54 protein-coding genes and 1 other annotated feature (2 of these 55 cut by a window edge) are annotated in these 57,671 nt (G+C 29.5%); of the genes, 48 read left to right on the plus strand and 6 right to left on the minus strand.

Annotated features, from left to right (window positions below; translation table 11 throughout):
* Positions 1-211 carry the 5' end (the start) of a DUF421 domain-containing protein gene (locus tag LQE93_RS06005; protein ID WP_186839158.1) on the minus strand. The gene continues 629 nt to the left of window position 1, outside the view, so 211 of the gene's 840 nt are visible here — the first part of the coding sequence; it begins with the start codon at positions 209-211; its stop codon lies off the left edge, out of view.
* Positions 212-384: 173 nt separating this feature from the next.
* Between LQE93_RS06005 and LQE93_RS06010 the strand changes: the two genes are divergently transcribed.
* From LQE93_RS06010 to LQE93_RS06025, 4 genes are all read left to right on the plus strand, one after another.
* Positions 385-2,043 carry a nucleoside kinase gene (locus LQE93_RS06010; RefSeq protein WP_231072617.1) on the plus strand — a complete coding sequence of 553 codons (1,659 nt, stop codon included), beginning with the start codon at positions 385-387 and terminating at the stop codon, positions 2,041-2,043.
* 124 nt (positions 2,044-2,167) lie between these two features.
* Positions 2,168-2,848 carry an L-serine ammonia-lyase, iron-sulfur-dependent subunit beta gene (sdaAB, locus tag LQE93_RS06015; RefSeq protein WP_231072619.1) on the plus strand — a complete coding sequence of 227 codons (681 nt, stop codon included), beginning with the start codon at positions 2,168-2,170 and terminating at the stop codon, positions 2,846-2,848.
* Positions 2,849-2,853: 5 nt separating this feature from the next.
* Positions 2,854-3,732 carry an L-serine ammonia-lyase, iron-sulfur-dependent, subunit alpha gene (gene sdaAA / locus LQE93_RS06020; protein ID WP_055264552.1) on the plus strand — a complete coding sequence of 293 codons (879 nt, stop codon included), beginning with the start codon at positions 2,854-2,856 and terminating at the stop codon, positions 3,730-3,732.
* Positions 3,733-3,969: 237 nt separating this feature from the next.
* On the plus strand, positions 3,970-4,767 hold the full coding sequence (locus LQE93_RS06025) for a hypothetical protein (RefSeq protein ID WP_055264529.1): 798 nt from the start codon (positions 3,970-3,972) through the stop codon (positions 4,765-4,767).
* A gap of 64 nt (positions 4,768-4,831) precedes the next feature.
* Here LQE93_RS06025 and fba read toward each other — a convergent pair whose 3' ends face one another.
* Positions 4,832-5,695, minus strand: coding sequence for a class II fructose-1,6-bisphosphate aldolase (fba, locus tag LQE93_RS06030; protein ID WP_055264528.1), 864 nt, complete (start codon positions 5,693-5,695; stop codon positions 4,832-4,834).
* 291 nt (positions 5,696-5,986) lie between these two features.
* Here fba and LQE93_RS06035 point away from each other — a divergent pair, with 291 nt between their 5' ends.
* On the plus strand, positions 5,987-6,829 hold the full coding sequence (locus LQE93_RS06035) for a PHP domain-containing protein (RefSeq protein WP_231072621.1): 843 nt from the start codon (positions 5,987-5,989) through the stop codon (positions 6,827-6,829).
* Positions 6,830-7,106: 277 nt separating this feature from the next.
* Here LQE93_RS06035 and LQE93_RS06040 read toward each other — a convergent pair whose 3' ends face one another.
* Positions 7,107-7,901, minus strand: coding sequence for an HAD family hydrolase (locus LQE93_RS06040; protein ID WP_186839170.1), 795 nt, complete (start codon positions 7,899-7,901; stop codon positions 7,107-7,109).
* Between the two features lie 259 nt (positions 7,902-8,160).
* Here LQE93_RS06040 and LQE93_RS06045 point away from each other — a divergent pair, with 259 nt between their 5' ends.
* From LQE93_RS06045 to LQE93_RS06085, 9 genes are all read left to right on the plus strand, one after another.
* Positions 8,161-8,721 (plus strand): glycerol-3-phosphate responsive antiterminator, encoded by a 561-nt coding sequence (locus LQE93_RS06045; protein ID WP_055264526.1) that lies wholly within the window; start codon positions 8,161-8,163, stop codon positions 8,719-8,721.
* Between the two features lie 12 nt (positions 8,722-8,733).
* Entirely contained in the window at positions 8,734-10,233 is a 1,500-nt protein-coding gene (gene glpK, locus LQE93_RS06050; protein WP_231072623.1) for a glycerol kinase GlpK, read from the plus strand.
* Between the two features lie 142 nt (positions 10,234-10,375).
* On the plus strand, positions 10,376-11,803 hold the full coding sequence (locus LQE93_RS06055) for an NAD(P)/FAD-dependent oxidoreductase (protein ID WP_231072625.1): 1,428 nt from the start codon (positions 10,376-10,378) through the stop codon (positions 11,801-11,803).
* Positions 11,804-11,816: 13 nt separating this feature from the next.
* Complete coding sequence (locus LQE93_RS06060; protein WP_055264523.1) at positions 11,817-13,067, plus strand: NAD(P)/FAD-dependent oxidoreductase; 1,251 nt, start codon at positions 11,817-11,819, stop codon at positions 13,065-13,067.
* 2 nt (positions 13,068-13,069) lie between these two features.
* Positions 13,070-13,417: a DUF1667 domain-containing protein gene (locus LQE93_RS06065; RefSeq protein WP_231072627.1), complete on the plus strand. Its 348-nt coding sequence runs from the start codon at positions 13,070-13,072 to the stop codon at positions 13,415-13,417.
* Between the two features lie 284 nt (positions 13,418-13,701).
* On the plus strand, positions 13,702-14,427 hold the full coding sequence (locus LQE93_RS06070) for a glycerophosphodiester phosphodiesterase (protein WP_231072630.1): 726 nt from the start codon (positions 13,702-13,704) through the stop codon (positions 14,425-14,427).
* A gap of 77 nt (positions 14,428-14,504) precedes the next feature.
* A complete protein-coding gene (locus LQE93_RS06075) occupies positions 14,505-15,533 on the plus strand; it encodes a C4-dicarboxylate TRAP transporter substrate-binding protein (RefSeq protein WP_231072631.1) in 1,029 nt (342 codons plus the stop codon).
* 10 nt (positions 15,534-15,543) lie between these two features.
* On the plus strand, positions 15,544-16,035 hold the full coding sequence (locus LQE93_RS06080; protein WP_231072632.1) for a TRAP transporter small permease: 492 nt from the start codon (positions 15,544-15,546) through the stop codon (positions 16,033-16,035).
* A 12-nt stretch (positions 16,036-16,047) separates the two neighbouring features.
* The gene (locus LQE93_RS06085) at positions 16,048-17,331 is read left to right on the plus strand and encodes a TRAP transporter large permease (protein WP_231072633.1); all 1,284 of its coding nucleotides are present in this window, start codon (positions 16,048-16,050) and stop codon (positions 17,329-17,331) included.
* Between the two features lie 169 nt (positions 17,332-17,500).
* On the opposite strand, the gene LQE93_RS06090 is transcribed toward LQE93_RS06085, so the two are convergent.
* A complete protein-coding gene (locus tag LQE93_RS06090) occupies positions 17,501-18,379 on the minus strand; it encodes a LysR family transcriptional regulator (protein WP_055264515.1) in 879 nt (292 codons plus the stop codon).
* A gap of 184 nt (positions 18,380-18,563) precedes the next feature.
* Between LQE93_RS06090 and LQE93_RS06095 the strand changes: the two genes are divergently transcribed.
* The 5 genes from LQE93_RS06095 to LQE93_RS06115 all read left to right on the plus strand — a co-directional run bounded on the left by LQE93_RS06095 (position 18,564) and on the right by LQE93_RS06115 (position 23,320).
* Positions 18,564-20,033 (plus strand): SLC13 family permease, encoded by a 1,470-nt coding sequence (locus LQE93_RS06095; protein WP_186838568.1) that lies wholly within the window; start codon positions 18,564-18,566, stop codon positions 20,031-20,033.
* Between the two features lie 35 nt (positions 20,034-20,068).
* Positions 20,069-20,284, plus strand: a complete 216-nt coding sequence (locus tag LQE93_RS06100) for a hypothetical protein (RefSeq protein WP_231072635.1) — start codon at positions 20,069-20,071, stop codon at positions 20,282-20,284.
* Between the two features lie 96 nt (positions 20,285-20,380).
* Positions 20,381-20,794 (plus strand): hypothetical protein, encoded by a 414-nt coding sequence (locus LQE93_RS06105; protein ID WP_231072636.1) that lies wholly within the window; start codon positions 20,381-20,383, stop codon positions 20,792-20,794.
* A gap of 1 nt (position 20,795) precedes the next feature.
* The gene (gene apgM, locus LQE93_RS06110) at positions 20,796-22,040 is read left to right on the plus strand and encodes a 2,3-bisphosphoglycerate-independent phosphoglycerate mutase (RefSeq protein ID WP_055264511.1); all 1,245 of its coding nucleotides are present in this window, start codon (positions 20,796-20,798) and stop codon (positions 22,038-22,040) included.
* A gap of 23 nt (positions 22,041-22,063) precedes the next feature.
* Positions 22,064-23,320, plus strand: coding sequence for an MBL fold metallo-hydrolase (locus tag LQE93_RS06115; RefSeq protein WP_055264509.1), 1,257 nt, complete (start codon positions 22,064-22,066; stop codon positions 23,318-23,320).
* 101 nt (positions 23,321-23,421) lie between these two features.
* Here LQE93_RS06115 and LQE93_RS06120 read toward each other — a convergent pair whose 3' ends face one another.
* Entirely contained in the window at positions 23,422-24,354 is a 933-nt protein-coding gene (locus tag LQE93_RS06120; RefSeq protein ID WP_055264507.1) for an ArsR/SmtB family transcription factor, read from the minus strand.
* A 189-nt stretch (positions 24,355-24,543) separates the two neighbouring features.
* Here LQE93_RS06120 and LQE93_RS06125 point away from each other — a divergent pair, with 189 nt between their 5' ends.
* The 11 genes from LQE93_RS06125 (at position 24,544) to LQE93_RS06175 (ending at position 37,450) form a co-directional block, all read left to right on the plus strand.
* Complete coding sequence (locus LQE93_RS06125) at positions 24,544-26,358, plus strand: glycoside hydrolase family 2 (protein ID WP_070205652.1); 1,815 nt, start codon at positions 24,544-24,546, stop codon at positions 26,356-26,358.
* 37 nt (positions 26,359-26,395) lie between these two features.
* Positions 26,396-27,436 (plus strand): aldose epimerase family protein, encoded by a 1,041-nt coding sequence (locus tag LQE93_RS06130; RefSeq protein WP_055264503.1) that lies wholly within the window; start codon positions 26,396-26,398, stop codon positions 27,434-27,436.
* A gap of 215 nt (positions 27,437-27,651) precedes the next feature.
* Positions 27,652-28,296, plus strand: a complete 645-nt coding sequence (locus LQE93_RS06135) for a pentapeptide repeat-containing protein (RefSeq protein ID WP_055264501.1) — start codon at positions 27,652-27,654, stop codon at positions 28,294-28,296.
* A gap of 150 nt (positions 28,297-28,446) precedes the next feature.
* Entirely contained in the window at positions 28,447-30,213 is a 1,767-nt protein-coding gene (recQ, locus tag LQE93_RS06140) for a DNA helicase RecQ (protein ID WP_055264499.1), read from the plus strand.
* Positions 30,214-30,375: 162 nt separating this feature from the next.
* Positions 30,376-32,298 (plus strand): PrkA family serine protein kinase, encoded by a 1,923-nt coding sequence (locus LQE93_RS06145; RefSeq protein WP_055264497.1) that lies wholly within the window; start codon positions 30,376-30,378, stop codon positions 32,296-32,298.
* A 5-nt stretch (positions 32,299-32,303) separates the two neighbouring features.
* Positions 32,304-33,488: a sporulation protein YhbH gene (gene yhbH, locus LQE93_RS06150; RefSeq protein ID WP_055264550.1), complete on the plus strand. Its 1,185-nt coding sequence runs from the start codon at positions 32,304-32,306 to the stop codon at positions 33,486-33,488.
* Positions 33,478-34,848, plus strand: a complete 1,371-nt coding sequence (locus LQE93_RS06155) for a SpoVR family protein (protein WP_055264495.1) — start codon at positions 33,478-33,480, stop codon at positions 34,846-34,848. Before yhbH ends, LQE93_RS06155 begins: the two co-directional genes overlap by 11 nt.
* 138 nt (positions 34,849-34,986) lie before the next feature.
* The gene (locus LQE93_RS06160; protein WP_055264493.1) at positions 34,987-35,529 is read left to right on the plus strand and encodes a rubrerythrin family protein; all 543 of its coding nucleotides are present in this window, start codon (positions 34,987-34,989) and stop codon (positions 35,527-35,529) included.
* 11 nt (positions 35,530-35,540) lie between these two features.
* Positions 35,541-35,963: a hypothetical protein gene (locus tag LQE93_RS06165; protein WP_055264491.1), complete on the plus strand. Its 423-nt coding sequence runs from the start codon at positions 35,541-35,543 to the stop codon at positions 35,961-35,963.
* Positions 35,935-37,017 carry a calcium/proton exchanger gene (cax, locus tag LQE93_RS06170; protein ID WP_055264489.1) on the plus strand — a complete coding sequence of 361 codons (1,083 nt, stop codon included), beginning with the start codon at positions 35,935-35,937 and terminating at the stop codon, positions 37,015-37,017. Before LQE93_RS06165 ends, cax begins: the two co-directional genes overlap by 29 nt.
* Positions 37,018-37,027: 10 nt before the next feature.
* Positions 37,028-37,450 carry a hypothetical protein gene (locus tag LQE93_RS06175; RefSeq protein WP_070205651.1) on the plus strand — a complete coding sequence of 141 codons (423 nt, stop codon included), beginning with the start codon at positions 37,028-37,030 and terminating at the stop codon, positions 37,448-37,450.
* 95 nt (positions 37,451-37,545) lie between these two features.
* Here LQE93_RS06175 and pssA read toward each other — a convergent pair whose 3' ends face one another.
* On the minus strand, positions 37,546-38,067 hold the full coding sequence (gene pssA, locus LQE93_RS06180) for a CDP-diacylglycerol--serine O-phosphatidyltransferase (protein ID WP_055264487.1): 522 nt from the start codon (positions 38,065-38,067) through the stop codon (positions 37,546-37,548).
* 216 nt (positions 38,068-38,283) lie between these two features.
* Between pssA and LQE93_RS06185 the strand changes: the two genes are divergently transcribed.
* The 18 genes from LQE93_RS06185 to LQE93_RS06270 all read left to right on the plus strand — a co-directional run.
* Complete coding sequence (locus tag LQE93_RS06185) at positions 38,284-39,165, plus strand: YegS/Rv2252/BmrU family lipid kinase (RefSeq protein WP_055264485.1); 882 nt, start codon at positions 38,284-38,286, stop codon at positions 39,163-39,165.
* Between the two features lie 200 nt (positions 39,166-39,365).
* On the plus strand, positions 39,366-39,875 hold the full coding sequence (locus LQE93_RS06190) for a hypothetical protein (protein WP_231072637.1): 510 nt from the start codon (positions 39,366-39,368) through the stop codon (positions 39,873-39,875).
* A 495-nt stretch (positions 39,876-40,370) separates the two neighbouring features.
* Positions 40,371-41,627 (plus strand): magnesium transporter MgtE N-terminal domain-containing protein, encoded by a 1,257-nt coding sequence (locus LQE93_RS06195; RefSeq protein ID WP_055264481.1) that lies wholly within the window; start codon positions 40,371-40,373, stop codon positions 41,625-41,627.
* 66 nt (positions 41,628-41,693) lie between these two features.
* Positions 41,694-41,931, plus strand: a binding site (T-box leader).
* Between the two features lie 112 nt (positions 41,932-42,043).
* Positions 42,044-42,952, plus strand: a complete 909-nt coding sequence (cysK, locus tag LQE93_RS06200) for a cysteine synthase A (protein WP_055264479.1) — start codon at positions 42,044-42,046, stop codon at positions 42,950-42,952.
* Between the two features lie 218 nt (positions 42,953-43,170).
* A complete protein-coding gene (gene epsC, locus LQE93_RS06205; RefSeq protein WP_231072639.1) occupies positions 43,171-43,761 on the plus strand; it encodes a serine O-acetyltransferase EpsC in 591 nt (196 codons plus the stop codon).
* 2 nt (positions 43,762-43,763) lie between these two features.
* Positions 43,764-44,750, plus strand: coding sequence for a tRNA epoxyqueuosine(34) reductase QueG (gene queG, locus LQE93_RS06210; protein ID WP_231072641.1), 987 nt, complete (start codon positions 43,764-43,766; stop codon positions 44,748-44,750).
* 52 nt (positions 44,751-44,802) lie between these two features.
* Positions 44,803-45,447: an endonuclease III gene (nth, locus tag LQE93_RS06215; RefSeq protein WP_231072643.1), complete on the plus strand. Its 645-nt coding sequence runs from the start codon at positions 44,803-44,805 to the stop codon at positions 45,445-45,447.
* A gap of 211 nt (positions 45,448-45,658) precedes the next feature.
* Positions 45,659-47,257, plus strand: a complete 1,599-nt coding sequence (locus LQE93_RS06220; protein WP_055264471.1) for an amidohydrolase — start codon at positions 45,659-45,661, stop codon at positions 47,255-47,257.
* A 257-nt stretch (positions 47,258-47,514) separates the two neighbouring features.
* Positions 47,515-48,021, plus strand: coding sequence for a ferritin (locus tag LQE93_RS06225; protein ID WP_055264469.1), 507 nt, complete (start codon positions 47,515-47,517; stop codon positions 48,019-48,021).
* Positions 48,022-48,149: 128 nt separating this feature from the next.
* Complete coding sequence (locus LQE93_RS06230) at positions 48,150-49,067, plus strand: D-alanine--D-alanine ligase (protein WP_231072707.1); 918 nt, start codon at positions 48,150-48,152, stop codon at positions 49,065-49,067.
* A gap of 169 nt (positions 49,068-49,236) precedes the next feature.
* Complete coding sequence (locus LQE93_RS06235) at positions 49,237-49,956, plus strand: ABC transporter ATP-binding protein (RefSeq protein ID WP_186838583.1); 720 nt, start codon at positions 49,237-49,239, stop codon at positions 49,954-49,956.
* Positions 49,956-50,978, plus strand: a complete 1,023-nt coding sequence (locus LQE93_RS06240) for an ABC transporter permease (protein WP_231072645.1) — start codon at positions 49,956-49,958, stop codon at positions 50,976-50,978. The genes LQE93_RS06235 and LQE93_RS06240 overlap by 1 nt, the downstream gene beginning before the upstream one ends.
* A gap of 162 nt (positions 50,979-51,140) precedes the next feature.
* The gene (locus LQE93_RS06245; RefSeq protein ID WP_231072647.1) at positions 51,141-51,611 is read left to right on the plus strand and encodes a GNAT family N-acetyltransferase; all 471 of its coding nucleotides are present in this window, start codon (positions 51,141-51,143) and stop codon (positions 51,609-51,611) included.
* A 208-nt stretch (positions 51,612-51,819) separates the two neighbouring features.
* Positions 51,820-52,386 carry a class I SAM-dependent methyltransferase gene (locus tag LQE93_RS06250; RefSeq protein WP_231072649.1) on the plus strand — a complete coding sequence of 189 codons (567 nt, stop codon included), beginning with the start codon at positions 51,820-51,822 and terminating at the stop codon, positions 52,384-52,386.
* Between the two features lie 294 nt (positions 52,387-52,680).
* On the plus strand, positions 52,681-54,093 hold the full coding sequence (treP, locus tag LQE93_RS06255) for a PTS system trehalose-specific EIIBC component (RefSeq protein ID WP_055264461.1): 1,413 nt from the start codon (positions 52,681-52,683) through the stop codon (positions 54,091-54,093).
* 101 nt (positions 54,094-54,194) lie between these two features.
* Positions 54,195-55,859: an alpha,alpha-phosphotrehalase gene (treC, locus tag LQE93_RS06260; RefSeq protein WP_231072650.1), complete on the plus strand. Its 1,665-nt coding sequence runs from the start codon at positions 54,195-54,197 to the stop codon at positions 55,857-55,859.
* Between the two features lie 34 nt (positions 55,860-55,893).
* A complete protein-coding gene (treR, locus tag LQE93_RS06265) occupies positions 55,894-56,601 on the plus strand; it encodes a trehalose operon repressor (RefSeq protein WP_186838586.1) in 708 nt (235 codons plus the stop codon).
* 271 nt (positions 56,602-56,872) lie between these two features.
* On the plus strand, positions 56,873-57,671 hold the 5' portion of the coding sequence (locus LQE93_RS06270) for a glycoside hydrolase family 25 protein (RefSeq protein WP_055264455.1). It continues 143 nt past the right edge of the window; 799 of the gene's 942 nt are visible here — the first part of the coding sequence; it begins with the start codon at positions 56,873-56,875; its stop codon lies beyond the right edge, outside the window.

Here is a 57,671-nt window from a genome sequence, read left to right on the forward strand (position 1 = left end):
TCTTAATAAATAGTAATGTTACAATAGGTATAATTCCTAAAATTAATGGTAATCTCGTGTCTTGCATTGGTAAAGCTGCTAAATCTGATATCATTATTGTTATTACAAATTCGTAAGGCTGAAGTTCTCCAATTTGTCTTTTTCCCATTAGTCTCATCACAAGTATTACTAACGCATATAAAAAGATAGTTCTAATTAATACAATAAACATTTAATCACCACCTCTATTTATGTATTATTAGTAAATAGAAGTATTTTATTCTAAAAAATATGGTTAAAGTAAGCAAAAAAATTATAAATTAATAGAATAATAAATCATAAAGTATATAATAAAAGTATAGAATGGCAAGATTATAGATATAGAAAAGAGGAAGGAGGAATATTATGAATGAATACAAAATACAAATAGGGCAAGAACAATATGTAAACTGTAAAGAAGGAACTAAGTTTATAGATTTAGTTGATAAATACTATAATGGTAAAGTGTTGGATATAGCTATATGTAAATTAAATAACAAATATTATGAATTGGGTGAAAATATACCATGTTGTGGCAAGTTAACTATGATACCTTTTACTAGTGTTGATGGAATGAAGGTATATGCAAGGACGTTGCAATATGTTTTTATTAAGGCAACATTAGATTTATTTAAAGATGCAAAGATAGTTATACAACACAGTATAGATAAAGGAATATTTGGAGAGATTCATAAGATAACTCCTCTAGATGAAGAAGATATAAATAAAATAAAAAATAGAATGAAAGAAATAGTAAACAAAAATATTCCAATAAATAAGGTTAAAGTTAAAAGAGAAAAAGCTATAGATATATTTAAATCTTATGGAATGGATGATAAGGTGCTTTTATTGGAGCAAGTAAATTTTGAATCTGTAAGTTTATATGAACTTGATGGAAGATATGACTATTTCTATGGATACATGGCACAAAGTACTGGAGTTATTAAAGCCTTTGATGTTATGTACTATGACCCAGGATTTATTTTAAGATATCCCTTAGAGGAAGATATAAATACTTTAGTTAAATTCAAAGAACAGAAAAAATTAGCAAGTATTTTTATGGAAACAGAAAGATGGTTAAATATTTTAGGTGTAGGAGAAGTAGGTTCTTTAAATGAAAAAATAATAAATGGAGATTTAGCAAGTTTAATAATGACTTCTGAGGCGCTTCATGAAAAGAAGATAGCAGAAATTGCTGATAAAATATTTAATAGAAGAGATACTAGAATAGTATTAATAGCAGGACCTAGCTCTTCAGGTAAAACCACATTTGCCAATAGATTGGCGATACAATTAAGAGTAAATGGACTTATTCCAATTCCGATATCTTTAGATGATTATTTTGTCAATAGAGAAGATACGCCTATTGATGAAGATGGAGAATATGATTTTGAAACAATTCAATCTGTAGATATAAAATTATTTAATGAACAACTAAGAGAAATTTTAAAAGGTAATGAAGTAGAACTTCCAACATTTAATTTCTTAACAGGAAAGAGAGAATGGATAGGAAATAAAATAAAGTTACCTCAAAATGGGGTAGTGATAATTGAAGGAATACATGGATTAAATCCTATTTTAACTTCTGAAATTGATGATAAGTATAAATTTAAGATTTATATTTCTGCATTAACACAATTAAATTTAGATAATCATAATAGAATATCAACTACAGATGTGAGAAGAATACGAAGAATAGTTAGAGATCATTTATCAAGGGGTCATGAAGCTGAAGATACGTTAAAGATGTGGCCTAAGATAAAAAGAGGTGAGCAAAAAAATATATTTGTTTATCAAGAAGAAGCCGATGTTATGTTTAATTCCACTTTAGTATATGAGTTATGTGTTCTTAAAAAAGCTGCATTAGAGGAATTAAATAAGATAGATGAAGATAATACTATATATAATGAGGCAAAAAGGTTAAAATCTTTTTTAGGATTTTTTAAAGAGATTGACTATGATTTAGTGCCACAGAATTCAATATTAAGGGAGTTTATTGGAGGAAGTATTTTTTATAAATATTAATTTACTTTTTATTACTAATAAAATAATACTAGCATAAATAAGAAAATTTTGTTAATGTAAGATAAAGAATATTAAACAATGGGATTATGGTATAAAAAGAACTATAGATAAGGAGAGAAGAGAGATGAAAACAGTTGGTGTATTTGATATACTTGGACCAATAATGGTTGGACCATCATCATCACATACTGCAGGAGCTGCAAGACTTGGAAAAGTAGCTAGGTCTATTGCAGATGCTGATATTAAAGAAGTAACATTTTTATTACATGGGTCTTTCGGTAAGACTTATAAGGGACATGGAACTGATAGAGCCTTAGTTGCTGGGATATTAGGCATGGAACCAAGTGATTTAAGATTGAGAGATTCATTAGATATTGCAAGAGAGCAAGGTATAGATATAAGTTTTAAAGAAACAGATTTAGGAGAATCACATCCTAATACAGTTAAATTTTTAATAACAGGTAAAGAAGGAAAACAATACGAAATGGTAGGATCATCTATAGGAGGAGGAAGTATAGAAGTATCCGAGGTAAATGGCGAAAAAGTTGAATTTACAGGTGCTTATCCAACTATAATAATATCTCATGTAGATGTACCGGGAGTAGTATCTAATGTAACAAAATTACTTTACGATCATGCTATAAATATTGCCTTTATGAAAGTTTTTAGAAGTCAAAAAGGCAAAGAAGCAACAATGGTATTTGAGGTTGATAATGAAGTTACTGATGAGATTATAGAAGAAATTAAAATAATGGAATCTATTAATAAAGTAATTAGAATCAATCCAATTAAGGGCGGTGAATAAAAATGATAGTAGCAAGATCAGGCGAAGAACTTTTAAAGATTTGCGAAGAAGAAAATATATCATTAAGTGAATATGCAATAAGATTAGAAATGGAAGATAAAGGTCTTACTAGAGAACAAGTATTTGAAAAAATGGCGAAGAATCTTGAGGTAATGAGAGAAGGCGCTAATGAAGGTAGAGAAAAGAAAATATATTCTGTAAGTGGACTTATAGGTGGAGATGGATATAAGATAAATAAGTACTTAAGAAAAGGAAATACATTAACTGGAGATGTTACTGTAAGAGCTATGGCTATGGCGCTATCTTCATCAGAAGTAAATGCAGCTATGGGGCGAATTGTAGCTTGTCCTACAGCTGGTTCATGTGGTATTTTACCAGCAGTTATTCTTTCAGCTGGTGAGAAACTTGAAAAAACTGATGAAGAGCTTATTGAAGGATTATTTGCTGCAGCAGCTGTCGGAATGATTATAGGAATGAATGCTACTTTGGCAGGAGCTGAAGGTGGTTGTCAGGCTGAGTGTGGTTCAGCAGCAGCTATGGGATCAGCAGCAGTTGTTGAAATGATGGGTGGTACTCCTAAGATGAGTTTAGATGCAGGAGCAATAGTTTTAAAAAATGTATTGGGACTTGTGTGTGACCCAGTTGCTGGATTAGTAGAAATTCCATGTGCGAAAAGAAATGCAGCAGGGGCTATAAGTGCATTATGTACAGCAGATATGGTTATGGCTGGAGTAGATTCAAAGATACCTTTTGATGATACAGTTTCAGCTATGTATAAAGTAGGAAAGAGTCTTCCATCTGAGTTAAGAGAGACAGCTATGGGTGGAGTTGCTGTTACTAAAGCAGGGCTTGAATTAAGGAAGAAGGTTTTTGGAGAAGAATAAGTTAATATAGAAGAATATAAATAGCCTATGGTAATTTGATTTATATATACCATAGGTTATTTATATTTAGTAACAAAATATATTATCAATATTAACTTGTTATTTGTAAATAAAGAGATTTATACTTTAGTACCTATTGAAGCTACATTTCATTTAAAAAAGCGAACCAAAGAACTTTTTGTCGAATACGATGTAATAGGCGATTTGCACTCTAGATAATAAGGTGAGGACTAAATAATGAAACTAAGCAGTGAAACTATTACTAATGCTTTTAATTTACGAATGTTTAAGGAGCTAGTGATACAATGCATTGTTAGCAAAGATAGGATAAATGATATAAGAGAAACTATAGAAAGCTATAATAATAACATTAAGTTAATATATGAAATAACAGAAAATGATGAAGTTAATATAGATGGATTATTAATAAATTTAGAACATTTAGAGAGTGAGAATTTAATAGAAATAGAAGAATATCTAATATCATCTAAAAAGAGCAAAGAAATAATTTTAGATTTATGTGGAATTAATAAATCTAGAGATAATCGAGATTTAATATTAAGCTTTATAAATAGATATGATATCGATATTGTAAAAGGTACTAAAGAAGAGGTAATTTCTTTGATTGATGGACAAAAGTATTATTTAAGTTCACAGGATGATAAATATAGAGATTTTTCAAGAAAGAATAATACTATATTAATAATAAAAGATACGAATTATTGGATTACAGATGGATATAGTGAATTTACAGTTAGCATTGAGGAAAATTTATTAGATGATAAAGAATTTGAAGATATCTTAACAGGATTAATATTAGCATGTACAGCGCTTTATGATAGAAAAGAGCAAAGAGTGGAAGCCATACTGTTAGCTATTAATATTTTTGAAATTAGTAAGAAAGTAGCTTTGAAAAGAGTTGAAATAGATGGATTTAAAAATCTAATTAAAGAATATTTAATTAGAGAAATAGCATCTTTGAATAGCGAAGAGATATATAAGATAAGCGAAATAGGATATAGGTTTAAGCGATAATTAAAAAAGTAATAAAATAAAGTGAAGTATTAATTTACTTCACTTTATTTTTATATAAAATGTATTAAGCTTTGTTAACTGATCCGAAAAGTTCCATCTTTTCTTTAACTGTAGCTTTTATAGCTTCGAATCCAGGATTTAATAATTTTCTTGGGTCAAATCCTTTTCCTTCTTTATCTTTTCCAGCTTCAACGTAAGCTCTTGTAGCTTCTTGGAATGCTAATTGACATTCAGTGTTAACGTTGATTTTAGAAACTCCTAAAGATATAGCTTTCTTTATCATTTCTTCTGGAATACCAGTACCACCGTGTAATACTAATGGCATGTTTCCGCAAGCGTTGTTGATTTCTTCTAAAGCGTCGAAAGCAAGTCCTTGCCAGTTTGATGGGTATTTTCCGTGGATGTTTCCGATACCAGCAGCTAACATAGTAACTCCTAAATCAGCGATTGATTTACATTCTTGAGCATCAGCAACTTCACCTTTACCAACAACTCCGTCTTCTTCTCCACCGATTGATCCAACTTCTGCTTCTAAAGATAATCCTTTTTCTGCAGTAGCTTTAACTAATTCAGATGTTTTAGCTATGTTTTCTTCGATTGAATAGTGAGAACCATCGAACATAACTGAAGAGAATCCAGCATTCATTGCTGCATAGCATCCTTCGTAGCTACCGTGGTCTAAGTGTAAAGCAACTGGTACAGTGATGTTTAATTCTTCTAACATTCCGTTAACCATACCAACTATTGTTTTGTAACCACACATGTATTTTCCAGCACCTTCAGATACTCCTAAGATTACTGGTGAATTATTTTCTTGAGCTGTAAGTAAAATAGCTTTTGTCCATTCTAAGTTGTTGATGTTGAATTGACCAACAGCGTATTTTCCTTCTCTTGCTTTGTTTAGCATTTCTTTAGCTGAAACTAACATGGTAATACCTCCGTATATTTCAATTTAAGTTATAGAGAATAATATAAAATATGTAATAATTTAAAAACTATTACATTTACGTTTCTCCTACTGGTTATTATACCCTAAATCAATAGGAAAGAAAACAATAAATCTACTAAAAAGTATCAAAATACGAGCTAAAGGGTTATGTAAACATTTAATTAAAGTATATTAAAGAGTATTTAATATTTAGGGATAGGACATTAATTATAGACAATATATTATAAAAAATATAAAATGCAAATAGAAATAAAACCTTAGGAGGAAAATATGTTAGTTGATTTACATACGCATTCATATTATTCTGATGGAACAATGTCTCCAAGAGAAATAATTGAAGAAGCAAAAAGAAAAAATATAGAAGTGATATCTATAACAGATCATGATGAGATTGGTTCATATAAGGAAGCTAAGGAAGCAGCTGATGAATTAGGTGTTACGTTAATAAGAGGAGTAGAATTAGATTGTAAGTTTGAAGATATAGTAGTACATGTAACATGCTATAAATTTGATAATAATGATGAAATGATAAGACTTGTAGATAAAGCACAAAATGCCCTTTTAGAAACAAGTTTTGAGCTTATTAGAAGAATGGAAAAGGATTATGAAGATATATCTTACGATGAATTCACTAGATATAAACATGATAAAAGAAAAGGTGGATGGGATGGAATTCACTATTTATATGATAAGAAAATAACAGAAGGCTTATTTGATGGAATGAAATACTATAGAGAATACAATTGTGGACATGAACAATTTGATTTTCCTACAGTAGAAGAAGCTTGTAGTGTTGTTCATAAGGCAGGTGGATATGCAGTGTTAGCTCATCCTTGTAATTATTATAAAGAAAAGAGTAAAGAAGAAATAATAGAAAAATTAAATAAATTTAAATCTATGGGGATTGATGGAATAGAAAGTTACTATCCAGCTAACAGTGAACTAATGACAGAAACTTGTATAGAATTCTGCAAAGATAATGATATGATAATAACTTGCGGATCAGATGGCCATGGAGATTTTGCTGCTGTAAGTAAAGGCGTAGAATATTATATCGGTGCTATGAAGGTTGATTCTGAAAAGTTACTTAATATAGAAAAACTAATTAAATAAAGTGCGAAGCACTTTGGGGAAAAGTCAGCTGAAGCTGAAGGGAAAATGTCACTGACATGACAGGGAAATGATTGCCTATGGCAATAGTGAAAATTATCTATCTGTTACACTTTCTCTGCTACACAAGTAGCATTTTCACCTTAACTAAATTAACTTTCCCCTGCTACTTCATAGCATTTTCATCTCAACAGAGTTGACTTTTCACAGCTACAAAGTAGCTTTTTCATTTCGGCGTAGCCGACTTTTCACTTGCGTACTTAGTACGCACTTTTTTTAGTTAAATCATTTCATAATGTTTTAATGCATATTCTATACCATCATCATTTATATCTTTAGTAACAAATTTAACAAGATCAAATAATATTGGATTAGAGTTTCCCATAGCTATACTGTTGTTTACATATTTAAGCATTGTTAAATCATTAGCGCTATCACCTATAGCGTACGTATTTTCAAATGGAATACCTAAATGTTCTATAATAAATTGTATTCCAGTAGCTTTTGAGTAATTAATCGGTACTAATTCATAGAAATCATCAGCTCTTTTAATAAAATCAAAAACATCTTTAAATTCATTAAAGAATCCATCAAAATCACTATCATTATTTAAGAAGATTACAAGTTTATCTACGTTTAGCCCATCTTCATACCAAGTCTTACCCGAATAAGAACCTTCAGATTTATGAATATTAAGAACCTTAAAAACTTCAGGGTGTCTTATTGCTTCTATATTATCATAATAAACACCATCGATACTTTCTAAAACACCATCTATATGATACTTTTTTAGTGCCTTAACTAATTTAGAAGTTAATTCATTCCCAAGAGATTTGTGAAGTAAAACTTTATCTTCATATTCAACATAAGTTCCGCATCCACAAATAAATCCATCAAATTCAAGTTTACTTTTTAGAGATTCAATTTGACAAGCTGTTCTTCCGGTATTAATAAAGGCTAGATGTCCATTAGATCTCATTTCTTTTAAGGCTTTTTTAGCGCTTTCAGGAATTATAAGCGTATGCTCATCAATAAGTGTTCCGTCTATATCAAAAAATACAATTTTTCTGTCCATAATATTAAAATGCAACAATTGCATACTCCTTTAAAAATTTTATATTTTTAAGTATATAATATAAAACTTAAAACAACTATATGAAAATATTAAAAATTAGATATTTTATATAAAATTATTGTTAAAAAAGTATCACTTATATCGTAGAGATAAGCCATTGACGTTATATGTAATATATGGCTATAATTTAAAATATAAAGATTTGAGGTTAGTATATAAGAAGATGTAAATGTTTAACTAACGAGAAGGAAGAGAATATATGATTGAAATGAAAAAGGTTTTAGAAGGTAATCCAGTAATAGCAGCAGTAAAAGATATGAAATCACTTGAAGAGGCTATTGAAACAGATATTGATATAATATTTGTTTTATTTGGTGATATTATTTCTATAAAAGAAATAAGTGAAAAAATAAAGGGAAAAGATAAAATAGGAATAATTCATATAGATTTAGTTGAAGGGTTAAGCAATAAAGAAATATCAATTAAGTTTATTAAGAATGAGACAAGTTTTGATGGAATTATAAGCACTAAGGGAAATTTAATAAAGCAAGCAAAGAATTATGGATTAGTAGCAATTCAACGTTTCTTTGTTTTTGACACTATATCTCTTAATAATAGCAAAAATCATGTTATTTCAGAGTGTGATGCAATTGAGATATTACCAGGAGTAATACCTAAAGTAGTTAAAGATATCTCGACATTTACAAGAAAGCCAGTAGTTTCAGGAGGATTAATAGATACTAAAGAAGATGTTATATTAGCCTTAAATTCAGGAGCAACTTGCGTATCAACAAGTAAAACAGAAATATGGGGAATGTAGGGAGATTGAGAAATGAAAAAGTATATTGTAGCTTTAGATCAAGGAACAACAAGTTCAAGGGCAATTATATTTGATAAAGAACAAAATATATATGGTATAGCTCAAAAGGAGTTTACTCAAATATACCCTAAGGAAGGGTGGGTTGAGCATAATCCTATGGAGATATGGTCATCACAATATGGAGTATTACAAGAAGTTATGGCTAAGACAAATATAAAGCCAGAGCAAATTGCTGCTATAGGAATAACAAATCAAAGAGAAACTACTATAGTTTGGGATAAGGAAACGGGAGAGCCTATATATAATGCTATAGTATGGCAATGTAGAAGAACTGCAAAAATTTGTGAAGAGTTAAAGTCTGAAGGCTTAGATAAATATATTAAAGAAAATACAGGTTTAGTTATAGATGCATATTTTTCAGCGACTAAGATAAAATGGATATTAGACAACATAGAAGGTTCAAGAGAAAAAGCTGAAGCAGGAAAGCTTTTATTTGGTACTGTAGATACTTGGTTACTTTGGAAGCTTACTAATGGAGAAGTTCACGTAACTGATTATACAAATGCATCTAGGACAATGTTATATAATATTAAAGAATTAAAATGGGATGAGAAAATAGCTAAAAGATTAGAAATACCTATGAGTATGCTACCAGAGGTTAGAAATTCATCAGAAGTTTATGGATATGCTAATTTAGGAGGAAGTAAAAAAGATATTAAAGTTCCTATTGCTGGTATAGCTGGTGATCAACAAGCTGCTTTGTTTGGGCAAGCATGCTTTAACAAAGGAGATGCTAAAAATACTTATGGAACTGGATGCTTCTTACTTATGAATACTGGTGAAGAGATGGTTGAAAGTAAAAATGGACTTATTACTACTATAGCTATTGGAATAGATAATAAGATTCAATATGCACTTGAAGGTTCTGTATTTATGGGAGGGGCAATAATTCAGTGGTTGAGAGATGAGCTGTGTTTAATATCAGAATCTAGTGATTCAGAGTATTTTGCTAAAAAGGTTAATGATAATGGTGGTGTTTATGTAGTTCCGGCTTTCGTTGGACTTGGAGCACCTTATTGGGATATGTATGCTAGAGGTGCTATATTAGGGTTAACTAGAGGTGCAAATAAAAACCATATTATAAGAGCTGCATTAGAATCAATAGCATATCAATCTAAGGATTTAATAGAAGCTATGCAAGAAGATATAGGATTAAAGCTTAAAACTTTAAAGGTTGATGGTGGAGCTAGCAAAAATAATTTATTAATGCAATTTCAAGCTGATATTATAGATGCTAAGGTTAGTAAACCGATAATAACTGAAACGACTGCATTAGGAGCTGCATATTTAGCAGGACTTGCAGTTGGTTATTGGGAAAGTAAAGAAGAGATTGCAAAGAATTTTTATGTAAGTGAAAGCTATGAGCCTAATTTTGATGATGAAATGAGAAGAAAGTTGTATAAGGGTTGGAAAAAAGCTGTTGATAGATCTAAAAAATGGGAAGAAGAATAATTGACAGTGATTTCTAAAAGGTTTATAATTTAAATATATTGAATAAGTGCAAGAGAAACAGAGTCAAGCACAAAAGCTAAGGGTTTTAGTAATCCTTGTTTTTGGCTTGGCTTTTTTTATTTGAGTATGAGGAGTGAGTTATATGTATGATGTAGCAATAATAGGTGCTGGAGTGATGGGAGCATCAATTTTTAGAGAGTTAAGCAAGTATAATGTAAAAAGTATTTTAATAGAAAAAGAAAATGATGTTTCTATGGGAACGACTAAGGCCAATTCAGCAATAATACACGCAGGTTATGACCCGAAAATAGGAACATTAATGGCTAAATACAATGTAAAAGGTAATGAAATGTTTGAAGATTTATGTAAGGAGTTATCAGTACCTTTTAAGAGAAATGGCTCACTAGTATTAGCATTTAATGATGAGGATTTAGAGACAATAAATAATCTTTATATAAATGGAAGTACAATAGGGGTAAAAGGACTAAAGGTTCTTTCTAAAGAAGAGGTATTGGAGATAGAGCCTAACTTATCTCATGATATAAAAGGAGCACTTCTAGCACCTACAGGTGGGATAGTAGGACCATTTGAATATACTATAGCTCTTGTTGAAAATGGTATTCAAAATGGTGGCGAAATTATTTTAGATGCTGAAGTAGCGAAAATTAATAAATATGAAACCTTTGTAATAGAAACTACAAATGGTAAGAAAATAGAAGCTAAATATGTAATAAATGCAGCTGGTATTTACTCCGATAGAATACATAATATGATTTGTAAAGAAAGCTTTAAGATTACGCCAAGAAAAGGTGAATATTATGTTATGGATAAAAGCCAAGGCAACTTAGTTAGTCATACTTGCTTCCCATGTCCATCAAAATTAGGAAAAGGTGTATTAGTAACTCCAACTATTCATGGGAATCTATTAGTTGGACCTAATGCCGTAGATGGAGAAGATAGAGAAGCATTAAACACAACAAGTGAAGGTTTAGCTAATATAAAAAAATCAGCAATGAATACAACTGACAAAATTAATTTTAGAGATTGTATAAGAACATTTGCAGGACTTAGAGCTGTATCGGATTCAGGTGATTTTATAGTAGGTGAAGATAAAGAAGTAAAAGGCTTTATAGATGTAGCTGGTATAAAATCTCCAGGATTAACTTCAGCACCGGCTATCGCTGAAGATGTAGTTAATATATTAAAAGATTCAGGATTAACTTTAGAGAAGAATTTAAAGTTTAATGGTAAGAGAGAACAAGTTTACTTTATGGAATTATCAAAAGAAGAGAAGGCTGAATTAATTAAAAAAGATTCAAGATATGGAAGAATAATTTGTAGATGTGAAAGTATAACAGAAGGGGAAATTATAGATGCAATCCATAGGGGATTTGGAAAAATTTCTATTGATGGAGTTAAGAGAAGATGTAGACCAGGGATGGGAAGATGTCAAGGAGGCTTCTGCGGACCAAGAGTTCAAGAAATTATTTCAAGAGAGCTAGATATAAAAATGGAAGATATAGTTCAAGAAAAATCTGATTCAGTAATACTTTACGGTAAAACAAAGTAGGAGGTATGGAGATATGGAATATGATTTAATCGTTATAGGTGGAGGACCAGCTGGACTTGCTGCAGCTTATGAAGCTCATAAAGAAGGTATAGAAAAAATATTAATAGTAGAAAGAGATAAAGAATTAGGTGGTATTTTAAATCAATGTATCCATAATGGATTTGGACTTCATACATTTAAAGAGGAGCTTACTGGACCAGAGTATGCTGAAAGATTTATAGATATGGTCAAGAGTACTAATATAGAAGTTAAACTTGATACTATGGTTTTAGAGATTGAGGAAGATAAAACTGTACATGCTATAAATACTGAAGATGGATATATGATTCTTAATGCAAAAGCTATAATACTAGCAATGGGATGCAGAGAGAGAACTAGAGGTGCAATTGCAATACCAGGGGATAGACCTTCTGGAGTATTAACTGCAGGAGCTGCTCAAAGATATATAAATATGGAAGGTTATATGCCAGGTAAAGAGGTATTGATATTAGGTTCAGGGGATATTGGGCTAATAATGGCTAGAAGAATGTCACTTGAAGGAGCTAATGTTAAAGCTGTAGTTGAACTTATGCCATATTCAAATGGATTAAACAGAAATATTGTTCAATGTTTAAACGATTATGATATACCGTTATATTTATCTCATACAGTTGTAGATATAAAAGGTAAAGATAGATTAGAAAAGGTTATTATAGCTAAAGTAGATGAAAATAGAGCTCCAATTAAAGGAACAGAAATAGAGTTTGATGTAGATACACTTCTATTATCTGTTGGATTAATTCCAGAAAATGAACTTTCATCAAAGGCTGGCATAGAAGGTGATAGAAGAACTAATGGATTAATAGTAAGTGAATCTATGGAAACTTCAATTGATGGAGTGTTTGCTTGTGGTAATGTACTTCATGTTCATGACTTAGTTGATTTTGTAAGTGAAGAAGCCAATAGAGCTGGAAAATGTGCAGCTGAATATATAAAAGGAGAGCTAAAAAGAGGTAGTTATTTAAAAGTTATCAATGGTAAAAATATAAATTACACAGTGCCTCAAAAGATAAGTACGGATTCAATGAAAGATAATCTTACTATGTTTATGAGAGTAAATAATATTTATCATGATAAAAAAATAGTAGTAAGATCAGGTGAAAATATAGTGGCCGAATTTAAACGTAAGCATTTAGCTCCATCTGAAATGGAAAAGATTATTTTAAAGAAAAGTCTTTTAGAAAATGTAGTTGAAGATTTAGTAGTATCATTAGAGGAGGCGTAATAATGAAAAAGGAATTAATATGTATATCATGCCCTTTAGGATGTCACTTAACTGTAGATGCTGATAATAAAACTGTAACAGGTAATACATGCAAAAGAGGAGAAGTATATGGATTGAATGAAGTTATTAATCCGGTAAGAGTAATAACTTCAACAGTTAAAATAGAAGGTGCTAGACTACCAGTTTTACCTGTGAAAACTAATGGTGCTATACCTAAAAGTTTAAATTTTGAAGCTATAAAAGTAATAAATGATGTTATCTGTAAAGCTCCTATAAAGGTTGGAGATATAATAATAAAGGATATTCTAGGAACAGGAGTAGATGTTGTAGCATCAAGAAGCCTAGATTAATTAAGAATTAAGAAATAAAGCCAGCTAGTGCTGGCTTTATTTATAAAAATTAATAATAGATTTTATGAGAGAGGAATAAATTAGAGAAAAACATGTAAAAATTAGGTTAAATATAGCTAAAATTGGAATAATATATTGAAGTTGAATATGAGGTATGATAAATTAAGTTCATATGGTAAATATTTTAAAATAAAGAAGGGGAAGAATTTTAATAATTATTTTTTGTATTCTTCTTTTTTTATTACAAGAAAATGTGTAAACGATTAAAAGGGTGGAGGTATATTATGACTAAAAATTTTGCACATCGAGGTTTCAGTAGTAAGTATCCGGAGAATACTTTATTAGCATTTGAAAAGGCTATTGAAGTTGGTGTAGATGGAATGGAGTTCGATGTTCAACTTACTAAAGATGGAGAAATTGTAATTATACATGATGAAACAATAGATAGGACCTCAAATGGAAGCGGCCGTGTAAAAGATTTTACATATGAAGAGTTATTACAGTATGATTTTTCAGCTTCATTTACAGGACAATTTGGATACATAAAAATACCACTACTAAGAGAATATTTTGACCTTGTTAAAGATACGGAAATAATTTCAAATATTGAGCTTAAGAATAGTGTATATGATTATGAAGACTTAGAGGAAAAAGTATATGAATTAATAGTTGAATATGGATTAGATAAAAAAGTTATAATTTCGTCATTTAATCATGAAAGTATTATAAAAATGAAAAAAATAGATTCTGAGATTAAGTGTGGATTTTTATCAGATTGCTGGATGATTGAACCAGGAAAATATACTAAAGCATATGGAATAGAATGCTTCCACCCAGCTGGATACTATTTAACAGGAGAAAAGGTCAAAGCTATTCATAATGAAGGGATAGAAGTAAATGTGTGGCTAGGTAAAGAACCTATGGATTATAGGAAGCTTATTGATATGGAAATAGATGTTTTAATATCTAATGATCCTGATATAGTAGGAGAAATTCTAAAGAATAAATAGTTAATAACTACTTAAGATAGTTGTTGTTAAAAATATTTATATATTACAAATTAATTATTAGCTTAGGGGGAAATAAAATGAAAAAATGGGGGAGCATAGGGAGACGGGTTGTATTATCAAGCATCTCAGTATTGATGATGTTAAATCTAGCTGCTTGTGGAAACAAAAACATTAATGATGAAGACTACAAATTAACTTTAAGACTAAGCCACGTATTCTCACCAGATGAACAGTTAACAAAAACTATGGATTTGATAGCTGAAAGAATTTATGAGAAGACAGATGGAGCTATTGAAATTTTAACATTTCCACAAGGGCAATTAGCTACATATAAAGATGGCCTTGAATATGTTGTCCGTGGAGCACATTTTATATCTGTTGAAGATCCATCATATTTAGGAGATTATGTTCCAGACTTTAAAGCTTTAGTAGGACCTATGCTTTATACTTCTTTTGAGGAATATAGTGAGATGATACAAACAGAGCTTGTGCAAGATATGATAAAAAAGGCTGAAGAAAAGGGGATAAAGATATTAGGTCTTGATTATATTTTTGGTTTTAGAAACTTAATGACTAATAAAGTTATCGAAACTCCAGCAGACCTTAAGGGAGTTAAGCTTCGTACACCTGGAAGTAAGTTATTTATTGATTCAATAAATGCCATGGGAGCAACTGCAACATCCCTAACTTTTGGGGAAACAATATCAGCAGTACAACAAGGGGTTGTTGATGGATTAGAAGGCTCAGAGTTTTCTAACATAGGAACTAAATGTTATGAGGTTGTAAAGAATGTTGCATTAACTAAGCATTTTCTAGGAACTTGTGGAGCTTATATAAACTTAGATCTTTTTAATAGTATTCCAGAAAAATACCGTAATATTATAGAAGAAGAGTTTGCTTATGGAGCACAGGAAATGATAGAGATAATGAATGAATCATATGAGCAGACCGTAGCAGATCTTGAATCTTTTGGCGTTCAATTTAATGAAGTGCATACTGAAGCATTTTCAGAAGTAACTAAGGTCGTTTATGAAAATATGGATGGAGTAACTCCTGGTATTTACGATATGCTTCAAGAAGAATTAAAAAAGATGAGAGATAACTAAGGGGGAAACTATGAAAGAACAATCTTTATTCAAACGTATATTGAGTAATTTTGAAGAAATTATTGCTGGTACTTTTATAATGATAACAACTGTGCTTGTTGTTATAAATGTATTTTTGAGATACTTTATGAAAACAGGTTTATATTGGTCTGAAGAGGTAGCAACTATATGTTTTGTATGGAGCGTATTCATTGGTGCAGCAGCTTCATATAAAAGAGGGCAACATATAGGTGTAGATATAGTTGTAAACAAGCTACCAAAGACAATTAGAAATATAGTCATAATTTTAGTAGATTTAATATTAATACTTTTAAATGGATATATTACTTACATTGGAATTATTTATATAAGTCGTTCGTATATTAAACCTACAGCAGTACTTGGAATTTCGTCTGCATATGTTTCTTCATCATTAGTTATTGGATTTGCATTGATGACAATGTACTCGATAATCTTTTTGGTAAGAGATTTTAAAAAGATTAAAGAAGAAAATAATTCATAGGAGGAAAGTATTATGGCATTTTTACCGATATTAATAGTATTCTTATTATATTTCACAGGAATACCAATAGCTTATGCTTTATTTGGAGCAACTCTTAGTTATTTTACATTCCTAGACCACGGAGCACCTGTTGATTTAATATTACAAAAATTTATAACTAGTGCACAGTCATTTCCATTGTTAGCAATTCCCTTCTTTATATTAGCTGGGTCTATAATGAACTATGCTGGAATCAGTGGAAAGCTTATGAAGTTTGCTGAAGTTTTAACTGGGCATATGAAAGGTGGATTAGGACAAGTTAATGTTCTTTTGAGCGTATTAATGGGAGGGGTATCTGGTTCAGCAAATGCTGATGCAGCTATGCAGTGTAAGATGCTTGTTCCAGAAATGGAGAAGAGAGGGTATAAAAAAGCTACTGCAGCTGCTATCACAGCGGCATCATCAGCGGTAACTCCAGTAATACCTCCGGGAATAAACTTAATAGTTTATGCTTTAATAGCAAGTGTATCAGTTGGTAAGATGTTTATGGCTGGATATATTCCAGGAATTTTAATGGCTGTAGCATTAATGATTACAGTTAATATAATTGCAAAAAAGAGAGGGTACATGCCAACCCGTGAAAAGCGTGCTACTCTTGGAGAAATAGCAAGACAAGCCTTAGATTCTATATGGGCTTTATTATTTCCTTTTGGAATTATAGCTGGACTTAGAATGGGAGTATTTACTCCATCAGAAGCAGGGGCTGTAGCTGTAGTTTACTGTATTATAGTAGGAGTATTTATTTATAAGAATTTAAAGGTTTCTCATATTCCAGCAATAATAAAGGAAACAGTTTATGGAACAAGTACGGTTGTATTAATAATTATTGCAGCATCTGTATTTGGGTACTATATGACATGGCAAATGATTCCTCAACAGTTGACAGGTTTATTATTAGGAATAACAAGTAATAAATATTTAATGTTACTTTTAATTAATATATTATTATTACTTTTAGGTATGTTATTAGAAGGTGGAGCAGCATTAATAATAATTGCACCCCTTTTAGTGCCGGTAGTTACTAAGCTAGGGGTAGACCCAATACACTTTGGTCTTATAGCTATAGTTAATATCATGATTGGAGGAATCACACCACCATTCGGCTCTATGATGTTCACCTGCTGTTCAATGACAGATTGTAAGTTAGAAGATTTCATACGGGAGTCCATACCATTTATTATAGCAATGCTGATATCGTTGCTATTAATAACATATATACCGCAGATATCATTGTTACTACCTAATTTATTGTATTAAAACTAAGTATATTAATTTAAGAAATTTGGCTGCTGATAGTATTTATGAGTAAATTTAATTAATCTTATATTTAAAGTTTCATGATGTGATTTCAGAAAATGATAGTATAGTAAGCTATAAAATTCAATAATAAAAAGAGTATTGATGGAATGTCAATACTCTTTTGTTTTTATAGCGACTGTATGAAATTTCTCTCCATTGAAGTGAAACGCTTATTTTTTTTGTAAGCAATAAACAATTTTCTAGTAAAGGTTAAATCTTTTATAGGGACTTCCACTAATAATTTATGATTGAGTTCAGTAATAATTGCCTCTTTAGGAATTATAGAAATACCATGACCACTTAGGATAGACTGTTTTATCCCTTCAATATTATACAAATTATTGATATTAGTAAGAACTATACCTTTTGAATAAAGTTGCTTTTCTATAAAGTTTCTAACAGCAGAATTAGGCTGGGATACTAAAAAAGTTTCATTCTTTAACTCATCTAAATTAATGTATTGTCTTTTAGCCCAAGGATGATTATATGGTACTGCAAGTATAAGTTCATCATCTCTAAAAAATTCCGTTTCTATATCGGGATAATCATTAAGTAAATTAGATTCAGATATAAAAGCAAATGAGAATTTATTAAATTGAAGCATTTTTAAAATATTAGGTATAAAATCAATTGTAAAAGAAAGTGATGCTTCAGCATTAGCTTCTTTAAATCTACTTATTTTAGGTGTTATTATATGTACTCCAATAAAATTAGTTGCCCCAAAGGAAATCACAGGGGAAAGAGAACTGTTGATTTCTATAATTTCTCTATTCATTTCAGCAATTTCATCTAAAATTCTTTGTGCATATTTATAGACTATTTGTCCATTTGAATTTAATGTTATCTTTTTACCATCACGATCAAAGAGTGAGAAACCGATTTCTTTTTCGAGAGATTTAATCTGTTTTGAGATGGCAGGCTGACTACAGAATAATTCTTCAGATGCTTTAGAGAAACTGTCATATTCTACTACCTTACAGAAACTTTTTAGTTTTTCTATGTTCATAAATATATCTCCTAAATTCATTAATAATTATTTATTATAACAAAAAGTTATAAGGTGAGTAAATAATGGAATTAGACTAGAATACGATTTCTTAATATAATCTTAAAGGAATAATATTAAATTTTACATTTAAATTTAAATTAATTCCATAACTAAAAAGTTATATAAAATTTGGGAGGATATTATGAAGACTACATCTGTATCGAAATCATCTAGTACAAAACGTGACTGGATGAAAATTTTAGGGATTCCAGTGGCGTTACTTGTTTTTGGTTTAATAATAACAATGAAGACGCCTGTTGGGATGACTTTCCAAGGGAAGACTGCTTTAGCAACATTCCTTATGGCACTAGTACTTTGGGTTTCACAAGCAATTCCTACATATGCTTCAGCTTTATTAGTTGTTGTTATATTAGCACTTACTGGTGGCTGGGATCAAAGTTCAATATTTAGTGTTTTAGGTTATGACGTTATTTGGTTAATGTTATCGGCATTTGTTATCACTTCAGGGATGGAAAAGTCAGGATTTGCAAAGCGTTTAGCATTATTCGTAGTTTCTAAATTTGGTAAAACTGCAAAAGGTGCACTTTTATCATTAATATTTGTTAATTTCTTATTAGCATTTGTAATTCCATCAACTACAGCTCGTGCTGCATTATTATTACCAATCACTATGATGATTTGTAAAATATACAATGCTGTACCAGGTGAAAGTAATTTTGGACGTCAAATGATGCTTCAAGAAATACATGTTAACAATATAGCTACTTCTGGTATATTAACTGCAACAGCAGCTCAAATAATGGCGGCTGGATACATAAAGGATTTAGCAGGAATAGAAGTAACATGGGGTAAATGGTTTATAGCAGGTATGCCTATAGCTATTTTAACTATGATTGCTTCATTCGTAATAGCTCAAGTTTTATTCCCATTAGAAATAAAAAAACCATCTTTAAGTACAGAAAGCGGACAAGAAAAATCTCTTGCTGAGCAATATAAAGATCTAGGTAAAATGTCTAAGAATGAAATAAAAGCACTTATTATATTCGCTATTACAGTATTCTTATGGTGTACTGATGGATACCATGCAAACATATTTGGAGTTCAAATAAGCTTAGCAATGGTAGCTGTTGTTTCAGCAGTATTATTCTACTTACCATATATAGGATTCCTTAACTGGAAAGAGACTAAGATTCCATGGGAATTAATGATATTTTCTTGTGGAGCTTACGCTGGTGGACTAGCATTAGATAAATCAGGTGTTGCGGCATTCTTATTAAATAAGGTATTTGGTACTCTTGATTTATCAGGAATGAATCCATTTATTTTATTCATGATAGTTATGTTTGTAGCAAGTTTCAGCCATATGGTATTTACAAGTAAAACAGTTAGAACAGTTATATTAATTCCAACTACTATTACTTTAGCAACTGCGGCTGGTGTTAATCCATTATTATTTGCACTTCCTGCATCATTAACTATTTGTGATAGTATAACTCTTCCACCACACTGCAAACCAAACTTAATATTCTATAGTACAAACTACTTTACTATCAGTAATCAATTAGTATATGGATTATTAGTTTTAACAGCTAAGTGGTTAATTATGGGAGTATGTTACTTCACATGGTTCCGTATTATAGGTCTTGTTTAATAAAAAAACAAAGAAATGAGATAAGGAGAACATTTATGAATAAATATATTAGCAAATTCATGGTAACGCTTGCTGTAGCTGTAGCAGCTATATCATATCCAGTTGTTGCGGAAGCTTCAGTTGAAACTTTCACTATTAGTAAATATAGCGAGTCATTTGTACCAGCAGAAAATAGTGATGCTATTTTAAATATAGAAATGACTGCTAAAACTTCTGATGAAGGTATAGTGTATATTCCAGTAAGTGTATAAGATTCAGAACTAATAAATGCTTCTATAGATGGACAAGCAGTTGATGGAGAACTTACTAAAGTAGGTAGTGTTTCATACTTTACATTAAACTCAGAAATGCCAGAAACAGAAGTAAATGTTATAGCTGAAGTTAGCTGTAAGGATTTTTATGCAGTTGAGAATGATGATCCAGAAACTGGTATACCAACAGCTTTAATGGAATACAAGTTTACTAACAAGAGCTCAAATAAAATAGAATCTTATAATTTAACTATAGCCCTTCCTAATGGAATGGAGCCAATAAGTGTTATGACTCCAAGTAATGTAACAAAGTATACATTAAGTGAGAATGAAGCAGGACAAAGAACACTTTCTTTAAATGGCGGAGTTGCAGTAGCTGGAAGCTCAACTTTTAAGTTTACTTTTGGGAAACCATTTACAAATAGCACAGTAGCAGTAGTTGCTATATGGGTAGTTGTAATAGGAATTTCAGCATTCGTAATAAAGGAAAGATTAAAGGAGGCGAAGTAAAATGGGGAAGGCTAAAGGAATTTATCTTATAGCTGACGGTTTAGGAGATCGCCCTATAGCAGAATTAAATGGATTAACACCATTAGAGTATGCTAATACGCCAACTATGGATTTATTATGTAAAGAAGGTATGACAGGACTGGTACATCCATACCGTCCAGGGTGCCGTGTAGGAACAGACTGGGGGCACATATGTCTTTTTGGATATAATCCAGATGAACATTATACTGGCCGTGGAGCTGTTGAAGCTTATAGTGCTGGATTAGAAATGAAAAAAGGTGATGTTGCTTTCCGTGGAAATTTAGGAACTGTAGATGATGATTTAGTAGTTATAGACAGAAGAGCAGGACGTATTAAAGATAAAGAAGATATAAAAGCATTAATAGAAGCTGTTGATGGATATGAAGTTGATGGATGTACGTTTAAGATTCTTTCACTTACAGAACATAGAGTAGCTGTAGTTATGAGTGGAGAAGACTTAGATTGGCATATAGTTGATACTGATCCAGGAACAGCTTGTGAAGGAAGCAAGATGATATGTCCTATACAAGAAAATAACTATCAAAAGAGTGCAGAAGCGCTTTGGAAGTTCCAACTACACGTAAAAGAGGTTTGGGATAAACATCCTGTAAATATAGAAAGAGAAAAGAAGGGCTTACACAAAGCAAACTTTATAATAACAAGAGGAGCAGCTGCTGCAATGGTACTGCCTCCGATTGAAAGTATATTCCCTAAAGTAAAGGTTAGTGTAATTGCTGGAGATGAAACTATAACTGGTATAGGAAAGATGTGTAACTTCGACTATGCAACAGATGAAAGCTTTACTGGAGGATTTGATACAAATTACTTAGGAAAAGCACAGAAGGTTCTTGATGAACTTGAAAATCATGATTTAGTTATAGTTCATATTAAGGGAACAGACCTTTGCGGACATGATAATGAACCATTAAAGAAAGCTAAAATAGTTGAACAGATAGATGCTATGTTTACTTATTGGTTAACTAAAATAGATAAGGATAATACTTATTTAGCTTTAGCAGCAGACCATTCAACACCATGTCATGTTAGAGATCACAGTGCAGATCCAGTACCTGCATTTTTATGGGGACCTAATGTTAGGGTTGATGAATGTACTTCATGTGGTGAAAGAGCAATAGCAAAAGGTATCATAAATGGATATACTGGTGCACAATTTATGAGTACAATAATGGATTACTTAGGGCATACAAAGAAATATGGAGCTTAAGTTGAGAAAAGCGGGAGGAAACGATGATTAAATTATATTCATTAGGCGGTAGTGGTGAAAATGGACGTAACTGCTATGCTATTGAATGGTCAGAAGGTGTCATTTTATTAGACTGTGGTGTAAAAAGAGAGATTAATGAAAATGGTGTAGGTGATTATCCTGTTTTAACAAAGGAATTAGTATCTAAACTAAGATTTGTATTATTATCTCATGCACATGAAGATCATAGTGCTTCACTGCCTTTAATATATAGTATGGGATATAGAGGTAAAGTATATGCTTCGAGCCCAACAGCAAATTCAACACCAAACTTTATGAATAAGTGGAAAAACTTTGTTAAAGAAAATAATGGAGTAATTCCATTTAGTGAAGAAGATATAACAAAGGTTGAATTTGAAACACTTAATATAGGATTAAATAATATTGACGGCGTAGAGATAACAGTTGGACGTAGTGGGCACGTTGTAGGTGGGATATGGTTTATAGTAAATGTCGAAGGAAAGAAGATATTCTATTCTGGAGACATAGTATCAGAACCTATGCTTCTACATAATGATAAGCCACATGAAGTTGATGCAGCAATTCTTAATTGTGCCTATGCAGGAAAGATACTTAAGCAATCTCAGCAGTATGAAATATTATTAAATTCAGTTAAAGAAACTTTATCAATAGGGGGAAAGGCTGTGTTACCATTACCTCCAAATGGACGTGGATGTGATATATATAAATTCCTTTGTGAAAATATAAAAGACATGCCATTATATGTTGATAAAGAAATAATAGATAATTATAAAAAATTATCAGATATGACAGATTGGGTTAAGAATATAGAGGGAAGCTTAGACTCTGGAAATGTTGTATGTATTGATACAATGGAAGATAGAGAAGAAGTATGTTTAAAAGATGAGCCATCTGTAATATTAACTCAAGACGGAATGCTTACAGCAGTTCAGGGAAAATACTATTTTGAACATCTTAAAGAAGACAGTAGAAATAAAGTTATAATTACAGGACATGCAGCAAAGGGAACTATAGGTGCTGAAATATTTAATGATGAATATTGTAAAAACAATTTAGTAAAATTACAAAAAGGCCATGTAATTTTTAAAGTTCACTTTGATGATGTAGATGTAGTTGAGTTTAATGAATATCTAAAAGCTAAAACAATAATCCTTTTCCATTCAAATAAAGATAAAACAGTTAATGTTATATCAAATTTAGCTAATACTGGAGTTAGTGCGATGTGTCTTTCTACTGGTGAAAGTTATAATTTAAACTAACTTGAGAAAATATACTATAGAATTATTTTATTATTACTACACCCTAGTAAGAGTTTACTAGGGTGTATATTTTTGAAAATATTATGTAAAAAACAATAAGGTTACTTGTTATAATGACATTTAACTTTAATATTTTGATCAAAATTACCAAAGTTTTTTCCAAAGATATTTATACCACCCGGATTATGGGTATCAGCAGGGCATTCTATTTTAAATAATAGGGCATCATTATCTTCTTTTAAAAATTCACTTAAAGGTGTTGAAGAAAGTTTAATACCATCTAGATATACTCCAGTATTATTTATTTTAATTGTTTTTAGTAAACCATATTCACTTCCAAGATTCCACCAATTAGGTGTAAACACACCTTTTCTATCACCAAAATCACCAGGACTTATCCATTTTCCTAAAGGAATGTTATTTAAGTAAAAATAAATATCTGACTTAAAAGAGTTGTTATATCCAGGGAATTCAGAACAAATCTCTAGAGAAATTTCCATCTCAACTAAGTTGTTGAAATTAATATCATAAGTAGGTATAGGATATTCTAAATATCCAGATGTAAACCATATTAAAGATAAGTCAATTCTATTAGGTGCAGCAAAATATCTAGGATCATCTAAAACTCCAAATAATTTATCTTTTAATGATAAGCCACAAGGTGGAGATATTTTGAAAGAAGAATAAGCTCCAATAGGAATATCTATTTCAATAAAGTTTTTATTAATCTCTTCATAATTATTATTTAATATAATTTGGACTTCATTAGTTTTTATTTTACATAATTTAAGTAATCCTCTTACTCCAGGTTGAGAGTATGACTCTATAATATCAACTTCTTCTAATATGTTTATATGTTTTGTAACTACAGCAGATGAAATATTAAGAGCAGAGCTTAATTCTTTAATTGACATTTCTTTATTTTGAAGTAAAGATATAATTTTTAACCTTGTATCACTAGCAAGTGCTTGGAAAAAAGGTAAGTTTTTATTTAAAGCTTTAATGTATTTTTTTTCAACATAGCGATTATCCATGCAAACAGTCCTCCATTTCATATAGTTATTATAGCATAAAGATTTATCTGTATTATTAAATAAAGCAGCATTAGAAAACGTTGACAAAAGATAGTAAATTAAATATATTTATATTATAAAAAGTAACTAAAAAGTTAATAGAATAACTAAAAGATTAATTAAATATGTGTAAGAATTCATAGTTGATTAATGTTTAAGCTAATCTTATTGGGATGGGAGAGGATTATTATTTTAGATAAGTTGCATTATCCAAGACCTCAATTTGTAAGAGAAAATTGGATTGATTTAAATGGAGAATGGAAATTTGCATTTGATGATGAAAACGTAGGTGAATTAAATGAACGTTTCATGGATGATAGCTTTTATAGTATGAAAATTAAAGTACCATATAGTTATCATACTAAGAATTCAGGAATTGAATTAAATGAAGATCATCAAATTGTATGGTATAAAAAAGAGTTAAAAATAGATATAAAAGCAAATAAGAGATATATATTAAATTTTGGAGCAGTAGATTATAAATGCGATATATGGATAAATAGAAATCATATGGCCACACATGTAGGAGGACATACTCCCTTTAGTTTGGATATTACAAGATATATTAAAGAAAATAACTCAGTAATTATAAGAGTTGAAGATAGAAATGAGTGCACTCAACCTATAGGTAAACAATCATGGAAAAAAGAAAATTTCTTATGTTGGTATACAAGAACAGTAGGTATATGGCAGCCAGTATGGATTGAAGAAGTAGGAGATACATATTTAACTGATGTTAAAATGACTCCACAGATAGATAATGCATCATTAGATTTAGATATAAGAATAAATCAAGATGATAAAACTGTAGATCTTTTTGGAGAAGTTTATTTTAAAGGAGAGTTTATAACTAGATTTGCGACTGCATTTAAATCCAAGAGAGCAAGATTAACTATAGATGTAAGTTCTGAAGATCCAGATTTTAGATTGAACTTCTGGACCCCAAATACGCCAAATCTTTATGATATAAAATTTAAATTATGTAGAAAAGAAGAAACACTGGATAAGATAGATAGTTATTTTGGTATGAGAAAAGTTGAATCTATAGGAAGAAAGATATACTTAAATAATCAAGAATTTTACCAAAAACTAATATTAGATCAAGGGTATTTTAAAGATGGTGGATTAACTGCTACACCAGAAGAATTAAAGGATGATGTATTAAAGATTAAAGAAATGGGCTTTAATGGAGCTAGAAAGCACCAGAAGATAGAAGATAATAGATATATGTACCTATGTGATACATTAGGTCTTGTTATGTGGGCAGAAATGCCAAGTACATTTGAATATAGTAATATAACAAATGAAAATGTGACAAAGGAATTATATTCTTTTATAGACAAGCATTATAATAATCCTTCAGTTATAGTCTATACACTTTTAAATGAATCATGGGGAATAAACGAAGTATATAGTGATAGAAAACAACAAAACTTTGTAAATGCCTTATTTTACTTAACAAAATCTTTAGATAATAGTAGATTAGTAGTTGGTAATGATGGATGGGAACATACTATATCAGATATATTAACTATTCATGATTATAATTCAGATAAGGACACTATGGCCGAAAGTTACAAAAATATAGAGAAAGCAGCAAATGGTTCACCATCTAAGACTAGTACAAGAAAATGTTATAGTGAGGGCTATAAGTATAATAATGGGCCAATAATTATAAGTGAATATGGTGGGATTGCATACGATATTGATGAAAGTAATTCAGATAAATCGTGGGGATATGGAGAAAGATTACAAGATCAGAATTCTGTAATAAATAAGATAAATGAGCTAACTCAAGTTGTTATGGATATAGAAGACGTATGTGGGTTCTGTTATACACAACTTACTGATGTAGAACAAGAAGTAAATGGATTATTAGATCATAATCATAAATATAAGTTTGAACCTGATAAAATTAGAGAAATATTAGAGTATAAACACAACTTAGGATTTATTTTTAAGTAGAAATATTAGAAACAACATAATTTAGTGGGGGATAGTAATGAGAATAACAAAAAGAGAGTTTGGAATAACTAAAGAAGGTATCGCAGTACATGAGTTTAAGATTGAAAATCAAATAGGAGAGTATATTACAATATTAGATTATGGATGTACATTAACATCAATAAATGTATTAGACAAAAATGAAAATTTAGTAGATGTATGCCTAGGATATAAAACTTTAGAAGAATATGAAAATAATATATCGTATTTAGGAGCTATTATAGGAAGACATGCAAATAGAATAAAAGAAGGTAAATTTATTTTAAATGACACTAAATATGAATTAGCTATTAATAATGGACCTAATCATCTTCATGGAGGAAAAAAGGGATTTGATAGATATGTTTGGGATCATATTATTAATGGAAATAGTATAACTTTTTTTAGAGTTTCAAAGCATTTAGAAGAGGGGTATCCAGGGAATCTTAGTATAGAAGTGAAATATGAATTTAATGATGAAGGTGAACTAATAATAAGCTATTATGCAACTACTGATAGAGAGACTATAGTTAACTTAACAAATCATTGTTATTTTAATTTAAATGGTGAAAATAAAGGTAATATATTAGGACATAAGTTAAAATTAAATGCAAGTAAGTATACTGAAAATGATGAGCATTGCTTACCAACAGGAAATATATTAAATGTAGAAGAATCTCCATTTGATTTTAGAGAAGGTAAAAAAATAGGAAGAGATATAAACGATGAAGACATTCAATTAAAGAATGGATTAGGATATGACCATAACTTTATATTAGACTCCGAAGAAAATATGAAGTATGTGGGAGAGCTTGAAGGAGATGAGAGTGGTATAGAAATGAAAATATATACTACATGTCCTGGAGTTCAGTTTTATAGTGGAAATGTATTAGATGGAGAGAACGGAAAGAGTAATACTGTTTATAATAAGAGAGCTGGATTATGTCTTGAAACTCAATATTTCCCAAACTCACTAGAGTGTTCAAATTTCCCATCAGTAATATTAAAAGAAGGAGAAAGTTTTAAAGAAAAGACTATATATAAATTTTCGACTAAATAAATCTAAAAAACTTACTAGATAAAAAAGTTAATACTAAAATTTAAAAAATATAAACTACCTCTTAAATAATTTTAAAATGTTTAATGGGTAGTTTATTTATTTAGAAGTATAAAAATAGTTATAATTTATATAATAAATATATTTTTAAAGAAAATTATAGATATTTGTTGTATTATTAATTTAATAAATATTTTGGTATTAAAGAGGAGAGTATTATGGCTAAGTTAATAAAAGTTCAAAAGCCTAAGTTTATAGATGATTTTGAAGAAATTGAAGATATATACGATGAAGTGATTTATGAAGAAAAGATTCAAAATAAAATTATTGAAGATAGAGATATAAGAGAAAAAAATGATGTTGGAATTACTATTGATTCGTGTATATTTAGAAATGTAGCATTTGAAGATTGCGATTTTACTAGAATAGATTTATTAGATTCGAGATTTGAAAATTGTGATTTATCTAATGTATCTTTTTCTGGTGGAGGTTTACATAGAGTTGAATTTGTAAACTGCAAGCTTATGGGTGCTAATTTTTCAGAGTGTTCTATTAAAGATGCAACTTTCCAAAATGTAATGGGAGGTTATGCAACATTCTCTTTTAGTAAAATAAAGAATGTAAACTTTATTGAATCTAATTTAAAAGAAGCAGTATTTCAAGAAGTAAAACTAGATAAAGTAGTTTTTGAAGAATGTGATTTAACTAATGGATATTTTAATAAAACATTCTTAGGAAAACAAGATTTTACAAGTTGTGATATTGAAGGAATAGATGTCGATATAGAAAATATATATGGAGCTACAGTAACAGCAATGCAAGGATTAGACTTAACAAGATTAATGGGACTTAAAATCAAGTAATAAATATCATTTCAACTATAATAATTTATTACTTAATTTGAGGTGATTCTATACTAAAGGAAAAAAATCTGTTGAACAGATTTTAAAATATAAAGTAAGAAACTATTAACTATAAACTTTTAACTCTTAACTAAAGAAAGGGGTGATGATATGAATGTTGTATTTGAGGCTTTAAAAAGGTATTACGGTTATAGTTCTTTTAGGGAAGGGCAGTATGAGATAATTACTAATATTTTAAAGGGTAGAGATAGTTTTGGAGTTTTACCTACTGGTGGAGGAAAATCAATATGCTATCAGATACCAGCAGTTATATTTAAGGGTATGACAATAGTTATTTCACCTCTTATTGCACTTATGAAAGACCAAGTTGATAGTTTAGATTATAATGGAATACCGGCACAGTACATAAATAGTAGTCAAAGTTTAGAAGAGATAGATAACATAATTTTAAAGTGTAAAAGTGGAGAGGTAAAATTATTATATATAGCACCAGAGCGATTAGAAAATGATTTTTTTAAAAAGCAATTAAGAAGATTGAAGATAAGTCAAATAGCTATAGATGAAGCACATTGTGTATCTTTATGGGGGCATGATTTTAGAAAGAGCTATAGGGAAATAGCGCCATTTATAAATAGTTTACCTAATAGACCGGTAATAACGGCTTTTACAGCAACTGCAACAGAAGTAGTTAGAGAAGATATAATAAAGCTTTTAGATTTAAGAAATCCATATAAATATCTTGGTAGTTTTGATAGAGATAATCTTATTATAAGTGTACATATTGAAGAGGATAAATTAGAGTTTGTAAAAGATATTATACGAGAAAATGAAGATAATGCAGGGATAATTTATTGTGCTACAAGAAAAGAGGTAGATAATCTTTATTATTATCTTAAAGATTTAGGATATGAGGTAGGTAAATATCATGGAGGATTAAAAGATAATGAAAAGGTATATTATCAAGAGGAATTTCTTAAAGAAAATATAAATGTAATGATAGCTACTAATGCTTTTGGAATGGGAATAGATAAACCTAATGTAAGATATATCGTGCATTTTACTATTCCTAAAAATATAGAAAGTTATTATCAAGAAATAGGAAGAGCAGGAAGAGATGGTGATATTTCTAAATGTTATTTATTATTTAATAGAAGTGATATAAGAACTTTAGAATATTTAATTTATACTACAGCGTCTCTTAATAGAAAGGAAGTTGAGATATCGAAACTTCAAAGAATGATAGACCTTTGTGAAAGTAAAGAATGCTATAGGTCTTTTGTACTGAATTATTTTGGTGAGAAAAATGTAAGAGGTTATTGTAATAGCTGTAGCAATTGTTTAAATAATGAGGAGCTTAGAGATTATACAATAGAAGCTCAAAAGATACTTTCTTGTGTTTATAGAAGTAGGGAGAAGTATGGTATTTCTGTCTTAGTAGATGTATTAAGAGGAATGAGTGGGCCTAAAATAGCTAGTGATGGATTAAATAAATTAACTACTTATGGAATAATGAAAGATTATAGCAGTAAATTTATAAGAGATTTGATAAAAACTCTTTTAGAACTTGGCTATGTTGACTTAAAAGAAGGAACATATTCTATGCTAAAGCTTAACGATAAATCTTATAAGGTATTAAAATCAGGATTAAAGGTAATATGCAAACTAAGTGATGATTTAGAGGTTAAGATTTTAAACAAAGAATTATTTGATAGTCTTAGACTATGGAGAAAAGATAGAGCTATGAAAGAAGGAATTAAGCCATATATAATTTTTTCTGATTCAACATTAATAGAAATTACTAACAAACATCCTAAAAATAAAGAAGAGTTATTATCTATAAGAGGTATGGGTGAGAAGAAGTTTGAAAAGTATGGTGAAGAATTGTTAGATTTGATGAGGCACGAAAAGGTGCAATAAAATATTTTAAAAGAATTAAATAATAGATAAAAAAAGGTTAGGAATTGAGAAAATAATTCCTAACCTTTTTTTATTTAAATAATATGTAGTCATTTTAATATAAAAAATAGTCATATATATATTCAAGACAATAATATACTAAATTATAAAGGGGGAGTAGTTATGGATTTTAAGGAATTTATTCGTACAGATAGAGAAAGCAGAAATGGAGATAAGTTTGAAGGCACATTTCTAGATTACTTGGAAATACTAAGAGAAAATCCTGATGTAGCTAAGCTTGCTCATAAGAGAATATATGACACTATTATGAGTAAAGGAGTTGAAACTTTAAAGGGAGAAGAGAACCCTAGAATAAAGAAAATATACGGAAACGAAACCATAAAGAAATATGGATTCTTTAGAGATGAATTTTTTGGTATTGATAATGTAATTATGAAGATAGTAAATTACCTACATTCTGCATCAATGAAAGGTGAAGAATCTAGACAAGTATTATATCTTGTAGGTCCTGTTGGAGCAGGTAAATCTTCATTAGTAGAAGCTTTGAAAAATGCATTAGTTCAATGTGAACCTATATATGCAATCAAAGGTTGTCCAATGCATGAAGAACCTTTACACCTAGTGCCAAATCATTTAAGACCAAAATTTAACGAATTATTAGGTGTTCAAATTGAAGGAGACTTATGTCCAATATGTAAGTATAAATTATTGAATGAATATAATGGTGAATATGAGAATGTTCCAGTAGAAACAACAGGATTTTCTATTCGTTCAAGAAAAGGTATAGGGGTAGTACCACCTGTAGACCCTAATAACCAAGATACTTCAATACTTACTGGAGCTATAGATATCTCTAAGATGGATATTTATCCAGAAGATGACCCTAGAATATTCTCATTAAACGGTGCATTTAACGTTGGTAATAGAGGATTAGTTGAATTTATAGAAGTATTTAAAAATGATGTTGAATATCTTCATACTATAATAACAGCTACTCAAGAAAAATCTATACCATCACCTGGTAAAGGATCAATGATTTATTTTGATGGTCTTATAATAGCTCACTCTAATGAAGCTGAGTGGAATAGGTTTAAATCAGACCATACTAATGAAGCTATTTTAGACAGAATAGTTAAGGTAGAAGTACCTTACTGCTTAGAGCTTGCAGAAGAAGTGAAAATATATGAAAAGATATTAAATAAGAGTAACTTTAAAGCTCATATTGCACCACACACTATTGAAATTGCAGCAATGTTTGCTATACTTTCAAGATTAACTCCATCAGCTAAGGTTGACCCTATAACTAAGTTAAAGATTTATAATGGTGAAGATTTAGTTGAAAAAGGAACAACAAAACGAATTGATATTAGTGAACTTAGAGAAGAAGCTGGTCCTTATGAAGGAATGAAAGGTATCAGTACAAGATTTATAGTTAAAGCTATAGATAATGCTTTATCAAATTCAGAATATGATTGTATAAATCCGTTAAGCATAATGGAAAGCATAATAAAATCTATTAAGGAACTTGATATTGCAGCTGAAGATAAGAAGAGATATCTTGCATTTATTCAAGATACAATAAGAAAAGAATATAATAAGATTCTTGAAAAAGAAATTACTAAGGCATTTATACATTCATTTAGAGAACAAGCTGAAAGTTTATTCAATAATTATATAGATAATGCAGAAGCTTTTGTTAATAAGACAAAAATCAAAGATGCTTCAACTGGAGAGGAATTAAATCCAGATGAAGATTTTATGAGAAGCATAGAAGAGCAAATTGGAGTATCTGAAGCATCAGCTAAGGGCTTTAGAGCAGATGTAACATCATATATGTTCTACTTAGTTAGAAATGGATCAAAGATAGACTATACTTCTTATGAGCCATTAAAAGAAGCTATCGAAAAGAAACTTATGGCATCAGTAAAAGATTTATCAAGAATTATAACTAAGTCAAGAGTTAGAGATACTGAGCAAGCTGAAAAATACAACGCGATGGTAGAAGAAATGCAAAATAATGGATACTGCTTACACTGCTGTGATGTAATCTTAAAATATGCTGCCAATAATTTGTGGAAGGATTGATAGCTATGGCAATCTTTAGAGATAATAGCGATAATCCTATTGAACACGATAGAAGTATAGAAGATAGAAGAAGACACAGACAATTAGTAGAGAAGTCTATAAAAGAAAATATTGGCGACATATTATCAGAGGAAAGTATAGTAGGTGAAACTAAAAATAAGAAGTTTAAAATACCTATTAGAGGAATTAAAGAGTATCAATTTATTTTTGGTAAAAATAGTACTGGAGTAGCATCTGGTACTGGTGAAGAAAAAAGAGGGGATAAAGTCGGCTCAGCAGATGGTAGTGGAAAAAAAGGAAATAAAGGAGCAGGGCAAGGCGAAGGTGATGATATTTATGAAACAGAAATCACTATGGAAGAATTATTAGATTATATAGTAGAAGATTTAGACTTGCCTAATCTAGATAGAAAGAAGTTTTCAGAAGTTTTAACAGAAAGTGCTTCAAGGAAGCGTGGGTATCAAAAGTACGGAATACGACCAAGGTTGGCAAAGAAAAAGACTGTTATGTCTAAGACAGCAAGAAAACAAGGTAAGAAGAGAGCTTTAATGGAAAGTGGTATAGATCAGGAGTTAGAAAGATTCCCATTTAGAGAAGATGATTTAAGGTATTACAAAGTTAAAAAGAAACCTAAAAAGGAAAGTAATGCAGTTTTAATATTTATAATGGACGTATCTGGGTCTATGGATACTACTAAAAAATATCTTGCAAGGTCATTCTTCTTTGTACTTTCTAGATTTATAAAAAGAAAATATAATAATATAGCTTTTGAGTTTATTTCACATACTACTGTGGCTAAGAACGTAAATGAATATGAATTTTTCCATAAAGCTGAATCAGGAGGAACTTATATATCTAGTGGATTAAATTTGGCATTAAAGATAATTGAAGAGAAGTATTCTCCAGAGGTATGGAATATATATCCTATATATGCTAGTGATGGTGATAACTGGTCAGAGGATAATGAAAGAGCAATAAATGCAGTTAAAAATTTATGTGAAATAAGTAATATGTTTGGATATGCTGAACTTTTACCATCAACTTATTCAACTACTATGTATTATCGTTTTAATAAAGAGATACATGAAAAGAACTTTGTATCTGTAATAATTAAGGAAAAGAAAAATCTTTGGGATGCTTTAAAGATAATGCTTAGTAAGGAGCTTAAGGAGGGAAACGATGGAGTATAATTTAAATGATTTACAAGAATGGAATGTAAAAATAGAAGAAAAAGCTAAAAGCTTTGGTTTAGACTATTATCCTCAAGAATTTGAGATAATTGGATATAATGAAATGATTGGATATGAGGCATACGTAGGTATGCCCTCTAAATATCCACATTGGAGCTATGGAAAAGCATACGAAAAAAACAAAACATTATATTCTCTTAATTTAACTGGATTACCATATGAGATGGTTATTAATTCAGACCCATGCTTAGCATATTTGATGAGAGAAAATTCATTATTATTACAAATACTAACAATGGCACACGTATATGGTCATAATGATTTCTTCAAAAATAATAGATTATTTAAAGAAGGAACTAAGGCTTATTATACTTTAGAGATGTTTAAGCTAGATGCTGAAATAATAAGAGGATATGTTAATGATCCTAATATAGGATATGCAAAGGTAGAAAAGATATTAGATGCAGCTCATGCATTAAAGTTTCAAATACCAAGAGTAGTAGGTGTTAAGGAGTTAAGTCAGGAAGAAATAAAAGCTAATCTAATGAATGAGTATAATAGAAAGATTGAAGGTAGATATGTTTTAGACCAAGATGAAGAAATAGAACTTCCTGATTTAAATAAAATACCACTTGAACCTTGTGATGATGTTATAGGATTTATAATTAAATATGGATATCTAGAAGAATGGGAAAAGACTGTATTAAAAATAGTTAAGAGAGAAACTGAATATTTTATGCCACAAATAGAAACTAAGATAATGAATGAGGGATGGGCAAGCTATTGGCACTACACAATTTTAAATTCTTTGGAATTACCAGAAGGACTTCATTTTGAATTCTTAAAAAGACACAATGATGTAATAGCTCCTATACTTGGTGGACTTAACCCTTATTATATGGGATTTAAGATATTCCAAGATATTGAAAAGAGATATGGAAGAGAAAAGCTTTTTGAGGTTAGAAGTCTAGAAAGAGATAATTCATTCTTAAGAAAATATTTAACACAAGATTTATGTAATGAATTGAATTTGTTCCAATATGCTAAAAAGAGCTTTGATTTTGTAATCGAAGAAGTTTCTGATGATGAAGGATGGAAGATTATAAGAGATACATTATCATCTACTTGTGGAGTAGGTGGAATACCATATATCAGAATTGTTGACTTAGACAGAAAAGATGGTACTTTAACATTAGAACATGTATTTGATGGAAGAGAACTAGAACTTTTATATGCTAAAGAGACATTAAAGTATTTATTTGATCTATGGGGAAGAAAAGTACTATTAAAGACAAAAACAAGGGAAGGTAAAAATATAGAAATCTTATGTGATAATGATAGAAAAATTTATATCAATTAATGATAATGGATAATGGTAAATTAGAAATAAGAGAGCAGTTTGAATGAATTAAGTTCAAGCTGCTCTCTTATTTCTTAAAGGCACATATTAAATCCTTTTGAATATTTTAATAGTGTAAATATTTTTTAGGAGAAGACTATGGATTTAAAAGGAAGTAATACAGAAAAAAATCTTTATAGAACCTTTGCAGGAGAAAGTAGAGCAAATACTAAGTATACATTATTTGCTGAGAAGGCAAGACAAGAAGGATATCAATGGGTAGGAGAAATATTTGATAAGACAGCTAAAAATGAACTAGCTCATGCTAGGAGAGTATATGGACAATTCTTAAAAGATGTGAATTCTACTTGTGAGAATTTATTAGATGCTATTATGGGGGAAAACGAAGAATACAAGAATATTTATAAAAAGTTTGAAGATGAAGCAAGGAGAGAAGGGTTTAATGATATAGCTGATTTCTTTAAAGAATTGCAAGAAGTAGAAGAATCACATTCTGAACGATTTAAGAAGCTATATGACAAATTAGAAGATGGAACAATGTTTAGTGGACCAAAAGAATCTAAGTGGTGTTGTATGAATTGTGGATATATACATGAAGGTACTGAAGCTCCGTTAATTTGTCCACTTTGCAAATATCCAAGGGCATATTTTAAACCATGCTGTGAAATTAAAGATGCATAGGAGGAAAAGTTATGTATATATCAATGCCTAGGGACTTTTTTGTTCCTGTTATGTATGATTATAAGGAAAATTTAGGGTTGTTAGATAAACGCACAACAGAAATGAATCGAGAGAGTACTGGTGAAGAGAAAGTTAATCAGGAGTATTATAAAGCATTACAAAATAAAGAGGCCACTTATATAAAGCCTGGTAGTAAAGAAACAAATGGACAAGAAGTTGATGAAGAATATTATAAGGCATTACAGGAGAAAGAAGCTACTTATGTGGAGGCAACTATGTACAACTCTATAGATGATGAGTATATAAATAGTGCTACAAATAATAAAGATAAATATATAAATAAAGGAGAAACAAAAGAAAATTATAAAGGATCAAATAGTAGAAGTGTATATAGTGATATAGATGATGAGTATGCTAGAGGCTTTAAGAGATAGGAAAACAAGAGATAGCATAATTCTATTTATAATTTCATTAGGGTGCTTCTTTATTAATACAACTAATATAGTATTAGGATTAGTAATACATTCAATTGCAATGATTCCCCTTGCCTTTATGCTTGGGGAATTCACTTCTAGTATTTCAGAATATATAGGAGAAAAAAAAGGAGGATTATTAACAGCTACTTTAGGTAATTTACCTGAAATAATAATGGGAATATGGTCATTGAGATTAGGGCTTATTTCTATGGTACAAGCTGCTATGATAGGATGTATAGTTAATAATATGCTCTTAGTACTTGGAGTTTCAATATTATTAGGTGGATTAAAATATAAGCAACAAACTTTTAATAAGAATAATGCTAAAACAAACTTTAGTATGTTGTTATTAGCTATGTCATCTATGGTAGTAATGGCTTGCATAAATAATTATTCAAGTATACCATCTGAAACAGTAATAAAAATAAGTGCTGTAGTATCAATAATTTTAATATGTGTATATTTGTTAGGGCTAATATATTCATTATATACACATAGTAATTTAATATTAGGAGATGACAAAACTGAAAAAATAGAGGAGAAGAAATCAGATAAGAGAGAGTTAGTTATCTTACTAATAAAAATATTTGTTATAAGTTTGGCTATATACTTTTTGTCAGAAAAAGTAATAAATGATGCTAATATTATTATAGAGAATTTTAATATATCCGAAGGATTTATGGGGATAATATTAATTCCTGTTTTGGGTAATATAGGAGAGAATATTTCAGCTATTATGTGTGCTGTAAGAAATAAAGTAAATTTAAGTTTGGAGATAGCTATAGGTTCAGGAATACAAATAGCATTATTTGCAACTCCAATTCTAGTATTAACAGCTTTTTTACTAGGAATACAAATGGCCTTAGTTTTTTCAGTACTAAATATAATAATAGCAGGACTAGCTATTTTTATGTCATATATAGTCTTCGTTGATGGTAGTACTAATTGGTTTGAAGGAATAGTATTAATAGCGGTATATGTAATCATAACTATATGTTACTTTTTTGTGTAGGAGGTAGCTAATGGGATATAACAAATTAATACACGAGTATTATATAAATTTAAGTAATTTAGCTAGTTTATTAAAAACATTAACAGACTCCTATAGACTTTTAATTGGAGGTGCTTTTGAATTAAATAATATACCAGAAGCAAGGACAAAATATGTCAAAGAAGCTGTTAATAGAGCAGATAAACTAGGAGATGAAATTGATCATTTAATAGATTTGCTTGAAGAGTGTGGGGAATCATACTATAAGTATGTAGCAGTTATGAATGATTATATACTGAAAAATGGTAATACTGACCTTATTTTAACTGAGGTGGATAGTGATTTACAATTTTCAAACTCACCAGGAGTTACTAGTTCAGGAGGATTTAATAGCTCACCTGGAGGTAACTATGGACCTAGACCTAAAGAAGAGCCTAAAAAAGATAAGAATTAATGGTTAATAGAAATAATTAATACTTTAAGTTTTATAGTGATTTATGTTTAGATTATTAATTATAAAAAGCTGTGCATATGCACAGCTTTTTATAATTAGAATTTTTTTAATTTAAAATTACTAACCATTAAATAAGAAAATACAATCATAAGAAGCATTGGTATAACTGCAGACATATTTACGTTTATAGTAAGTAAAATAAATAAAGCCATAAAGCATCCAGCAATAGTTATTGGCACTCCTGCAAATACACCATCAAAGGTAGATACATTATACCTAGCTAGTCTAAAAGCACCGCATATTGGAAACGTTAGTAGTACTATAAATCCAATTAGGCTTGTAGGTCCTACACCTTTAAAATTAAATAATAAAAAAGATAGAATTGATGGTGCTACACCGAATGAAACTAAGTCAGCTAAAGAATCTAATTCCTTTCCAAGCTCACTACTTGCATTAAGAAATCTCGCAATTCTCCCATCATATCTGTCTATTAATCCTGCTAAAAGTATAAAAATGCTTGCTAATGCGTAATTACCGTCTATTGTGGATAAAATTGAACATATGCCTAAAGATAAATTAATAAAAGTAAAAGCATTAGGAATATAAGATCTTTTCATATAATCACTCCCAAAATAATTCCAAATTAATGATATATAATTATAACATAATACCTAATAAAATATAATACTATAATTTGTAATCATATAGAAAAGCTATATTTATATAAAGATTATTTACAAAATATTATTAGTAATATAATGATTTATAAAAGTTAAGTATGTTATAATTTAATATATGTAATATTTTAGTAAAGATACTAGGGAGGTAGAGCTGTGAGATATGTAAAGTTTATTTACAATCCTTACTCAGGTGAAAATTTAATTCTTTCTAAGTTAGATAAGGTTATAAGTATTCATCAAGATGCTGGATATACTATAGTTCCGTATAGGATAAGTAGAGACGAAGATGTTTCTGAGGCTTTTAAGGATGTAAAAGATTTTGATTATAAATATGTTTTAGTAGCTGGTGGAGATGGAACAGTTGATTCAGTTGTTAATGCGATGGCAAAGCAAGGTATATCAATACCTATAGCAATTTTACCAGTAGGAACAGCAAATGATTTCGCTAAGTTCTTAGGTATACCTTCAGATATAGAAGAAGCATGTAATAGGATTATAAATTCACATATAACTACAGTAGACTTAGGAAGTATAAATGATAAATACTTTGTTAATGTAGCAAGCACAGGGCTTTTTACAGATGTATCACAAAAAACAGATGTAAATATAAAAAATACTATAGGTAAATTAGCATATTACCTAAAAGGCTTAGAGGAGTTACCAAACTTCAGAAAGCTAAAGGTTAAGATAAACTCAGAAAATGTTAACTTTGAAGGTGAGATGTATTTCTTATTAGTATTTAATGGCCAAACAGCAGGTAACTTTAAGCTTGCTACAAAGTCTGATGCTAAAGATGGATTGTTAGATGTGATAATATTTAAGGCAATACCTATAATGGAATTAATACCTCTATTTATAAAGGTATTAAAAGGGGAGCACTTAGACTCAGAAAATGTAATATATTTCAAATCTAAGGAAATTCATATTGAATGTTATGAGGATATAGTTACAGATATTGATGGAGAAAAAGGTCCAGATTTCCCATTAGATATTAAGTGTATAAAAGGTGGACTGAAAATTTTAGGTGTAAAATAGATTAATAAAGAATAATTTACAAAATAAAATAATAATTATAAATAACAGCACTATGAAAGGAACATATTATGTTAAATTTTGCTTACCTTTTAACTCTGATATTTATAATTATTTTTATTTTATATTTACTAATAATAAATAAAAATAAATGTCCTAAAAAAGTGAAAACATTTTTCTGTATTACATTTGCATTATTATTTATGAGATATATAGCAGTTTTAATAGGGACATTAATAGAATCACAGACAATAGTATATTTTTTAAGATGTTTTATCTTACTTAATTATCCTGCTATACCGTTAGTAGCATTAGGTACAGCATATATATTTTTAAGAAATGAAGGTACAACATTTGATTATAATTTTATATTTATGGCTATTTTATTATTACTATATATAGGCGAATTATATTTGTACAAGGTAAACATAAATATTAATAATTCATTTGGATTTATAATAACTTTCAAAAATAGTTTAACACCAAATCTTATTTATTTAATTATAATTGCATCTATTGCAATAGTAGCACTGCTATGTGTAGACAAGCCGTATTGTAATAAATGGGGAATGAAACTACTTACAATAAGTCTTATGATTACTATAGCTGAATTCATTATTTTCCTAGGTGGAATAAAGGTATTTCCTTATCCGTTTATAGGAGATATATTAATTTTATTAGTTAACTATAAAGCGTTAAGAACTTTTAAATAATATAGTATATTTTAAATAATGAAAAAGAGGTATCGTAATAAAAAATTATCACGATATCTCTTTTTTTAGAATAGATATAAAAAATAATATAATAAATTAAATAGGTAATATAAATATTTCAAATATAAATCAAAATTTGTTGCCTTTCAAGGTTTCTATAATATAATATTAGTATATGAAATGCCCAGCTAATGGGCATTTTTAATTGCATTTAGAATAGCACTTAATATGCAAATGTGCTAATAAAAACTTTATTGTTTAGTATATAAAAAATTTGAGGCTAATTCAGAATCAGATTATATACACATATTGTTAAAATACTACTAGCTAAGTTGCTAGAGATTTATTTAGAAAATTTACAGGTGGTGAATTTAAGATGGAGGGTGTCCCTCAGAGTATTAAGTTAGAAAAATCAAATAATAGTATAGAGGGAATTACTTTAAGTTTTAAATTATTTGAATAAAGTTATTCTCTCTAAATATAGGAGGAAACTTTATGAAAAAATTATCAGTACTACTATTTAGTAGCATTTTAGACAAGAAGATATATGACGAATTTGATGAGGTATTAGGCACATTAAAGGATATTTATGTAACTACAGATGAAGGGTATCCAAGAGTTATAGGATATAAAGTGAAGAGAGATAGATCAACATTTCATTATGAATTTAGAAGTGTAATATTTTTACAAAATGATAATAAAGTAAAGATAATGACTAGAGGGAGCAAAGAGATACTGCCGAGAAGATACTCTTATCTTTTATCAGAGCACCTTTTAGATAAAAAAATTGTAGATATAAATGGAAAGCAAGTTGTAAGAGTTGATGATTTAAGAATTGCTGAAATAGCTGGTGAATATAGAGTAATAGCGGTAGAAACTGGACCAATGGCTAGAGCAAGAAGATTTGGACTTTTAAATGTTGGAAAGTTAATATATAAAACACTGCATAAGGATTTTGAAGATAAGGTTCTTATGTGGGATGATGTTGAATCTTTAGAAATGGTAAATAATAATTTACAAATTGCTATACCATATAAAAAACTATCAACATTACATCCAGCAGATTTAGCAGATATATTAGAGGACTTAGATTCAAATTCAAGAAAGAAAATTTTTGAATTCATAGATGAAGATTTAGCAGCAGATGCTTTAGAAGAAATAGATCCTGAATATAAAGGTGCTATAATTAAAGATATAAGTGAAGCTAAGGCTGCAGAATTATTAGAAAATATGCCTAATGATGAGATAGCAGATTTCTTAGATGAACTAGATGATGATGAGAGAGAAAAGATTCTTATAAATTTGGAAGCTGAAGATGCTAATGAAGTTAAAGAACTTTTACAGTATGATGATGAAACTGTAGGTAGTATAATGAGTAAAGAATTTATTTCTTTCAATATAGATATAACAATAGGTGAAATTATTGAAATTCTTAGAGAGACTGAACCAGAAGATGAGCAGTTAAACTCAATATTTATAACAGATGAAGATGAAAGAGTGTTAGGAATATTAACACTTAAGGATTTGATAATGAATACTCCTGAGACAAAGGCTAGAGAAGCTATGAATGAAAACACTAATGTTATAAGACATTTTGTTGATATAAATGAAGCTATAGAAATAGTATCAAAATATGACCTATTATCTATCCCTGTAGTTGATGACAATGATGTCTTAATTGGATCAGTAAATACTCATGACTTAATAGATGAGTTTTTATACCCAATGTGGAAAAAGAAAAATAAATTTTAAAAAAAGTGTTTACAAAATTTGAGAAAAGCATATAATAAAAATATAAAACAGAGTTAAATAGTAAGAATTAAAACTGTGAAAAAGGAAAGTAGTATAAAGGAAGGTTACAGAGAGAAAAGGATGCTGAGAACTTTTTGCCAGTAATTTATAACGAAGTGCCCTTTGGAGTTTAAGCCTGAAATAATAGTACGGTGTTACGGGTTCACCCGTTATAGTGAAGAGGTATGATTGTACCTTTATTGAGTGGGATTATTTTTATATAATCCAAGTAGAGTGGAACCACGGATATTTTATCGTCTCTAAGTTATAGAGGCGTATTTTTTTTATAAAAATTCCTAGGAAAATTATTATTATATAATAAAAGAAATTAATTTTAAATATATATAAAAGATATGTGTAGAGAAAGGGGAATAATTATGATTTATAATTCAATGCTAGATTTAATAGGAAAAACACCAATTTTAAAGCTAAACAATATGGTAGGAGAAAATAGTGCTGATGTATATGTTAAGTTAGAAAAGTTTAATCCAGGTGGTAGTGTTAAAGATAGAGCTGCTTTAGGGATGATTGAAAAAGCAGAAGAGTTAGGAATATTAAAAGAAGGATCTACAATAATAGAACCTACAAGTGGAAATACAGGTATTGCAATTGCTATGATAGGACGAGTAAAAGGATATAAAGTAATTATAGTTATGCCTGAAACTATGAGTAAAGAAAGAAGAGATTTAATCAAGGCTTATGGAGCAGAACTAATTTTAACTGAAGGAGCAAAGGGGATGAAAGGGGCTATAGCAAAAGCTACTGAGTTAGTAGATAACTATGGATATTTCATGCCACAACAATTTGAAAATATAGCGAATCCAAATAAACATTATGAAACTACAGCAGATGAAATATTAGAAGATATTAAAGATTTAGATGCTTTTGTAGCAGGAGTTGGGACAGGAGGTACTATTACTGGAGTAGCTAAAAAATTAAAAGAAAATATAAAAACATTAAAGGTTGTAGCTGTAGAGCCAGAAAAATCACAAGTACTGGCAGGAAAAGGACCAGGAGCTCATAAAATTCAAGGAATAGGTGCAGGATTCATTCCTTCAATTTACAAAGGAGAATATGTTGATGAAATAATACCAGTTTCAGACCAAGATGCGATAAATACAGCAGTTGAATTTGCTAGGAAAGAAGGAATACTAATAGGGATATCATCAGGAGCGGCACTTTTTGCAGCATTACAAGTAGCTAAGAAATTAGGAAAAGGCAAAAAAGTACTAGCTATAGCTCCAGATGGAGGAGAAAAATATATATCTATGGGAATTTATGAGTAAAATACAGAGCAATTAGGAGAAATGTTCAGCTTTGCTTAAGAGAAATATATGCTAAAAGCAGGAATAAATGTTTGACTAAGTAAAAGAGAAATATGTTTTTGTATTATGGAAAAATGTCTCATTGAATAAATGAGAAACATATCTGCTAGAGGCATATTTCTCTGGCAAAGTGATATTTATATTTCGAGAGTAGCTCGTACCAAAGGAGGGGGATTAGATTGTTTAAGAATTTGAGTCATGATTTGAATAATATAATGGAAAAGGATCCTGCGGCTAGAAGTAAGCTAGAAGTGTTTTTGTTATATCCGTGTGTTCATGCACTAATTTCATATAGAATAGCTCATTTTTTATACTCTAAAAAGTTTTTCTTTATGGCAAGACTTATATCACAATTAGCAAGATTTTTTACTGGCATAGAGATACATCCAGGTGCTAAAATTGGTAGAGGGTTGTTTATAGATCATGGAATGGGTGTAGTAATAGGAGAAACTACTGAGATAGGTGATAATGTTACTATATATCATGGAGTAACTTTAGGGGGAACAGGAAAAGATAAAGGTAAGAGGCATCCAACTATAGGAAATGATGTTGTGATAGGATGTGGAGCTAAAGTCTTAGGTCCAATTACAGTAGGGGATGGAGCTAAGATTGGAGCTAATGCTGTAGTTTTAAAAGATGTTCCAACTGGAGTTACAGCAGTAGGAAAAGCAGCAAAAAATTTAGTTAGAGTTGTTAAAAGCAACCCGGAGATAGAAACAGAAAAAAATAATGAAAGTAAAAAAAATATCTATAATGATATGGTGATTTAGGAATGATTAAAGAAAAAATAGTTAAGTATTGTAATTCGATAGGTTTAGATACTATTGGTTTTGTAAAGTGCAGAGTTTTTGAGGAGTTACGTGAGTTTTATTTAGACAGAAAAGAAAAAGGTCTAGAAAATGAATTTGAAGAAAATGATATAGAAAAAAGGATTAATCCTAATGTATATATGGAAGATGGGAAAACTATTATTTCTATAGCTTTCCCATATCATATGGGAAAAGAGGATGTTGATAATGGATTTTCTGTTTATACAAAGGGATATGATTATCATAGAGTAGTTAAAAGCTACTTAGATAAAATATGTACATATATAAATGAATTAGGAGGAAAAGCTATTCCTTTAGTAGATAGCAATTCACTTCCAGAAAGATATATAGGATTTTTAGCTGGACTTGGTATAATAGGAAAGAATAATATGCTTATAACTAAAAAGTATGGTTCATATGTTTTTTTAGGTGAGATAATAACAGATTTAGAAATTTGTTGTAGAGATGCAGGAACTTTTGAGGATATTCAAAAGTATGAGGGTTGTAATGAATGTAAAGTTTGTATAGATAATTGTCCAACAAAAGCAATTATGACAGGAAGAAAAAATCCTAATATATGTTCATCATACATAACTCAAAAAAAGGAACTTTCTAAGATAGATTATAAGCTTATCAAGAATAGAATTTTTGGTTGTGATATTTGTCAGAATACTTGTCCTTATAATAAAGAAATTAGTTTTTCTAATTTAGAAGAGTTTAAGTCATTAGACTTTATGAATAAAACTGATATAAGATATTATGCTGATTTAAACAATAAAGAGTTTAGAGAAAAAATATCTAAAACTTCTTGTGGATGGAGAGGTAAAAACGTCATAAGAAGAAATGCAATAATTAGGTTACATAATGAAGGAGAAGACATTGAAAAATATAAAGGAGATTCTCTAATGATAAATAATTGCATTGATGAGATTAAAAGAATTAACAATTAGGAAAGATAAAATTATTATTTTTAACTTTTAAGTTATTAGAAAGGTGATTATTATGAAGCAAAGAACTAAAGCAATTTTAGATATATTAAAAGAATTATACCCAGATGCCGAATGTGAATTAGAGCATAATTCACCATTTCAACTATTAGTAGCAACTATACTTTCAGCCCAAACTACAGATAAAAAGGTTAATGAAGTCACTGAAACTTTATTTAGAGATTACCCAGATTTAGATGCTTTTTTAACATTATCTATAGATGAACTTGAAGAAAGAATAAAACAAATAGGACTTTATAGAAGCAAGGCTAAAAATATAATGATAATGTGTAATCAACTTAAAAATAATTTTAATGGTGAAGTTCCTAAAACTATGGAAGAGATAGTGACTTTAGCAGGTGCAGGGCGTAAAACTGCAAATGTAGTTTTATCAAATGCTTTTGGAGTTCCTTCAATAGCTGTAGATACACATGTATTTAGAGTTTCAAATCGTTTAGGATTAGCAGACTCGGATAATGTTTTAGAGGTTGAAAAGCAACTACAAAAAGAATTACCTAAAAAGGAATGGAGTCTTGCACATCACCTTCTAATATTTCATGGAAGAAGATGTTGTATTGCTAGAAACCCAAAATGTGGAGAATGTAGGCTGCAAAGTAGATGTAAATATTACAAGGAATTGAAAAAGAATGGAAAGTTTTAAAAAGAATACTATTATTAAGAAACACTTTTTGTAAAGAAGTGTTCTTATTTTTATAAGTATAAATTAATAGATTAATTACAATTTGTTCTTACCAAAAGTAGTATAATTCAAGTAGGTAAGTTATTTAAGTTATATTAGGAATTTAAGGGGAAGATATTAAAAAGAGAAAGTAAAAATACATATAGGTATATTTTACTAAGGAGGATTTAAGATGATAAATAATGAAAAGTTATATTTCAATGGTGACATATTGACTCTTGAAGATGATTTATATGTTGAAGCTATTCTAGTTAAGGATAGTAAGATATATAAATTAGGAAAAAAAGATGATTTAATTAAGGAAGCAAGTAAAGAGGTAGAACTAATAGATTTACAGGGAAAAACTTTAATGCCATCATTTATAGACCCACACAGCCACTTTTCTGGATATGCAAGCTCTTTTTCGCAAGTAGACCTTAAAGAAACTACAAGTTTTGCAGAAGTTGCAGCAGCTATAAAAAAGTTTATTGAAAAAAATAATATACCTGCAGGTAAGTGGATTCAAGGTGATGGATATGACCAAAACTTTTTAGTAGAGAAAGAGCATCCAACTAGAAGATTATTAGATAAAGCAGCACCAGATAATCCAATTATAGTAAAGCATAAATCAGGTCATATGGGAGTTTTAAATACTATGGCTTTAAATGAATTAAGAATTACTAATGATACTCCAAATCCAGAGGGTGGAGTAATTGGCAAGAAGGATGGAGAACCTACAGGATATATAGAAGAAGCTGCTTTTATGGAATATATTCAAAAGCTTCCTATGATGTCTAATGAAGAGTTTTTCGGCAATTTAATGAAGGCTCAGAATTCATATGCAAGTAATGGAATAACAACTGTTCAAGAAGGGTTTGTAGTAGAACAGCTAGCTCCTATTTATCAATTTTTAATACAATCAAAGATGCTTAAAGTAGACTTAATAGGATTCTTAGACATATCTAATGCTAGTGCATTAAAAGAAAAGTTTGCTAGTTGCTTGAATAAATATGATAATCACATAAAGATGGGTGGATACAAAACTTTCTTAGATGGTTCACCACAAGGACGTACAGCTTGGATGAGAACTCCATATTTAGGAGAAGAAAAAGACTATTATGCTTATGGAACAAAAAAAGATGAAGAATTAAAGCAATATTTAGAATTAGCATTAAAAGATAATATGCAGATTTTAGTTCACTGTAATGGTGATGCTGCATGCCAACAATACATAGATCAATTTGAACTAGCAAAGCAAGAAACTCAATCATCAAATGATATAAGACCTGTTATAGTTCATGCACAATTATTAGATAGAGATCAATTAGATAATGTAAAAAAACTTGGAATGATACCATCATTTTTTGTTGCTCACGTATATCATTGGGGAGATATTCATATTAAGAATTATGGTATGGAAAGAGCGAGCAGAATAAGCTTAGCTAAATCAGCTCAAGATAAGGGAATAATTTATACATTCCATCAGGACTCACCAGTTATAGAGCCGAATATGTTAGAAACTATATGGTGTGCAGTTAATAGAATAACTAAAAATGGAGTTTTATTAGGTGATGATGAGAGAATAAGTCCATTAGATGCTTTAAAAGCTGTAACTAAGAATGCAGCATATCAATATTTTGAAGAAGATATTAAAGGGACATTAAAGGAAGGAAAGCTAGCAGACTTAGTTATATTAGATAAGAATATCTTAAAAGTTGATCCAATGAAAATTAAGGATATACAAGTTGTAGAAACTATAAAAGAAGGAGAGACTATCTTTAAGAAAAGATAGTTTTAATAGCGAGAGTAAGCTATATAAGTAAAGTGTATAGCTTACTTTGTTCATGAAAGTTGTTATAGTTCAATTAATAATGAACTATATAAGTAATCTTTATTATATAAAAATTAAAATTATAAGAGTATGTTTATCATTTAATGAATATGGTATATAATAGTAACAGATAATGTTATAATTTTTTATTAAATTAACATAATATTTATTATATACAATAGTTAAATTAATCGTTAAATATAAGGGGGTTAAAAGAAATGTTAAATGAAAATTTATTAAAAGCTCTTAATGAGCAAGTAAATTTTGAATTCTATTCTTCTTACACATATCTTGCTATGGCTGGATACTGTGAATCTTTAGATTTAGGTGGATTTGCAAACTTCTTCAGAGTCCAAGCTAAGGAAGAATTAGATCATGCAATGAAATTATACGATTACGTTTATCAAAAAAATGGTTCAATTGAATTAGAGCATATAGATAAACCACAGCCAAAGTATGATGGAATAATTGATGTTTTTGAAAAGGGATATAAGCATGAGCAACTTGTAACTAAAAAGATTTATGAGTTAACAGATATTGCTTATGAAGAAAGAGAGCATGCTACAATTAGCTTACTTAAATGGTTTATAGATGAGCAGGTTGAAGAAGAAAATAACTTCAATGCTTTACTTAAAAAGGTTAGAAGAGTTGAAGGAAATCCAGCTGCATTATATCTAATGGATGATGAGCTTGCTAAGAGAGTTTATGTTCCTGCAACAGTATAATAATATTGAATTTTGATGAAGTAGCACAATGTTTACTTCTATTAAATAATATATAGTGTTATAATTATAAAGACTTGTAAATACAGGTCTTTATTTTATAAGTAAGTTTAAATTTGGAGGCAAAAATGATTAAAGTTGGTGTTATTATGGGTGGTATTTCTTCAGAAAGAGAAGTATCATTAAAAAGTGGAAATTCGATAGTTGAGAATATAGACAGAAGTAAATACGAAGTTGTGCCAATAGTTATAGATAATAAAGAGGATATAATAAATAAAGTTAAAGGAATAGATTTTGCATTATTAGCATTACATGGAAAGTTTGGTGAAGATGGAACTGTTCAATCAGTACTTCAAACTTTAGATATACCATATTCAGGATGTGGACCAATAAGCTCAGGTGTATGCATGGATAAGGACCTTACAAAGAGAATATTAGTAGCTAATGGAATAAGAACTGCTAGATGGATAAATGTTTCATCAATAGAAGAAATAGATTATGACAAGATAGAAGAAATGGGATATCCTGTTTTCGTTAAGCCTACAAATGGAGGATCAAGTGTTGCTACTTTCAAAATAACAAAGAAAGAAGATATAGAGAATGCTGTTTTAGAAGGTTTAAAATGGGATACAGAAGTTATGATAGAAGAATTCATAAAAGGTGATGAAATAACTTGTCCTGTATTTGACAAGAAGATGTGGCCAGTTATAGCAATAAGACCTAAGGAAGGAGCAGATTTCTTTGATTTTACTCAAAAGTATTCAGAGGATGGAGCTGAAGAAGTTATAGTAGAACTTGAAGAGAATCTTCATAAAGAAGTTGAAAAGATGGCTATAGGTACTTACAGAGCATTAAAGTGTGAAGTTTATGCAAGAGTAGATATGATAGTAACAAGTGAAGGAGTTCCTTATATATTAGAAGTTAATACATTACCAGGAATGACGGCTGCTTCGCTTTTCCCAAAGAGTGCCAATGCCGTTAATGTAAGCTATTCAGGGCTTATAGATATGATTATACAAACATCTTTAAAGGTTAAGAGAGCTATATAAAATAGTAAATTAGATATAAAAGTTAAAAATGGGCAGATGGGAGGTTGACGCAAAAAATCAGCATGGCTAACTTTAGCTAAAAATATTTAAAGAAGTTGCTATGCTAGTTTTAATGTCAATTTACATTTGCTCTTTTTTTGTACTCATAATTAAGTATGGAGGTTAACTTATGAATAAAACTGTTTTAAAAGTTGAAGGCTTAAGTAAGTCTTTTAAAAAGAGAAGAATAGTTGATAATGTTTCTTTTGAAGCTAAAGCAGGAGAAATTCTAGGGTTTTTAGGAGCTAATGGAGCAGGAAAAACCACTACAATAAGAATGATAACGGGACTTATAAGTGCAGATAGTGGAACGGTTATAATAGATGGACATAATATAAAAAGTAACTTTGAAAAGGCTATGGATAATGTAGGAGCGATAGTTGAAATTCCGTTTTTATATGAATATATGACTGGAATGGAAAATATAAAGCTTTTTGCTAAGCTTTATAAAGCATCAGAAGAAGGGGTAAATGAGGCTATAAAGGTTTCTGGACTTAAGGATAGATTAAATGATAAGGTTAAAGAGTATTCTTTAGGTATGAAACAAAGAATTGGCCTAGCTGTAGCTCTTATGAAGCAACCTAAATTATTAATTTTAGATGAGCCTACTAACGGTTTAGATCCAATGGGAATAAAAGATTTAAGAGAATTCTTAAAGGATTTATCACATAATAAAAATATTTCGGTAGTGGTTTCAAGTCATATATTAATGGAAATGGAACAACTATGTGATAGAGTTGTTATTATCTCAGATGGGAAAGTTATATGTACTAAAACCATGGATGAAATTAATAAAGAGTCTTCTTTAGAAGAAGTATTTATTAATTCTATCAAGGAGGCTGAAAAATAATGAACGATGTTTTATATTTAAGTAAACTAGAGTTTAGTAAGATGTTTAAAAGTAAAATAGCTAAAGTTGGAATAATATTATCTTTTATAATTATGATTGGATTAACTATATCTGAATATAGCGATATGAAAAGAGTAAGGGAATACGAAAGTACTAATGGAACTTCAACGACTTTTGATTGGAGAGAGAGGGAAGAATATCTTATATCGCAGAAGGATGTTATGTTGAGTGATCCATATTATGATGAGATTCAAAAAGATGAGATAAATAAGAGAATTGAAATTGCAGAATATAGATTAGAGCATAATATTACAAAGGATTATGAAAAAAATATATGGTGGTTCTTTGCTGATAATTCTTTTAATTGGGTATTTAGATTTATAATTTTAACAGTAGTATTAGTTGGAGTATTTAATGTAGCTAGTGAATATAACAATAAAACTATAAATATGTGGCTTGTATCACCATATAAACGTTGGAAGGTGCTTACATCAAAGTATTTAGCAATTTTAATTTATGGATTAGAAATATTAGGAATAGTTCTTGTAATGGGATTATTGTCTGGAATAATAATTCATGGATTTGATAGGATATCTAGTCAAACTATACTTTATGGAGTGAATGGACCGTATGTTATTAGTACAGCTCTATATTCAGTTATTATAGTATTATTAAAACTTGTTGAGTTAATATTCTCAATAGCTTTAGCATTTATGATAGCTGTACTTTTAAAGTCAGTATCCTTTGCTACAATAACATCTATAATAACTATATTCTTAGTATCACCAATAGTTTTATATGCTGGGAAGATGAGTAGATTAATAAACTATTTACCATTTAATCATTTAGATTTTAGAAAGTTTTTAGATTATGGAACAGTATTACCACAAATAAATAATGATTTTCAAAGCATAGTGATTCAAGGGTTTACACCAGTAATTGCGGCTTTAATAGTAGGTGCTTATATTGCTTTATTTATGGCAATTACTTATGGAGTGTTCTGCAAGAGAGATGTTATTTAGATGAAGTTCAGTTTTAGAAGGAAATATTTATCAAGTGAGATAAAGTGATAATACAACATTAAATTGTTTGAATCAACGATTTAATGTTGTATTTTTTTATTGAGAAGAAAGTGAATAAATGGTAATATTTTTTAAAGCATATAGTATTTACCGGGAGATAGGATGGGCATGATAGAGATTAAAAATATCAGAAATAATAATGAAAAGTCAAGAATTACAAATTATATATTAAGAGAGTTACCAGAATGGTTTGGAATTGAAGAGTCAATAGTAGAGTATGTTGAAGAAGTTAAAAAGTATGATTTTTATGGAGCATATAATAATGGAAAAGCAGTAGGATTTATAAGTATAAAATATAATAATAAGTATACAGCAGAAGTGTATCTTATAGGAATACTAAAGGAATATCAAAATCAAAAGATTGGTAGAAAGTTAATTGAAATTACTGAAAAATTATTAATTGAAGATGAAATTAAATTTTTTATGGTAAAAACTTTAGGGGAATCTCATCCAGATGAAAATTATAAAATAACTAGAGAGTTTTATAAAAAACTAGGTTTTTATCCATTAGAAGAAATCAAAGAGATATGGGGAGAGAGTAATCCGTGCTTAATTATGGTTAAGACTTTATAAAGTGTGATATATGGGGAAGGTAGTATGTACAATATTAAGTTTAAGGGAAAATACAAAGATGAAGAAACACTCGTATGATGATTTTAGGTGGCATTGGAGATTAGCTTAATATATATAATACTATTAAGTAGGTACCTAAAGGTGCAAAGGCTATGTGTTATGGATTTAATTTATATTGGTTTGATTAAATAGAGATAGGAGATAAATAATGGAGTATATGGGAGATAAAAATTATTGGGATAGTAAATTTGAAATTAGAGGAGATAGCCTATTAAGTCCTGAAAAAGCTTTGGTTAATAATATAGGATATTTAAAGACAGGAACTGTGCTTGATGTCGCATGTGGAGATGGAAGAAATACTTTGTATTTACTTCAAAAAGGATTTGATGTAACTGGCATAGATTTTAGTAATAGAGCCCTTGAACGATTAAATGCTTTTGCTACGAGGGCTGGGTACGAAGTTGAAACAAAGCAGGTTGATTTAAGTGGTAGTAATTCTTTAAATGAGTTGAAGAATTATGATAATATAGTAATTAACCATTATAGAGCAAGTAAAGAAGTATTAAAAGACATATCAAAGCACATAAATGATGAAGGAATCTTGTTTGTATGTGGTTTCGGGTATAAGCATAAAGTAGATTTTAAAATTAGACAGGAAGATTTAATTTTGGAAAGTGATTTTGAAGGAATGAAAAATATGTTTAATTTAATTAAGTATGAAGAAAATGAAGATGAAAGAGGATTTTTTGTAACTTATATTTTAAAAAAGTATTAATTTACTAATTAAGCAATAGAGAATTAAAAGATAAATATCATATATTTGAAAAATCGATGTAATAAATACATCGATTTTTTTGCTAAAAGATAAATAAAAAGGTATTATTTGAGGCATTTAAGTTAATGATAGCTTTAATAATGAAGTATTGTCAGAAATTGCTTATGAAAAGAATTACACAAAATTGTTGACAAAGATGTACGTACAAGTTATTATAAAGACATAAAACATGTACGTACAAGTTTATGTAAAGGTATAAATATGTATGTATAGAATAAAACAGGAGGCACTAACATGGGAAAATATATTGATGATTCAAGAGCTTTACTTGAATATGTAGGTGGAAAAGATAATATTGGTGCAGTTACACACTGTGTAACTCGTATGAGATTTGTCCTAAAGGATACATCATTAGCAAATAAGGATAAAATTGAAAGCTTAAAATCTGTAAAAGGAACATTTGTACAAGCTGGACAATTTCAAGTTATAATAGGGAACACTGTTGGAGAGTTTTATAATGATTTTATAAAGGTATCTGGAGTTGAAGGTACTAATAAAGATGACGTGAAAGATGCAGCAAAATCTAATATGACTTTTATTCAAAGACTTATGGCAAATTTAGCTGAAATCTTCTCACCACTTATTCCAGCAATTATAGTTGGTGGTTTAATATTAGGATTTAGAAATTTAATTGGAGATGTTAAGTTTTTTGAAGATGGTACAAAAACTTTAATAGAAATATCTCAATTTTGGGCAGGAACACATAGTTTCTTATGGTTGATAGGAGAGGCTATATTCCACTTCTTACCTGTAGGTATTACATGGGCAATAACTAAGAAGATGGGAACAACCCAAATATTAGGTATAGTTTTAGGAATTACTTTAGTATCACCTCAGCTTTTAAATGCTTATGCAGTATCAGGGGGAGGAGATATTCCTTTCTGGGATTTTGGATTTGCACAAGTTAACATGATAGGTTACCAAGCACAAGTTATACCAGCTATACTTGCAGGTTTCACACTAGTATATCTAGAAAGATTCTTTAGAAAGATTACACCTGCATCAATCTCAATGATAATAGTTCCATTCTTTGCTTTAGTACCAACTGTACTTATTGCACATGTTGTGTTAGGACCAATAGGTTGGACAATAGGGTCATGGATTTCAACTGTTGTATATGCAGGATTAACATCATCATTTAGATGGTTATTCGCAGGAATATTTGGTTTTGCTTATGCACCATTAGTAATTACAGGATTACATCATATGACAAATGCAATAGACCTTCAGTTAATGGCTCAAGTTGGTGGAACATCATTATGGCCAATGATAGCTTTATCAAATATAGCTCAAGGGTCAGCGGTTTTAGCGATGATATACTTACAAAGAAAGAATGAAGAAGAAAAGCAAGTTTCAATACCAGCATGTATTTCAGCATACTTAGGTGTAACTGAACCAGCATTATTCGGTGTAAACTTAAAATACGGATTCCCATTCATATGTGGAATGATAGGATCAGGTATAGCAGCTATAATATCAGTAGGTTCTGGAGTTATGGCAAATGCAATAGGAATTGGTGGTCTTCCAGGAATACTTTCAATTCAACCAAATAGCATACCAATGTTTGCAGTAGCTATGGTTGTTGCGATAGTAGTACCTTTTATACTAACAGTAGTAGTAGGTAGAAAAAAATTAAATGTAGCATAAATTGAAATAGTAAATTTAGTAGCAAAGGTTGGATAATATATATTCTTAAAGAATGAATCATATATTATCCATTCTTTGGTTGATAAAAGGAGATAGATATAATGAAAGATTTTAGAGAAAGTGTTGTTTATCAAATATACCCTAAATCATTTAATGATTCTAATGGAGATGGAATTGGAGATATAAACGGAGTAACTGAGAAGTTAGATTATTTAAAGACATTAGGTGTAGATTACATATGGTTAACACCAGTGTATGTATCTCCACAAAAAGATAATGGTTATGATATTGAGGACTATTATAAAATAGACCCAAGAATGGGAACTATGGAGGATTTTGAAAGATTAGTTGAAGAAGCTAAAAAGAGAGATATAGATATAATGCTTGATATGGTATTTAATCATACTTCTACAGAACACTGGTGGTTTAAAGAAGCATTAAAAGGAAATGAAAAGTATAAGAATTTTTATATTTTCAAAAAAGGTAAAGATAATGAACCACCTACAAATTGGATTTCGAAATTTGGCGGAAATGCTTGGGAGTACGTTGAAAATATGGACGAGTACTATCTACATTTATTTGATGTAACTCAAGGGGATTTAAATTGGGAAAATGAAGAAGTAAGAAACGAGATATATAAAGTAGTTAACTTCTGGATTGAAAAAGGAGTTAAAGGCTTTAGATTAGATGTAATAAACCTTATTTCTAAGCCAGATGAATTAGAAAATGACTATATTGGAGATGGAAGAAGATTTTATACTGATGGGCCAAGAATACATGAGCATCTAAAAGAATTAAATGAAAATACCTTTGGTAAACATGAGGATATAATTACTGTTGGAGAGATGTCATCAACTTCAGTTGAAAACTGTATTAAATATTCTAACCCAGATGAAAAAGAGCTTTCTATGGTATTTAATTTTCATCATTTAAAGGTGGATTATGAAAATGGTGATAAGTGGACCTTAATGGATTTTGACTTTAAGATGTTAAAAGATATCTTTAAGAAATGGCAAGAGGAAATGCAAGAAGGTAATGGATGGAGTGCGTTATTCTGGTGTAATCATGATCAGCCTAGAGCAATATCTAGATTTGGTAATGATAAAGAGTACTTTGATGAAAGTGGTAAAATGTTAGCAACTGCTATACATATGATGAGAGGAACTCCTTATATTTATCAAGGTGAAGAGTTTGGAATGGCTAATCCATATTTTGAGTCTATTGAAGATTATAGGGATGTTGAATCAATAAATTACTATAATATATTAAAAGATAACGGTGAACCAGTTGATAAAATATTAGATATACTAAAATCTAAATCAAGAGATAACTCTAGAACTCCTATTCAGTGGAATGATAAAGAAAATGCAGGATTTACAACTGGAGCTCCATGGATACCTATAGGAAAATCATATGAAAAAATAAATGCAGAAAAAGCAGTTAATGATAGCAATTCTATATTTAATCATTATAAAAAGTTAATACAATTAAGAAAAGAATATGATGTAATTTCTAAAGGTAATATAGAGATGATATTAGAAGATCATACTGAAGTTTTAGCTTATTTAAGAAATTATGAAAATAAGAGTTTAGTAGTATTAAATAATTTCTATGGAAAGCAGGCTAAAGTGAATATTCCTGAAAGTATATTAAATGATATTAAAGCTTCTAATATATTACTATCAAACTACTCAGATTCAGCTAAGTTAGGAGAAGAAATTATCTTAAGACCATACGAATCGATTGCTTATTATATTGAGAAATAGCATTTAGTTATGTTAAAATATTTCTGGTGATAAAATGGATAAGAAATATTTGAACATATACAATATATTGGTAAATAAAATAGAGAATAATGAGTATCAGGCAAATGATAAACTTCCTTCTGAAAAAGAAATAATGAATGATTACAATGTGTCTAGGGATACTGTAAGAAAGGCTCTGAATATGTTAGAACAGAATGGATATATTCAGAAAACTAAGGGAAAAGGATCTTTTGTACTTGATATAGGTAAATTTAATTTTCCTGTATCAGGGGTAGTTAGTTTTAAGGAGATTTCAGGAAAACTAGGAATGAAGGTAGAAACTATAGTTGAAAGTTTAGAATGTATAGTTCCTAAAAAAAATATTGCAAGAGGGTTGGAGCTATCTGGAGATGATAAGGTCTGGAGAGTAGTAAGAGCGAGATCTGTAGATGATGAAAAAATCATTTTAGATAAAGATTATATCGTGCAGAAGTTTGTTGAAAATCTTACTTATGATATCTGTAAGGAATCTCTATATGACTATATAGAGGGGGAGCTAGGGCTGAAAATTGCATATGCAAAAAAAGAGATAACAGTCCAGAATGCAACAGAAGAGGATAAAAAGTACCTAGATATGAAAGGTTTTGAAATGATAGTAGTAGTAAAAAGCTATACATATTTAGATGATACTAGTTTATTTCAATATACTGAATCTAGACATAGGCCAGATAAATTTGTTTTTGTAGATTTTGCTAGAAGATGATATAAGGATAGTTAATAATTTATTTATTAAAGTAATAAATAGTACTTGTAATAGATTATTTAGGTTATATATTACTGAATTAATGTTAGAATATTAAAGAGATAAAAAATAAGTTAGTGTAAGCTAGCTTATTTTTTATTTTTAGTAAAGATATTAATAAGAATCAACACTAAGTGTAATACAGTTATTTTTAATGATTAAATTTATAGTAACCATTTATAAAGTTTAATAATATCCTATATATTAAGGAAAACTTTATTTTGGAGGAACTATGCAAAATAAAAATGACAAAAGTCTATTTGGAGTAGATATAAACGAGTATACGCAAAATGTTGATTTTACAGTATTAGCTACAAAAATAGATTTTTTATACCTAAGAGCCTCAGGTTCAGCATCAGGAAGATTTAGAAGAGACAATAAGTTCTTAGAGTTTGCACAAAAATCGAGAGAGTATGGGATACCAGTTGGGGCATATCACTTTGGCGTTCCTGCTGATGATTTAACTACTGCAGATGCTCAATGTGATGATTTTATCGAAGTTTTACAAGAAGGATTTGGGAAAAAAGATTATGGAGATTTATTTCCAGTCATAGATGTAGAAGTACCTACAGATAAATCACTTGCAGTAGAAACTGTAGTAAATTGGATTGATAGATTTAGAAAGAGATTTGAAAAGAAAACTAGAAGAAGGATAATGTTATATACAGGAACTTTCTATGTTGAACTTTATAATAATTTCTTTATTCCAGGTAGAGGCTATCCTTTAAAGAATATGATTCTTTGGATTGCAATGTACACAGCCATTCCAGGAAATCCAGCATATCCACCAGATGTAGGCGGATGGACAAGATGGAGAGTATGGCAATATAGTGAAAGTGCAAATGTACAAGGTATTGGCAATCCTGTAGATGCTAACTGGGGACCAAATAGTATTGACTATCTAATTCAACCTAGAAGCGTAACAGGGCTTAGAGCTACTAAGAGAGGAAATACTATAAATATTAGATGGAACGCAAATACTGATGCAGATTTACTAGGATATAATTTGTTTGCAAATAATTATTGGATAG

Source organism: Clostridium sp. NSJ-145 (assembly GCF_021044725.1).
GTDB classification, from domain to species: Bacteria; Bacillota; Clostridia; order Clostridiales; family Clostridiaceae; genus Clostridium; species Clostridium disporicum_B.

Coding starts and splice junctions, on each gene's coding strand:
- cax (WP_055264489.1), top strand. CDS start 35,935: ATGAGTATGCTAGAGGCTTTAAGAGATAGGAAAACAAGAGATAGCATA.
- LQE93_RS06090 (WP_055264515.1), bottom strand. CDS start 18,379: ATGAACATAGAAAAACTAAAAAGTTTCTGTAAGGTAGTAGAATATGAC.
- LQE93_RS06220 (WP_055264471.1), top strand. CDS start 45,659: ATGATAAATAATGAAAAGTTATATTTCAATGGTGACATATTGACTCTT.
- LQE93_RS06075 (WP_231072631.1), top strand. CDS start 14,505: ATGAAAAAATGGGGGAGCATAGGGAGACGGGTTGTATTATCAAGCATC.
- LQE93_RS06025 (WP_055264529.1), top strand. CDS start 3,970: ATGAAACTAAGCAGTGAAACTATTACTAATGCTTTTAATTTACGAATG.
- LQE93_RS06100 (WP_231072635.1), top strand. CDS start 20,069: ATGAATAAATATATTAGCAAATTCATGGTAACGCTTGCTGTAGCTGTA.
- nth (WP_231072643.1), top strand. CDS start 44,803: ATGAAGCAAAGAACTAAAGCAATTTTAGATATATTAAAAGAATTATAC.
- LQE93_RS06235 (WP_186838583.1), top strand. CDS start 49,237: ATGAATAAAACTGTTTTAAAAGTTGAAGGCTTAAGTAAGTCTTTTAAA.
- LQE93_RS06010 (WP_231072617.1), top strand. CDS start 385: ATGAATGAATACAAAATACAAATAGGGCAAGAACAATATGTAAACTGT.
- treP (WP_055264461.1), top strand. CDS start 52,681: ATGGGAAAATATATTGATGATTCAAGAGCTTTACTTGAATATGTAGGT.
- cysK (WP_055264479.1), top strand. CDS start 42,044: ATGATTTATAATTCAATGCTAGATTTAATAGGAAAAACACCAATTTTA.
- LQE93_RS06035 (WP_231072621.1), top strand. CDS start 5,987: ATGTTAGTTGATTTACATACGCATTCATATTATTCTGATGGAACAATG.
- treC (WP_231072650.1), top strand. CDS start 54,195: ATGAAAGATTTTAGAGAAAGTGTTGTTTATCAAATATACCCTAAATCA.
- LQE93_RS06060 (WP_055264523.1), top strand. CDS start 11,817: ATGGAATATGATTTAATCGTTATAGGTGGAGGACCAGCTGGACTTGCT.
- LQE93_RS06095 (WP_186838568.1), top strand. CDS start 18,564: ATGAAGACTACATCTGTATCGAAATCATCTAGTACAAAACGTGACTGG.
- LQE93_RS06225 (WP_055264469.1), top strand. CDS start 47,515: ATGTTAAATGAAAATTTATTAAAAGCTCTTAATGAGCAAGTAAATTTT.
- LQE93_RS06145 (WP_055264497.1), top strand. CDS start 30,376: ATGGATTTTAAGGAATTTATTCGTACAGATAGAGAAAGCAGAAATGGA.
- LQE93_RS06155 (WP_055264495.1), top strand. CDS start 33,478: ATGGAGTATAATTTAAATGATTTACAAGAATGGAATGTAAAAATAGAA.
- LQE93_RS06065 (WP_231072627.1), top strand. CDS start 13,070: ATGAAAAAGGAATTAATATGTATATCATGCCCTTTAGGATGTCACTTA.
- yhbH (WP_055264550.1), top strand. CDS start 32,304: ATGGCAATCTTTAGAGATAATAGCGATAATCCTATTGAACACGATAGA.
- LQE93_RS06250 (WP_231072649.1), top strand. CDS start 51,820: ATGGAGTATATGGGAGATAAAAATTATTGGGATAGTAAATTTGAAATT.
- LQE93_RS06085 (WP_231072633.1), top strand. CDS start 16,048: ATGGCATTTTTACCGATATTAATAGTATTCTTATTATATTTCACAGGA.
- treR (WP_186838586.1), top strand. CDS start 55,894: ATGGATAAGAAATATTTGAACATATACAATATATTGGTAAATAAAATA.
- queG (WP_231072641.1), top strand. CDS start 43,764: ATGATTAAAGAAAAAATAGTTAAGTATTGTAATTCGATAGGTTTAGAT.
- LQE93_RS06055 (WP_231072625.1), top strand. CDS start 10,376: ATGTATGATGTAGCAATAATAGGTGCTGGAGTGATGGGAGCATCAATT.
- fba (WP_055264528.1), bottom strand. CDS start 5,695: ATGTTAGTTTCAGCTAAAGAAATGCTAAACAAAGCAAGAGAAGGAAAA.
- LQE93_RS06080 (WP_231072632.1), top strand. CDS start 15,544: ATGAAAGAACAATCTTTATTCAAACGTATATTGAGTAATTTTGAAGAA.
- glpK (WP_231072623.1), top strand. CDS start 8,734: ATGAAAAAGTATATTGTAGCTTTAGATCAAGGAACAACAAGTTCAAGG.
- LQE93_RS06165 (WP_055264491.1), top strand. CDS start 35,541: ATGTATATATCAATGCCTAGGGACTTTTTTGTTCCTGTTATGTATGAT.
- LQE93_RS06130 (WP_055264503.1), top strand. CDS start 26,396: ATGAGAATAACAAAAAGAGAGTTTGGAATAACTAAAGAAGGTATCGCA.
- LQE93_RS06195 (WP_055264481.1), top strand. CDS start 40,371: ATGAAAAAATTATCAGTACTACTATTTAGTAGCATTTTAGACAAGAAG.
- LQE93_RS06045 (WP_055264526.1), top strand. CDS start 8,161: ATGATTGAAATGAAAAAGGTTTTAGAAGGTAATCCAGTAATAGCAGCA.
- LQE93_RS06160 (WP_055264493.1), top strand. CDS start 34,987: ATGGATTTAAAAGGAAGTAATACAGAAAAAAATCTTTATAGAACCTTT.
- sdaAB (WP_231072619.1), top strand. CDS start 2,168: ATGAAAACAGTTGGTGTATTTGATATACTTGGACCAATAATGGTTGGA.
- LQE93_RS06105 (WP_231072636.1), top strand. CDS start 20,381: ATGCCAGAAACAGAAGTAAATGTTATAGCTGAAGTTAGCTGTAAGGAT.
- LQE93_RS06135 (WP_055264501.1), top strand. CDS start 27,652: ATGGCTAAGTTAATAAAAGTTCAAAAGCCTAAGTTTATAGATGATTTT.
- LQE93_RS06175 (WP_070205651.1), top strand. CDS start 37,028: ATGGGATATAACAAATTAATACACGAGTATTATATAAATTTAAGTAAT.
- LQE93_RS06040 (WP_186839170.1), bottom strand. CDS start 7,901: ATGGACAGAAAAATTGTATTTTTTGATATAGACGGAACACTTATTGAT.
- LQE93_RS06240 (WP_231072645.1), top strand. CDS start 49,956: ATGAACGATGTTTTATATTTAAGTAAACTAGAGTTTAGTAAGATGTTT.
- LQE93_RS06070 (WP_231072630.1), top strand. CDS start 13,702: ATGACTAAAAATTTTGCACATCGAGGTTTCAGTAGTAAGTATCCGGAG.
- LQE93_RS06120 (WP_055264507.1), bottom strand. CDS start 24,354: ATGGATAATCGCTATGTTGAAAAAAAATACATTAAAGCTTTAAATAAA.
- LQE93_RS06245 (WP_231072647.1), top strand. CDS start 51,141: ATGGGCATGATAGAGATTAAAAATATCAGAAATAATAATGAAAAGTCA.
- apgM (WP_055264511.1), top strand. CDS start 20,796: ATGGGGAAGGCTAAAGGAATTTATCTTATAGCTGACGGTTTAGGAGAT.
- recQ (WP_055264499.1), top strand. CDS start 28,447: ATGAATGTTGTATTTGAGGCTTTAAAAAGGTATTACGGTTATAGTTCT.
- pssA (WP_055264487.1), bottom strand. CDS start 38,067: ATGAAAAGATCTTATATTCCTAATGCTTTTACTTTTATTAATTTATCT.
- LQE93_RS06190 (WP_231072637.1), top strand. CDS start 39,366: ATGAGATATATAGCAGTTTTAATAGGGACATTAATAGAATCACAGACA.
- LQE93_RS06115 (WP_055264509.1), top strand. CDS start 22,064: ATGATTAAATTATATTCATTAGGCGGTAGTGGTGAAAATGGACGTAAC.
- LQE93_RS06125 (WP_070205652.1), top strand. CDS start 24,544: ATGTTTAAGCTAATCTTATTGGGATGGGAGAGGATTATTATTTTAGAT.